The organism is Alteromonas sp. 5NS40-0096, assembly GCF_057544385.1.
The window spans coordinates 230,687-288,357 of record NZ_BAAJLQ010000005.1 but is presented as its reverse complement, the minus strand read 5'-3'; the positions used below and the strand labels follow the sequence as shown (position 1 = coordinate 288,357).

The following is a 57,671-nucleotide window of genomic DNA, read 5'->3' as shown; positions in this document are numbered from 1 at the left end:
ATGGTGCCGACTGCCGGAATCGAACTGGCGACCTACTGATTACAAGTCAGTTGCTCTACCAACTGAGCTAAGTCGGCACACAAAAGTGAGCGCTGCGTTAACAGCGACGCGTATTTTAGTCATTCGAGTTGACTTGTCAACACCGCGCCGCTATTTCTTTTTGCAAATCGAACTGTTTGATGACTTATCGAACAATTTGATTCATTTTTCGCTACTTTTCGACCTTAGATAGCCTTATGGCCTCCGCGGCGAGCTTCGGGAAAAACTCCATTGGCAGGTAGCCATTTAATGCACTTAACTTCTCTGCTAGGGCTGCATACGTCGGTGCAACGACATTGATATGTCCCATTTTACGTTTTTCACGCACTTCCTTTCCATACCAGTGCAAATGACAGCCAGCAATGCTCAGTAAGTCTCGAGAAAAGCTGCTGCACCCTATGATATTCACCATGGCACTTGGCCCGCGGGCATGAGAGTCACCAAGTGGTAAACCGACAATAGCGCGAAGGTGATTTTCAAATTGGCTGGTATCACTTCCACTCAAAGACCAATGACCCGAATTGTGAACACGGGGTGCCAACTCGTTTACCAATAGCTTATCGCCGCACTGGAACATTTCCACAGCGAGAACACCAACGTAATCTAGACCATTTGCCAACGCAGTAAAGATGTCTTCTGCTTGTTGCTGAAGAGCTTCATCCACATGAGTCGCAGGTGCAACAGAAACATGGAGTTGACCTTGGTAATGTAGGTTTTCGGCCAATGGGTACACCGCAACTTCACCCGTTGGCGTGCGAGTACCAATCAGCGACAGTTCGCGTTCAAAATTCACCATTTTTTCTACAACTAGTGGCACTTGTTCAAGGTCCAAACCAGCGAGTGACGATTTTACTTCTTCGAGGTTCGCTTTTCCTTGCAAACGCCATTGGCCGTATCCGTCATAACCATCGCGACTAGACTTGATGATCAACGCGTCGCCAAGCGCGTCTACACACGCGTCCAATTCATCAGTACTTGTGATGATTTTATGTGGGCAGTTATCAATGCCTAGGCTCGTTAATAAACGTTTTTCACGCACTCTGTCAGCGCCGACGAGGATAGACTCCATGTTGGGAAACAATTTGCCAGAGCGGTCAGCTTCTTCAAGAAGTTCCTCAGGCACATGTTCGAACTCAACAGTGAGTTTGTCAGCGCTATCGATAGCATTTTTTAAACTGATATCCAAAGGCAGCTTGCTAACGGGGTGAACAACCGTTTGCGTCGCAACGTCGACGGCCTGAACCTCAATTCCCAGAGGTGCACCCGCGAGGTACATCATCTGTGCTAGCTGACCAGATCCATAACAAAGTACGATCACAGGTCTAACTCCAATTTGCTATTTTCTAGGACTTTATCGGTCTGTGCTTGGCGGAATGCTTTTACTGCATCCCGTACGCTCTCGTCTTGCAGACCGACAATTTGCGCTGCCATCAAGCCTGCATTTGCCGCCCCCGCATCGCCAATGGCAAGCGTGCCAACAGCAACGCCTTTTGGCATTTGTACGATAGATAAAAGAGAATCAATACCGTTTAACGCTTTTGACTTAACTGGGCAACCTAAAACAGGAATATGGGTGTGAGCGGCGATCATACCAGGCAGGTGAGCTGCGCCACCTGCACCTGCGATAATAACACTGATACCCTGTTCCTCTGCCGTTTCTGCAAATTCAACTAACAAGTTGGGCGTACGGTGGGCTGATACCACTTTGGCTTCAAACTCAACGCCAAATTCCTTCAACATCACAGCTGCTTGCTGCATCGTAGGCCAATCAGAGGTGGATCCCATAACAATAGCGACTTTTGCCATTAGTGCTTCCTCAGCGTAGAAACGCTCAAATTTAGTGTGTGCAATTGCTTTATAAAAGCGTGCCCGTCCGATGCAAACTTTCGTTTACTTGGGCTTGGAAAGGCGGCGATTGTAGCGCATTTTTAACGCAATACCAAACCATGCCACATCCATCTACCGAACAAAAAAACAACAACCAAAAATAATTGTTTATTGATGAACTAATTCGCTGCTTTAACGGTACTTATTAATCATAGATAGCTTGAAACGAATTTGCCCCCAGTCTCTTTTTTTTACAGGGCATCATAGATTCCACGCCCTAGCTTGATTGGGGCATCAACATTGGCGAGTTAGCATGAATTCACTTACGTTTCGATTATTAGAAGTTTATCAGCAGGTTATAGAATGCGGCTCTGTCACTGGCGCGTCTGCAGCCCTTTCGCTCTCGCAACCTACTGTTTCTCTGCAGTTAAAAAAGCTAACGTCTATTGTCGGTATGCCGTTGATTGAGCACTCTCAAGGCCAAATAAAAATGACCGAAGCCGGACGAGCTGTGTATCAATGCGCTCAAGAGGTATTGTCATCGCAATCCAAACTAACAAGTCAAATTCAGGCGCTGAGAGGGCTTGAAATAGGCAGCCTAAAAATCGCAGTGGTGACAACGGCCAAATATGTCATTCCCCCCATACTCAGCAAATTTTGTGAAGCTCACCCCAACATTGATGTTCGCTTTACTGTTGGTAACCGAGAGCAGATTGTTAGTCGTCTAAATGAAAACCGCGACGATCTTTATGTGTTTAGCCAACCTCCGGCCAGTGACGATTTGGAAACCAAGCCATTTTTGGACAACAACTTGGTTGTCATTGCCCCAGCAAACTACACAGGTCCGAATTATTGCAATTTGAGTGACCTGAAAGATCAAAAATTCTTAATGCGTGAAACCGGTAGTGGAACCAGAAAAGCGATCGATCAATATTGTTCCGATCACGATCTTTCCCTCTCTCCGTATATGATAATCGAAAGTAATGAGGCAATTAGGTTGGCTGTCGAATCTGGATTGGGTCTGTCGATATTGTCACAACACACGCTACAGCATTCGGTAGACAATGGTTTGCAAATACTCAACGTCAATGGCTTCCCGTTGCGCACCGAGTGGCAAGCAGTTTACTCCAAACATCGGCCGCAAAGCTTGGCAGCAAAGGCGTTTGTCGAAGCGCTCGAAGCTGCCGGTCAAGCGAGTTAATGATATACGGCTGAGTTAACCGCAAAGCCTCGCAAACAAATTCAGCGGTCACTGCCAAACAGCGCTCGATCGATAGCACTGAACAAGTGATACTTGCGAATAGGTTTACTCAAATGGTCGTCCATTCCCGCACTGATACAAGCCTTTACATCCTCGGTAAAGGCATTCGCCGTCAGCGCAATAATAGGCAAATCCGCTTTCTCATCCGTACGTTCTCTGATGTGTTGTGTTGCGGTAAAACCATCCATCACTGGCATTTGGCAGTCCATCAGCACAATATCAAAGTGATGTTTATCAATTGCAGCTAACGCCTGTTCACCATTAATCGCACGCAAGCACTTTATGTTTTGAGACCGAAGCATATCCATTACAATCTCGGCATTAATGTCATTATCTTCGACCACTAAAACACGCGTTGACTTTGCTATCGACGGAATGCGCTGCTCTTCGTCCAATAAAGGTTCATCCGTGACGCGATAAGGAATTTCTACTCTAAAGCAACTTCCCTCGCCTAATGTACTGCGTAAAGAGATGTGCCCATTCATCAACTCGACAAGTTTGTAAGTAATCGCCAACCCCAAACCGGTACCGCCGTAATTACGCGTGATACTGGTGTCACCTTGCGAGAAGTGTTCAAAGATCGTCGCTTGCTTGGCCGCATCTATTCCAATACCGGTATCGTTTACGATCAAATACAAAAAGCCATCACTAAAACTTGCTGTCAGCTCCACAGTGCCCTCTTCTGTGAATTTAACCGCGTTGCTCAAAAGGTTATTGATAATTTGACTGAGCTTACCCGCATCGCCAGAAACGACGTTAGGAATAGGCGGCACCACATTTAATGTGAGATCAACGCCTTTTCGCGATGCAGCATTGTGATGTAACTGATGGCACGCTCTGAGGACTTCTTCAACAGACATAGGTTGTTGTTCAATTACCATTTTGCCTGCTTCAATCTTTGACCAATCGAGAATACTGTCGAGTATCATCAACAAGTGTGATGCAGATTGCGCAATGACGGCGACCTTTTGCGATAATTTATGCTCTAAGGATAAGTCCAATAGGTTTTCGCAAGTTCCGATAATACCGTTCATCGGGGTGCGAATTTCATGCGACATATTGGCCAAAAATTGAGACTTGGTCACACTTGCGGCCTTGGCTTCTTCCAGCGCAATGGCTAACGACTTGGTTTTTTCTTCAATGCGATTCTCGAGAGAATCGTTGAGTTGTTCTAGCTGAGCATTAAGCGTCGCTTGCTGCGCGTGAGCATTTTCCACTTCGCTAAAAGCACCAAGTAATCGTTCTTTTAATCGGCTGTATTCGCCATCGAGTGCCGCAATTTCTTGTAAGTAAAATTCGTTGTGCTGCTCGACGAGTGCAGTTTGTGGCACTGCCGGGTTAAAATTAGCGAAGTGCTCCATTAGCTGTTTAATGGGTCTATTCACAAGCTTAGCCACCATGTAGCCTGCACCTATTCCCACCAAGGCGAGAATCAAGAGTGCCGCGAGCGCGAACAGAATAATACGTGTGGTTTGCGATACAAACTGTTCAAAGCGGAAATACAAACTCACCGACCATTGCGTATTTGGGATAGGCTTAGTTGCGACAAACATACTCTGTCCTGCCAATTCGACCGTGTCACCACAGATAGCCTCGATACAGCCCAAGTTGTCTATGTTGACCAAAAAGTCGAGACCCAATAAGGATGAACTGTAAACCACTTTATGTTCGCCATCGGCAATTAACATGTAGAAGCCATTTAAGTTTTGCTTATCGAATTTTACAAAGCCATGTAAGCTCAAAGAGCCTTCTAGAATACCTAACACCTCTCCCATGCCATTGCGAATAGGCGCAGACATCGCAACGATAGGATCTTGACCAAATCCCTTTCCTTGGAAGGCGTCAGAAATAAATGGTTTGCCGGTTTCCATTACCGTATAAAAGTACTCTCGTTGTGCAACATTATCCTGATTCACCAATCTCGCCCTGAACAGTAAGTCAGGAGGGAACGCATGAACGATGTCACCAGGCTCGTTTGCCACCAGAAACGTCAGAAATTGAGGCTGTTCTTCTGCTAATGCAGCCAATGTAGCGGTGATAGATGGCGAACGCATTTCCAAATCGCCATCTTCCGATGAGATAAACTGAGAGCCAGTATTGATTGCCCGACTGTGAGACAATAAAAACTCCCCAATTTGCTCGGACATGACCTGAGCTCGTTGCCCCATGTATACGTCAATCTGTGCTCGTTGTTGAGACTGATAAGACCCGATATAAAAGTAAATAACCGACATCAAAGAAAAGAAGAAAAAGCCAGCAAACACATAACTAAACAAGAAATGAATGGGAATAGAAAAGTCTTCGCGTTTTGCTTTGAGCAGATTCAGTGCAATAAAAGCAAAATGACCAAGTACTAAGCCGGCTACACCATTTAGCCAAGTCACTAATATTGCGGTAATAACGACTTGCTTGTCGTGCTCAGATCCAACAGAAAAGTCCACGCTGAGTAACGGCAGCGCCATGACACTCCATAAAAACAAACCGTACTTTAGCGGCGTACCGACTGGCTTTTGATAGCAAAAATAAGCCACGATGATAGGCTGTAATGCGAGGACTAAGACAGCAACAACATCCTGATACAAGACATAAACAGGAGCCAAACATATTAATGCGCTCAGAAACGCATAACGCAGGCCGTACAACAGCGCCACTAATACCGGCGCACCTAAGCCAAATACGATAAAGCCAACCGTAATAAACGGCTGATTGAATAAATTTACAAGCGCGCCAACTGCCGATATCAGGATCGTTATGATTAAAGGTTGCAACGCGCTTTTGGGCTCCATCAGACTAGTGAGCTGCCATGTAATCAAGCGTTAGGTTAGTGAGCAGTCTCACGCCGAGTTTCATGCCGCTGTCATCCACATAAAACTCTGGTGTGTGATGAGCGGGTGATTGTGCTTCAGGAACATCCAAAGGTTTCCCGCCTACCCACATGTACAATCCAGGCACTTTTTCTTGGAAAAATGAAAAATCTTCCGCGCCAGTAACAGGCTTAGACAATACCGCATTTCCTTTTCCGGCAGTGCGTTCAAGTGTTGGAATCATTTGTGCTGTAAGCGCTGGATCGTTGTAGGTAATGGGGTAATTATAGTCCAATGGCAAGGTTAGCTCAGCTTGAGCACCCATGCTGTCCGCTATACCTTTGACCTTGCGTTCCATTGCTTCGTAGATATGTTCTCGAGCTGCATGATTCAACGTGCGAATGGTGCCGACCATTTCCACTTCATTAGGAATAATATTGGAGCGATTACCACCGTGAATTGAACCAATAGACACGACTGCAGCATCATCAATTAGGCGGATTTCTCGGCTTACAATAGTCTGTAGCGCCATAATCATTTGCGCTGAGGTAACCACTGGATCAACACTTTTCCACGGGTAAGCGCCATGTGCCTGTTTGCCTTTTACGACGATTTTAAATGGGTCTACCGCCGCCATTGTACCACCTGAATTGTAACGCACTGTCCCTACGTCAGTATTCGCGCTGATATGAAGCCCAAAAATGACATCGACGTTTGGATTGCTCAGCACGCCTTCTTTTACCATTACTTCAGCGCCACCAGTTTCTCCGGCAGGTGCACCTTCTTCAGCAGGTTGGAAAATAAACTTCACCTTACCTTTCAGCTCACCTTTCTGATTGAGCTCGGTCAGTATTTTTGCTGCGCCCATCAACATCGCCATATGGGTATCATGACCACACGCATGCATCACGGGTACTTTATTGCCATTGTATTCGCCAAACTGCACGGATTTGTACGGCAAATCATTTTGCTCTGGAACAGGTAGTCCGTCCATGTCAGCACGCAATGCGACTACAGGGCCTGGTTTTCCGCTATCAAGTAAGCCAACCACACCGGTTTTAGCAACGCCAACGGTCACCTCCAACCCCAGAGAATCAAGATATTTAGCGACGTACTCTGCGGTTTTGAATTCTCTGTTAGACAGTTCTGGGAACTCGTGAAAATGGTGTCGCCATTTAATCACGTCGGCTTCGACGGCATCAGCCATCTGATCGATATTTGATGCGGCAAAAACTGGACTTGAGAGAAATAGAAGCGCTGTTGTTAAGCGTTTGAACATGTGAACACCATTGCGATATAGTTGTTTCCCATAACAGTATCGTAAATCATTATAAATACGCAAGATTCTTCAACAATTTGTCATTCGAATTCACGCCCGAAATCCGTGACTTGCAGGCATAAAAAAAGCCGCTCAGTAGCGGCTTTTTTCGCAGAGTATTCGTTACCCTTTTTGACGCTTCATTGCGTCAAAGAACTCGTCATTGGTTTTAGTCATTGCCAACTTCGCAATCAAGAATTCCATCGCATCAATTTCTGACATTTCATGGACAATCTTGCGCAAGATCCACATTTTTTGTAGCTCTTCTTGGCTGGTTAGCAACTCTTCACGACGTGTACCAGAGCGATTAAAATCAATCGCTGGGAATACACGCTTCTCTGCAATCTTGCGATTGAGGTGTAATTCCATGTTACCTGTACCTTTGAACTCCTCGTAGATAACTTCGTCCATTTTAGAACCAGTATCAATCAAGGCTGTTGCAATGATCGTCAAGCTTCCACCTTCTTCAACGTTACGCGCTGCACCGAAGAAACGCTTTGGCTTGTGCAATGCGTTAGCATCAACACCACCGGTAAGGACTTTACCCGAAGAAGGAATAACCGTGTTATAAGCACGAGCTAAACGCGTAATTGAATCCAACAGGATAACCACGTCTTTCTTGTGTTCAACCAATCGCTTGGCTTTTTCAATAACCATTTCTGCAACTTGAACGTGACGGCTTGCAGGTTCATCAAACGTTGATGCCACCACTTCACCTTGCACCAGTCGCTGCATTTCTGTTACTTCTTCCGGACGCTCATCAATAAGCAATACCATCAACTCACATTCAGGGTGATTGGCGGCAATTGACTGTGCAATATTTTGTAGAAGAAGGGTTTTACCTGCTTTAGGCGGTGCAACGATCAAACCACGTTGTCCTTTACCCGTTGGCGACGCTAGGTCGAGTACACGCGCTGTAATGTCTTCAGTCGAACCATTTCCACGCTCCATACGAAGGCGTGAGTTGGCGTGCAACGGCGTCAAGTTCTCGAACAAAATCTTGTTGCGTGAATTTTCAGGCTTGTCGAAGTTAACTTCGCGGATTTTCAGCAGTGCAAAATAACGCTCGCTGTCTTTTGGTGGACGAATCTTCCCAGCAATCGTGTCACCCGTTCTCAGGTTGAAACGACGAATTTGGCTCGGAGAGACATAAATGTCATCTGGACCCGCCAAATAAGAAGAGTCAGCAGAACGCAAGAAACCGAAACCATCTTGTAGGATTTCTAGTACGCCGTCGCCAAAAATGTCTTCACCACTTTTAGCGTGTGACTTCAATATTGAGAAAATAATGTCTTGCTTTCTAGCACGAGCCATATTCTCTAGGCCCATTTCTTCTGCTAGAGCAACCAACTCGCTGATCGGTTTATTCTTTAGTTCTGTTAAATTCATACTGGTGGGTTTTTATGTTTGAATGACGCCTCTAGGACCACTTCAATTCATTAGTTAGATAAGAGTTATAGTTTTAGGCCCAGGTTCGGGCAGGTGAACTTTACTCAGATAAGAGTTAATAAAAAGTTAGCACCATAATAATCAGACGTCCAGCGTTTTAAACTGGAAAAGTTAAAAAATGTGCAATTCCATCCCTGTTAGCTGTGACTCTAGCGTCTGCCAGAAATAAAAAAGCCCGAATTACATCCGGGCTTTTTATTTAAATGCGATTTATCGCTTACAGATTTTCGTTCAAGAAATCTGCCAACTGCGCTTTTGATAATGCTCCAACCTTAGTTGCGGCAACGTTGCCATCTTTAAAAAGAAGCAATGTTGGGATACCACGAATACCATATTTTGGTGGAGTTTCATTATTTTCGTCGACATTCAACTTGCCAACTGTTAACTTGCCTTCGAACTCGCCTGCAATTTCTTCTAGAATCGGCGCGATCATTTTACAAGGGCCGCACCATTCAGCCCAGAAGTCAACCAGCACAGGACCTTCAGCATTGATAACATCTGCTTCGAACTTATCGTCAGTCAACTGGATAATTTTGTCGCTCATTCTTTTCTCCGTAATTGGTCTGTCGCTGATTTGTCTCAGCTCTACCATAAGTGTTATATAGAAACTGTTTTTTAATGCAAGCACTGATAAGCTATAAGCTATGCAAACTACTCACTTAACTGAAACACATTTTTCTGACCTGCCAATCAACGCTAAGGTTCTTGATGCGTTGGTGGCAGCTAATTTTACTCACTGCACGCCTATCCAAGCGTTATCCTTACCGCCTTTATTAGAGGGTATGGATATTGCGGGACAAGCGCAAACTGGCACCGGTAAGACTATTGCCTTCTTAGTTGCGACGTTCCACTACTTACTCAGTGGTGAACAACAAAACCAAGAAAAGAATGGCCCGAGAGCCATCATTATGGCGCCTACCCGTGAACTTGCAGTCCAAATATACAATGATGCCAAGTTGCTCAGTGAACATACTGGGATATCACTTGGACTCATATATGGGGGCGAAGGTTACCAAAGTCAACGGGAAGTTTTAGAAGAAGGTGTAGATATTATTATCGGCACCACCGGACGTATCCTGGATTACTACAAACAAGGCGTATTCAGCTTAGAGAATATCCAAGTTGCCGTGCTTGACGAAGCCGACAGAATGTTTGATTTGGGCTTCATTAAAGACATTCGATTCTTGTTTAGACGTATGCCTGCAGCAAAACAGCGATTGAGCATGTTGTTCTCTGCAACGTTGAGCTATCGCGTACAAGAACTTGCATACGAACACATGAATAACCCGACGCATGTTCAAGTTGCGCCAGAGCAAAAAACTGGCAGCCGAATAGAAGAAGAGCTGTTCTATCCGTCTGATGACGACAAAATGCCGTTACTACTCACATTGATGGAAGAAGAATGGCCAGAGAAGGCGGTGGTATTTGCCAACACCAAATACGGATGTGAAATGGTGGCGAGTTGGCTTGAAGCTGATGGACATCGAGTAGGCTTACTCAGTGGCGATGTGCCACAGAAAAAGCGCCTCTCTATATTAAAAGACTTCAGTCAAGATGCATTGGATATCTTAGTCGCAACCGACGTTGCAGCACGTGGTTTGCACATTGAAGATGTTACCCATGTTTTCAACTATGACCTACCCGACGATGCGGAGGACTATGTTCATCGTATCGGTAGAACCGGACGAGCAGGCAAAAGCGGCCATGCGATCAGTTTTGCGTGTGAGAAGTATGCGCTGAACTTGCCCGCCATTGAGCAGTATATCCAGCATGCTATCGAGGTGACCGAATACGACCGCGGTGCATTGCTAGAAGACATTAAAGCACCTAAACCTCGACAACGTCGAAGAACGCCAAACAACCGTTCTTCTTCTAGAAGAGGAAAAGGTCGCCCAAATTCTAAGCCTAATCATTCAAATTCGTAAGTTATGATGCAGCCAGAGTTCCTCAATGAAACGACCCCAAAAGGTGATTATTACGCCGCTATCGATTTGGGCTCAAACAGTTTTCACATGGTGGTGGTTCACGTTGTCAATGGCAATGTGCAGATCATCGGAAAAGTAAAACAAAAAGTCAGGCTGGCTGCAGGTCTCGATGAGAATAACACCTTAGACAACGATAGTATGGAAAGAGGTTGGCAATGTTTACAAAGCTTTGCCGACCGCCTACAAGACATTCCTATTGCTAACGTGAAGGCGGTTGCTACGGCAACACTGCGTCTGGCGACAAATGCACAAACGTTTATCGAAAAAGCCGAAGATATTCTGGGCATTAAACTGGCCGTTATCAGTGGTGAAGAAGAAGCCAAGCAAATTTATTTAGGTGTAGCCTACACGTCAGCAAACCAAGGTAATTCTCTGGTTATTGATATTGGCGGTGCAAGTACAGAAGTGATCCTTGGTAATGACATGGATCCTATCCACCTTGTAAGCTTGAACATGGGTTGTGTCACTTTCATGGAGAAATATTTTCCAAACGGCGACATTACTCAAGGCAACTTTGACGCTGCCAAAGCGCAAGCTAAAGCCTTACTAGCCGACGTGGCCGATAGCTTCCTGTGCTTCGACTGGCACAACTGTTTAGGTGCATCGGGCACGCCTCAAGCGATTACCGAAATCTTGGTAAAGCAAGGCATTAGTGATGCTATCCGTTTGGATTACTTGTACAACTTAGAATCTCAATGTATTGATTGCCAAAACGTCGGAAAGCTTGATATTGACGGACTTGCTGACTCTAGGCAGGCCATATTCCCAAGCGGTTTGGCAATACTCATTGCGCTTTTCGAAACACTTCAAATCGAAACCATGAACATCTCTGGTGGGGCACTGCGAGAAGGCCTTATCTACGGTATGTTGGATAACGTGCAGGAAAGTGACCGGCGCCAACAAACGCTCAATCAGACAATGGCTCGTTACCATATTCAGAAAGAGCATGCCGACTTGGTAGCCGATGTCGCGGTCAATTTGTGTAATCAACTGTGCGCTCAAACCGACCTGTGCCATCTCGATTCTGAATCTGTCTTGCATGCAGCCTGCGTGCTACATGAAATTGGGCTTCACATAGAATATAAGAAGCATCATGAACATGGCGCCTACATTCTGTCATTTATTGACTTACCGGGTTATACGCGCCTACAACGCACTGCAATTCGAGACTTAGTCGGCGCTCACAGATTGAAAATCAATGTCAGCGCATTTGACAACTACCACGATGAAGTTCGCCCTATGCTGTTGGGGCTCTTGAGAGTGTTACGGCTTGCTACCGTACTTTGTATCCGTCGCCAAAACAAAGCTTTACCAGAGGCCGTGTTGACGGTAAACGGCAACGATTGGCAGTTGAGCTTCCCTGATGGCTGGCTCAAATCTCACCCGCTCATCAAAGCTGAGCTTTACAATGAAATTTGGCTCCAACATCAAGCAGGTTGGTCACTCAGTTGTGACTAGCGTGTTGACCCAAAGATATATACAAAAAAACGCCGTCACTTACGGCGTTTTTTTATGTCCTTGGCATACGCTTAACGGCTCAGTAGCTCAGCTGCCTTGGGCGCAAAGTACGTCAAAATACCATCTGCGCCCGCTCGCTTAAACGCCAGCAGAGACTCGAGGATCACCGCTTCTTCGCTCAACCAACCGTTAGCAAATGCCGCCTGATGCATCGCGTATTCACCACTGACTTGGTACACGAAAGTGGGGGCTTGTAGCTCTGTTTTACAACGCCTCACGATATCGAGATACGGCATACCCGGTTTGACCATAACCATATCGGCACCTTCTTGCAAATCCAGCGCTATCTCGTGAATCGCTTCGTCGCTGTTCGCAGGATTCATTTGATAGGTTTTCTTGTCGCCGCCTTTGATATTGCCCGCAGAGCCAACCGCATCCCTGAATGGGCCGTAGTAACTCGACGCATATTTGGCGGAGTACGCCATTATGTTGGTATTGATAAAGCCTTGATTCTCTAATGCTTGTCTAATGGCACCGATACGGCCATCCATCATGTCTGATGGTGCAACAATATCCACCCCGGCTTCGGCATGAGACAAGGCTTGCTTCACTAACACTTCAACGGTTTCATCGTTCACGACGTAGCCGGCATCGTTAACTAGGCCGTCTTGACCATGAGAGGTGAAGGGATCTAATGCCACATCCGACATAATCATCAGCTCAGGAAAGTGCCCTTTTAGCTCTCGAATAGCCTGTTGTGCTAACCCTTGAGGATTAAACGCTTCCTTCGCACATTCAGTTTTGATATCCAATGGCGTTACCGGAAAAATGGCCATCGCAGGTATACCCAACTTGAGGCACTTTTCTGCTTCTTTTAACAGCAGATCAATCGATAACCTCTCAACACCGGGCATTGAAGCTACCGCTTCTCGTTGATTTTTGCCCGGTAACACAAATACGGGATAAATCAGGTCACTTGCATGTAACCGATTTTCCGTCACCATTTCACGCAGTGCGTCTTGAGAGCGAAGTCTGCGCATTCTGCGCGCAGGAAACTGAGAATAATTCATAGATTATGATTCCGAAAATACCGCGCCATGGACTTGATTGCGTCCGTTTTGTTTGGCGCCATAGAGTTGCTCGTCAGCAAATTTTAGCAACTCGAGTTCTTGTTTTTCTTGGCTGATTATCGTTGTGGCCAATCCGCAACTCACCGTCATATTAATACTGAGGCCGTCAACCAATACCGGTTCTGACTCTACTGCCTGACGCATTGCTTCCAATACTTGACGCGCACCAACAACATCGGTGTTAGGCAAGATGACGGAAAACTCCTCGCCACCATATCGGCAAACGTCATCGGTAGAACGACGTAATTGCTGTTGCAGTTTTTTCGCGACAAATTTAATGCACTCATCGCCCACGGAGTGGCCATACTCATCATTAATCGCTTTGAATTTATCGATGTCGACCATTGCCACGCTTAGCTGAGTTTGTTCTCTTCGGCTTCGTCGACTTTCAGCCAGTAAACGTTTATCAAAATGACGGCGATTGCGTATACCGGTGAGCGGATCGATAGTATTGAGGTTTTCTAGCTCTCGATTGGCGTCAGACAATTCGCGCAGTGCAATCTCGAGTTCTAGTGTGCGCTCTTGCACCTTGTATTCTAAGTCGTCCTGATTGCGCTGCTGGACATCCAGTAACTCATCTTTGGCAACGAGCAGCGCTTTTTCATGTTGTAAAGCCTTGGCTTGCGCATCACTCAGTTGTTGTCGCTTATGGCTATAACTGATAGCCAATACCAAGGCGAGCAACAGTGTTTCAACAGTGGCGCCTAGCATGAGTAAATAGTTAGAGTGGATTGGCAAGGAAATGAAACCCATATTGTCAAAAGCGACACTGAGACCACTCAAAAGTAAAATTACCCAAGCGAGAGAATAATAACGCGCGAGTACGACACCTTTTAACGCTAACCACACACCAACGGACAAGGTGATCACTACCGAAACGCTCAACAAACTTAAGAACGTTTTGATCAAGAATGGGTAGGGTAATATGAGTGAAATCACGATACTTACGAGAAATACTGCTGAGATAACATTCAGCAACTTAGCCGCCCAGGCGCTGTGTTGTTTTACATCAAGTAACCAACTGGAAAAAATGACCGCGAACATAATTGTGGCGTTAGCAAATATTGCGACTGCTCGCCCTTGCAACCACGTGTTATCGGGCCATAAGTAGGCATAACCCAGCCCCTGCAAACTGGCCAGTGTTAGCGTCAAAGAAAAAACATACCCGGTATAAACAAAGAATGTCTTACTGCCCGTAGTTGCAAAAAAGAACAAGTTACTGACGCCCATCGCCAATAAAAACCCAAAAAATAGCCCGTTGACTAAATTCTTAAAAGCACTGTACTCAAGAAAGCGTTCTTGTTGCCAAAACCGAATCGGAAGCTTCAGAGACCCTGTTGTTTTTGCCCGAATCACGATTTGTTCGATCATTTCGTCATGGGGCAAGGGGAATAAAAAGGACTCGTGCAATAAGTCACGTGAACCGAACGGTAGGCTGTCTCCACTTTGCCAAGAAGCCACTGCCTGGCCTTTGGTGTTGATCATCCACACATCTAATGTATCCATTAGGGCGTAGTTCACCTCAAGCATGTAATGCTCATAGGGTGTTTGATACCCAGCAACGGGGGCAATAAACCAGTGTTCATTGCTGTCCATTCCCATGTTGACGGGATTGACGACAGGCTCCCATTGGGGCGATGTATCAGGTGGAAGTTGCTCTAGCGTCAAAGATTCAATAGTGGAATAGTGTTTAACTGGGTTGAGTAATTCATGTTGACTAATCGACCCAGTGAGATTGAGCAAGACAGACGCAATCGCTGCGATAACAACCAAAGTGATGGATGCCAGTACATAATCAAATTTTTTGGATACGTCTATCTGTACTTGAGGCATAGGCTACTCATTCAATCCAAATAATCGACAGGCATTGCGGTAGCTCACTTCACGAAGTTCGTTTTGTGCCATACCGCGTAACTTGGCAACCCCCATCGCAATGTGAGGCAAATATGCAGGCTCATTGTTGCGTTTGCGTGGCCGCAGCGTTTTCGGAAATAGGTACGGCGCATCGGTTTCGAGGAGTAAACGCTCGATAGGAATCGCTGGTACGGCATCACGTAACGCTTCGCCTCGCTTGTCGTCACACACCCAACCTGTTACCCCAATATACAAACCGCGTTTCACATATTGTTCAAGTTCTATACGGCCCGCTGTAAAGCAGTGTAACACGCCGGCAGGAATTGAATCGAGATGGGAATCGAGTAAGGTGATTTGGTCGTCAAAGGCATCTCGTTCGTGCAGGTACACTGGCATACCTAACTCGCCAGCCAGCTTTAATTGCTGCTCAAACACATCTCTTTGTACGTCTCTTGGCGAAAAATCTCGGTTGTAATCCAATCCACATTCCCCTATCGCCACGACGCCATGAGCGCGTGCCCTTTGACGTAACTCTGGCCAGTGTTCGGGGCGCATCGATTTCGCATTGTGAGGGTGAACACCAACCGTGTAGCAAAGACGATCTGGAAACTTTGTATACAGGTCGGCGGCTAATTCCCACTCATCAGGATGCGTAGTGATAACGCACAGTCGGCTTACGCCTTGTTGCTCAGCGTTATGGATTATTTCTGCGGGGTCGAAGCGTGAATCCAGTAAATTCACGCCAATATCAAACCACGCCATGTTAGTCGATTCGCTTAACCTTCATTTGACGATTCGAGCCTTCCAAAAACAAGTAAAATGCGCCAAATAATCCACGTTTAATCTGGACATTTGAACCTTCTTTAAGACGTAATTGTGAGCTCTCTACCTGACGCCATCTACTGCCATTTGCTAGCGTCAAGGTCATATTACCGCGCTGATTTTTAGCAATTGATACCACACTGGAGGAGATGCGTTCGACTTCCTCGGTCTTCTCTCGGGCTTGCTTTTGCTCTAACCCAAAGGTGTCTTCTTGTGATTTAGGCGCACTGGCAACCGTTCGTGTAGGTGCTGTAGTACGAGGGGTTGGTTGGCTTTTGAACTCGGCGACGGGCGCTTCGTTATTACTGATAGCACTGGCGACATTATCAAAACAGACTAATCGCTTTAGTGCATTATCCTCTTGCTTACAGGCAAGTAATGCCTGCTCTACTGTCGCCGCATTTGCTGTGGTCACGAAACCGACGATAACGGTGGCAAATACCGCGTGTAGCGCTCGTTTCATTTGTTATTCCCCTTCACATTTTTATTATTTTATCGTCGTTATGACGCTAAGATTCAGTATTAGTTTCATGCTCATCTTGATTATTGCGCTTGGCATACAAGCCGCCTATCACAACACCAATTTCAAATAGCAACCACATGGGCAGAGCAAGTAGCGTTTGTGAAATGACATCAGGTGGCGTCATTAACATACCAACCACAAACGCCCCGACAAAAACATAAGGCCGTTTTTCTCTGAGCTTGTCGGCGTCGGTAACACCAGTCCAACACAACAAGATGATAGCAATCGGGATTTCGAATGAAACACCGAACGCAAAAAACAATTTCAGCACAAAGTTGAGATACGAAGATATATCAGTACTAACCGTCACGCCCTCAGGAGCAAAGTTTGTAAAAAACTCAAATGCGAGGGGAAACACTACGAAGTAGGCAAAAGCCATCCCACCGTAAAACAACAAGGTACTGGATACCAACAAGGGCGCAATCAACTTCTTCTCATTGCGATACAACCCCGGCGCAACGAACCCCCAGACTTGATACAGTACATAGGGTATAGCGATAAAGAATGACAGTACCATGGTCAGTTTGAATGGTGCAAAAAAGGGAGATGCCACATCAGTCGCAATCATACTGGCATTTTCTGGTAGATTTCTCATCAATGGTTCAGCGAGAATTTGATACAAATCCTGAGCGAAGTAAGCCAGACAGAGAAATACCACAAGCACACTAACGAGTGCTTTGAGAATCCGGCTTCGCAGCTCAATTAAATGAGAAATAAGTGTATTGGGATCAGACATTAAGGTTTTTTGTAAGGTTCCTGAACGGATTTAGCCGCTTCTTTTAGCTCTTCAACACTTTGCTGCACTTCTGGTGCCAAATCTTGCAAACTTTGTTGTTCTGCTTTCTTCAAGTTTTCGTGTAACTCTTGCACGCGCAATTGATGCTCAACCTCGGTTTTGAAGCCAGTTGCCATATTCCGGATGCTGCGCACCGTTTTTATTGTCGATCGCAATGCACCGGGTAAGCGTTCAGGGCCCAAAACGAGCAACCCCAACACACCGATGATTAAGAGTTCGAAAAAACCAATATCAAACATTACTGTTTTTCTTTAACGCTTTCGCTTTCTGTTGAAACGCTTTGTTCTGGTTTCTCTTCTACGCGCTTGTCAGAATCTTTAAAGTCAGCATCACTGCCTTCTTCCGACACAGCTTTTTTAAACCCTTTAACGGCTCCGCCCAAATCGGTGCCAATGCCCTTCAATCGCTTAGTACCGAACAACAACACAACAATCACTAAAATGATTAGCAATTGCCAAACACTAATTCCGCCCATAACACTCTCCGTTACTTCTTTTCTTTATATCGCTCGTTGGTACTGGTACTACGCAAGCTTTGTTTCTATAGCGCAATATCTCACAAAGCCGTATGCGACCTCAATCGCTTTATCAAATTATACATGCATCTGGCACACCATCACCAACAAGATTTCGCTTTCAAGCACCAAGGTGCTCGATTACGGGGCATGTTGCGCCACAAAACTTAGCTCTTATGTGTGGATGTATGGTCAGATAATGCTAAACCAAGCGTACTGAACAGACATTGCATTAACGTGAAATCCGGTAAATCCCGTTGTCGGTTGCTGCCCCTTGTATTTGTCTACGTTTAAATCATACTAAAGTGGTAATTTTCATCTGTTGTAAAAAGAGAGCGTGAGTGCTGGGTCGATCCTACGTCAAATTGCTGCAAAAGGTTATTTTCACTGCCTTGTGCTGTCTCAGTGGGACAGTTTGTGCCGACATTGTTACTGAGCAATGTGATGTCGTGCGCTTCACAGCTCACCCCAACTATCCCCCTTTTCATTGGGCTGAAGACAACCATATCGTCGGTCTCACACCAGCACTCGCCCAGCGTATATTTTCAACATTGGGAGTAGAGTCTAAATCCGTGAATGTTGGGCCTTGGACTCGAGTTTTATTCAGCGCGCAGCAAGGTTATGTAGACATGATTTTGGGCCTGAAAAAAACGCCTGAACGGGAGTCTTATTTGACGTTTACCGAAACCCCTGCCCTACAAAACCCTTTCGCGATTTTCGTGTTAAAAGGCCATGAATTTGAATATCAAAGTTGGGAAGATTTAAAAGGCCGTATCGGAAACATGAACCGAGGCGACCGCTTTGGTGAAGCGTTTGATAACTTTGTTGCCAATCACTTACGGATTCAACGAGTACAAGGTTTGAAAGCGAATTTCGACATGTTGAAACTTCGCCGAACAGATTACTTTATTACCGGTCTAAACACAGGGCTAGCCTATTTGCGTGGCGAAGGGTTAGAGAGCTTGTACACAGTCCTCGACCCTCCCGTTGTTATTGGGCAAATCGATTTTGGGTTTGTTAAGCAGTCGCCTTGTGCCGCACTAATGGGACGGTTTGATCAGGAACTGGCAAAATTAATTGGCGAAAACAGCCTGAAAGATGAGTTCGCCAAACATTGGCAATTGTGGCTGAGCACAAGGCCTGTGCTCACCACAAAAGATGAACTTTAAGGACGCAGCGCGCGCTCGCCTCTCGCCAAACCACACACACCTGTGCGCGACGATTCAATGATTTCAGCACTTTGCGCCATCGTCATCGCAAATGCATCAAGTTTGTCACTTGTACCGGTAATTTCTATGGTGTAGTTGGTTGCAGTGACGTCCAATATGCGAGCGCGAAAGATATCTGCATTGCGTTTCACTTCCGAACGTATTGCCTCTGTTCGCGTTGCCACTTTAATCAGCATCAACTCGCGTTCGATATGCGCGTTTTCGGTCAAATCTACCACTTTTAAGACGTCGATTAACTTATTCACTTGCTTAGTGATTTGCTCGATTACCTTGTCATTGCCATGGGTAATGATGGTAAGGCGTGACAAACTATCGTCATCAGTCGGCGCAACACACAACGAGTCGACGTTGTAACCACGTTGAGAAAACACACCGACAATACGCGACAGTGCACCGGGCGCATTTTCCATTAGTACTGAGATAATTCTTTTCATTATGTACGCTCCGTCTTACTCAAACGCATATCATCCATCGCCCCGTATTTAATTTGCATCGGGTACACGTGCTCATTTTGATCAATGGCGATGTCCATAAAGACCAATCGGTCCGTGTAACTAAAGCACTTCTCCATTGCGGCATCTAGCTCGTCAAGGGAGTCGACTTTAATACCTACATGGCCATAAGCCTCTGCGAGTTTGACGAAGTCTGGCATAGAATCCATATAAGAATGCGAATGACGCCCCTTATAAATCATGTCCTGCCATTGTCTTACCATGCCAAGTGCACGGTTATTTAGCGAAATAATTTTGATCGGCAAATTGTATTGTAAACAGGTAGATAACTCCTGAATATTCATCTGAATACTACCGTCGCCCGTAACGACAACCGACGTTGCGTCGGGGTGAGCAAATTGCACGCCCATCGCCGCTGGAAGGCCGAATCCCATGGTGCCAAGGCCACCGGAATTAATCCACTGACGAGGCTTGGCATAAGGATAATACAAAGCTGCAAACATCTGATGCTGACCAACATCAGAGCTAACATAGGCATTACCATTGGTATGCTTGTATAGCGCTTCAATAACGCGCTGAGGTTTGATAACCGATTCACCTTGTTGGTAATTAAGACACTGGCGGCTGCGCCATTGGTCAATTTGTTGCCACCAATCGCTCAGTTTTTCGTTTTGACCTGAGAGATCTTCTTCAGCAAGTGCCTCTAAAAATTGCTCGACGACTTTATCAATTGAACCCACTACCGGAATATGCGCTTTCACCGTTTTTGATATTGACGCAGGGTCAATATCGACGTGAATGATCTCAGCGTGTGGACAGAATTTTTCAACGTTGTTGGTTACCCGGTCATCAAAACGCGCTCCCAGAGCGATAATGCAATCCGAGTTGTGCATCGTCTTGTTTGCTTCAAGTGTACCGTGCATCCCCAACATACCAATGAATTGGTCGTGAGTACCTGAGACCGCACCCAACCCCATGAGAGTACAAGTTGCAGGCGCGTTTAACTTTTCAACAAGTGTGGTCACTAACTCTGACGCATCCGACGCTACTGCGCCACCACCAACGTAAACGACGGGACGCTCGGCTTTCACCATTGACGCTACCGCCTTTTTAATTTGCTTCATATGACCGCGCTGCGTTGGGTTGTATGAACGCATCGTGACATCAGTTGGGAACACATAGGGGTGTTCGTCTTGCACGTTAACCAAGTCTTTGGGTAGGTCAACAACCACAGGGCCAGGTCGGCCAGTGTTGGCAATGTAATAGGCTTTAGCAATCGCTTCAGGAATATCCACTGCGCGTTTGACTAAGAAGCTGTGCTTTACAATAGGGCGAGAGCAGCCAACCATATCGGTTTCTTGGAACGCATCCTCACCTATGTGCATCGATGGTACCTGACCCGATAACACGACCATTGGAATTGAGTCCATATAGGCAGTGGCAATACCTGTGATCGTATTAGTAGCACCAGGACCTGAGGTGACGAGGACAGTACCTGTTTTGCCGGTTGAGCGTGCATAACCATCTGCCATATGGGCAGCTGCTTGCTCATGACGCACGAGGACATGTTTGACATCGTCTTGCGCAAACAACGCATCATAAATGTCAAGGACGGCACCACCTGGGTAACCGAACACATGTGTAACTCCTACATCTTTTAGCGCTTCAACCACCATGGCAGCGCCCGACATCATTTTCACTGTCCTATCTCCTATTGTTAGATTGACAAAATGTTTGTGTACGCGACTATAACGAAGGAATTAGGAAGATAAAACACTATTTTCGCCAAAAGCGAGATATATATCCCAATATTAGGAATAATTAGGATGAATATCTCGCAAAAGCGTAAAAATTAGCCAATAAGAGGATATTTATTTACATCCCTTTAACAATCAAGCGTTATCGATCTCAATTTCGATATCAGAATCATCGGCAACGATACTGTCGTCATCGTCTTCAACACTGGCGGCTTGTTTACTGCCATAAATACTGGCGGTTTTCGGTCGGTTGATTCTGCCTTGGTATTTCACCCAAGCACGAAGCGCAGGTGTGCTCGCCTCTCGCGCACCTAACGCAGCTTCAAGAATCGCTTGTTCATCGTCATTCTCAGGAGTGATATGACCATCGACCAAGGCAGCGATAAAAGCGCCTTCCTGGCCAAGCGCACGGCTTTCGGAGATAGAAAAATCTCCCGAACGAGAAAAGCCATAGGGGTAGTTTTTAGGATCACTAAACAGTCTTTTTTTCAACGAGTCTCTAGTCACTTGAGCCATGGTGTTTTACTCCAAAAATAGCTTGGGCCGACGGCCCATCAACGACACGTAATATTTAGTTGAATTACTATGTTTTTTAGAAGCAAATTGACGGACTGTCAATGAAAAAAAAGCGTTTCTGCAGGCGGATTAGCAAAATTTAAAAAAACTGAAATAATCTTGGGAAATACGATATTGGCTCCGCTCCAAACCGGTACAAAACCAATACCTTTTTTGAGGTGCACTTGCGGTTAGTCTTTACGTACTTTCGGAACCCAAGCCCATATCATCTCAGCAGTGACAGTTTCTTCACCTTTGCCGTCAGTAATGGTCACCGCGACGGAAATATCCCCTTTCTCTTCCGTTTGCATTTGTTGAATTTGCTCGTCCGTAAGCTTAGCCACCGCCATCATGTCCCCAGAAGAACGCTTTACGTAACTGAGGTTCATGTCTTTAATCAAAGGTAGCTTGTCGCCGGGTAAGTTTATACCCACAATAAATCCGGTCGCAGATTCAGCCAATAATGCAGAACATGCGGCGTGAACACTGCCGATGTGGTTCTGTACTTTTTTATAGTTTTTTTGCCTAAAGGTCACTTGCTTACCATCGGTCTCGACAATGTCGATACTCACGGTGCCAGTGAGTTTAACTTTGTACCTGAATACCCAGGTCATTAGTTTGCTGCTGAGCCATGATGGGTACTGATTCACTTTATCGACAAAGTGACGAAGAGGATTCGACTTGGACATAGTTTTGACGGCCTTACTTTCTGGTTAGACCAGTACACTAAAACGATCGAACTGACAGTGCAAGTAAAAACAAAAAACCCCGGTAAAACCGGGGTTTTTTAACGTATTACTAATTCGCCGACTACAGTGTCATGTTAAGACCCATGTAGTAGAAACGACCGCGTGGACCAGCCGGACGCGAAAGTGTTCCTAGGAAAGGATCTTCAGCGAAGGCGTTGTTGATACCACCGTAAAGTTCCATGTTCTCAGCGAAGCCCCATGATACAGAGAAGTCATGAACAAATGCTGAGCCTGTAGATGTAATGCTCACAAAGTCAGGGTTGTTCTGAATATCTTGATTTTCGATTCCAGGTAGCAATTGATCGCCTTCGTAACGACCTCTCCAACCAAAGACAAAATCACCGTACAAGTAGTCTGCTCGCATATTTACGATCCACTCTGGGCGGTTAAATGTACCCAAGACATCAGTCACTTCTTCTGGTGCAGACACATCACGAATTTCATCGTTCTTAGTGAAGTGAGTACCATTTAGTGTCATGTTCAAACGACCGTCTAACACATCGAAACCGTAGTCGACACGGAAGTCGATACCTGCAGTTTCAACCGCCGCTAGGTTGATGAACCCAGACTGGAAGTCAGTGATGAAGCCATTCGTTGCATCACGCTGAACCGCGTCACAGAATACGTTGTTGATTGTCGGTGCATCCACACAGTTCTGTGCGATTTGGAAACCCGTCAAGCTGTCAATCAAGCCATCGATTTCGATATTGTAGTAGTCTAGAGTAACGACTAGGTCATCTAACATACCATCGAACTGGCCATCAGGATTCCAGACTAAGCCTACGGTTAGTGTTTCTGCTTCTTCAGGATTCAGGTTAGGGTTACCACCTGTTGTACCTGCTACGAAAGCTGATAGGAACTGAGTAGAGTCATAAGTACCATCTGCAACAGTTTGACCAATCAACGCGATACAGTTTGCTTCACGGAACTCTGAACCCGCACCAATCAAGTTTTGGTTACACGGATCATCACCAGCACCGATTGTCGCAGCAAACGTTGGAGCAAATGCTTCGTTAATGTTCGGCACACGTACCGCCTCAGAAAGCGTTGATCGAACAGTCAAAGATGCCACTGGCGACCAAACTGCACCAACCGTCCACGCATCATTTGTGCCGTATGGGTCATAATCTGATTCACGATACTGAGTTTTCAATTCAAGACGCTCTGCGAATGGCTGGCCGTCTAGTATTGGGAAGTTAGCTTCAATGAAGTATTCAGAAACGTCGTACTGACCATTTGAAGCATTAGTTGGGCCACTACGTGACTCTAATGTACCGAAGGTCAAGCCCGCAGCTGAGAATGCATCTGGAGTAAATGCACTCGTCTCACGGCGCCATTCATAACCGACTGCGAAGCTGATTGGGCCAGCAGGAAGTTCAAACCATTCGCCTGAATCACCAGAAATAACAGCTAGGATATGTTCTTGCTCGATTTCATTCTGAGACGTTGCAGGTTGGAAGATCCAATCTGCTGCTTCTTGGCTAACTGAGTTAATACCAAAAAGATTTACCGGTACACAGTTGCCTTGTCCTGGCTGGAACGTCAAAAAGCCAAAGTTCGGGTTTGCGGCAGGGAACGGTGAAGTCGGAGGCACTGCAGTTGTGTCGAGTTCTGAACGACAAACCGTTTGACCTGTCGCAGGATCTACCACGGCATCAATTGCTGCAAAGTAGCGATCTTCTAGACGCAAGCGTGAAGTGATATCTGCATCAGTTCGGCCGTAGTTGTACGCGATTTCGTAATCTAAATCTGTACCCGGAATATAGCCTTCAAGACCCATAACGATACGGAATGTTTTACGCTCAGCACGTGGATTAGACGTTGCCGTTGCATCAAGTACATCTCGAGACATCACTAGGCTAATATCTTCACCTTCCGCCTGAAGCGTATTGATTTGACTTAGCAAAGCGGCGGGTACAAATGGGTTGTCTAACGCAATTGGAATGTCGTCGTTAAAACCGTTAACTTGGTTTGTTTCTTTTGTTTCACTGAATACAAACTTCGCATCAGCGAAAACATTGATAAAGTCGTTTACTTCATATGTACCAGCTGTTTGGAAAAGTACGCGTGTAGACTCAGGAAGAATGAGTTCTGAATCAGGTTGTGCTGGTACACCATCACCACCACTCGCATCGAATGCACCGATGAAAACATCGCCTGGGTTGTAAGGGCGTAACTGACCATTCGCATCGACGTATTGACACGTAGCAGCATTGATAGAACCTATCGTGCCACAGCCCACTGTACCACCGGAAGATGCAGCATCAACGAATGCACTACCGGTCAATGAAATAACACCACCGTCACTCGAAATAGGAAGACGGTAATCAGGAACCCAGGTGTTAGCGAAACGCGGATCAACACCAAATGCTTGTTGAGTTGCAGCGTTGTTAGCCACCTGTGTGTACAAACCAGAGCCAGCGAAGTCTCTATCTCGAGCAAATACAGGGCTTGTAGTTTGATACTCTACAGCGAATACTAAATCGCCCTTATCTGTAGCAAAACCATTCGCGAGGGAAAGGAAGAATTCGTTTGCGTCACCGTCAGCACTTACACCAGTTTGAGTACGAACTTCCGCACCGTCAAATGACGTACCTTTACGCATATTGAAGTTAACAACACCCGATACCGCGTCGGCACCATATACCGCTGAAGCACCACCAGTAAGTACTTCTACATTGCGCAGCAAAGCGGTTGAAATGGTATTTACGTCAACTGAACCTGTACCTTCGATACCAGAAACATGACGACGGCCGTTTTCGACTACCAATGTACGCTCATCGCCCAAGTTACGCAGGTCAAGTAAGCTCGCACCAAGTGGCGTGCCATTAAATGCAGAAAATGAACCAGGCAGTGATGCTTGCAGCTGCGGAGATTCTCGTAATAATGCACCTAGATCGATTTGGCCTGATAGTTTGATATCGTCAGCACCAATAGCTAAAACAGGACTCGCTGCTTCAAGTGACTCATCTTGAGCAACACGAGAACCTGTAACAACAATTTTCTCTACTCCTGCTTCTTTCTCGTCCTGAGCTTCTTGTGCCCATGCCGAGTTAACGGCAAAAGCAGAAGCGACAGCACAAGCTAGCGCAGTAAACTTTCTACGACTCTCTAGTTTTACAGTCATGTTTTCTCCAATGTGGCTCTTTGGCCACTATAGTTTTTATGATGTGTGGTTTCCCTGAGCATGATCCATGCCGCTTTACTGATTAAAAATGCAGAAATCAGGGTCCCTGAGCGACATTTACTGAATATGTATTCACATATTGCGACAGTTCATGCTACAACGCCCTTATACTACACCATTCCTCGCACGAAAGAGGTGCAGTAAATCAACAAATTAGTCCAAAAATTGCGATTTGCACACCGTTGAATCAGGATTTGTTCAATTGTTGTGCATGAACAAAGAATGCACAGTGAATATATATTCACTTATTATTCATTTTAGTGATTGTTCATTCGCCATTAACGCGTGCGCAGAAAAATAGGGCGTGTGAAGAAGAACTTGAGATAAGCGGTATGAAATACACGCTAAAGCGACAAAATAAACTTCCAAAATAAGTGAAATTCTACGCACCAACAATTTTGTAACAAAATGTTTCAAAAACCTTTACATGGAACGATGACTCGTTGTTGTGAGCAAGCGAATCGGCGAGATCACTGATATTGTACAAAAAACAAACTTGCAAGTGTTACAGTGTTTCATTAATGCAAACGTTTCCGCGGTAGCAAGTCACGTAAATTTTTATTTACATTCTCGTAGCGCTATTGGGCGGTGTCATTTCACCTAACAACGATGACAAAGTTTCATTGCCATTCTCCGTCTGGAAAACAGATTTGCAACTTACGGTGACCGTTCGCGTACCCCTTGGGGTCATTACAGTATTAAAGCTATTTCTGAAGAGAAATTGGAGCGGGAAACGAGATTCGAACTCGCGACCCCAACCTTGGCAAGGTTGTGCTCTACCAGCTGAGCTATTCCCGCGTAGGATTTCAAGCATATGGTCGTTTGACCTGAGGCAATTTGGAGCGGGAAACGAGATTCGAACTCGCGACCCCAACCTTGGCAAGGTTGTGCTCTACCAGCTGAGCTATTCCCGCATCAAAAACTGCTTGAAAAGGCACTTCGTTTTGAAGTGGAGCGCATTGTACAAAAATAACTGTTCAACGCAACTATTAAATGCAACTTTTTTAAGAATTCCTATCTATTTGTTCAAATAGCCACCAAAATCCCTGACTGTACCCTAAATAGTGAAGACCTGAGTTCGGTAGTAGTGCATTTCAGCGATAGATTCACGAATATCATCTAGGGCTAAATGCGTGCCCTTTTTCTTAAAGCCCGACAGCACTTCTGGCTTCCATCTGCGAATAAGCTCTTTAACCGTACTCACATCAATGCTTCGGTAATGAAAATAGTCTTCCAATTCCGGCATGTACTTAACCATGAAGCGTCTGTCTTGTCCTATCGTATTTCCGCACAAAGGCGATTGACCAGCATCGACATAATCTTTCAAAAACTCAATAGTTTGCCGAGACGCCTCTTCGACTGAGATTGTGCTTTGGCGGCACCGTGCGGTTAAGCCACTTTTACCATGAGTATCTACACACCAAGGGTCCATATTATCAAGGACGTCATCCGGCTGATGTACCGCGATGACAGGCCCTTCAGCTAAAATATTAAGCTGCGGATCAGTGACTATCGTAGCAATTTCAAGAACAACACAGGATTCAGGGTCTAACCCTGTCATTTCCATATCGATCCAAACCAAGTTTGCATTATCTTTGGTCATCTCAATTCCTCAATTATCAGGCATTAGCCGTGCACACTCGGTGCGAAAACGTTACTATTGAACACAGTATACGCGAACTTATGAAGCAAAGTGGCTAAAAAACCAAAACTTACGCAAAGACAAAAAAGGCAAATTGCGGCCAACCGCAGTAAGCGACTAAAAAACAAACCCCAAAGCACGATCAGTGCAGGTGGCGAGCAGCTCTTGGGAAGAGTCATTGGACGCTTTGGTAAACACGCGGATGTTGAAGACCAATCCGGCACTATTACACGCTGCCATATCAGACGTACTGTCGATTCGGTTGTTTGTGGCGACAATGTTATGTTCAGCAAAGAAGACAATGACGATTCAGCAGTCACCGGCGTGATTGAAATCGTCAAAGATAGGCACTCTTTGCTAAGCCGTCCTGATTTTTACGATGGTATCAAACCTATTGCTGCCAACATCGACCAAATTATCATCGTCAGTTCGGTACTGCCTGTTCTGTCGCTTAATATTATCGACCGCTATTTAGTGGCTTGTGAAGACACAGGCATTCAGCCCGTAATCGTACTGAACAAAGTAGAGTTGATGTCGGATGAAGAACGAAAAGAAACCCAAACCGCCCTGGAGCTCTACGAAAAACTGGGTTATCGAGTGATGTTCACTAGTTGTAAATCAGGCGAAGGTATTGAAGCACTGAGCCAATTACTCGGCGACAAAATCAGTGTATTTGTCGGCCAATCTGGGGTCGGCAAATCGAGTTTAATCAATCAAATCCTGCCAGGCGCAGATGAATTGGTTGGCGAGATTTCCGACAACTCAGGTTTGGGCCAGCATACTACGACTGCCGCTAAGCTTCTTCACATCCCCACTGGCGGCGATTTAATTGACTCTCCTGGGGTGCGTGAGTTTGCCCTGTGGCACCTACCTCACGAGCGGGTAACATGGGGGTTTATCGAGTTCAGAGACTTTTTGGGCGGCTGCAAATTCCGAGACTGTAAACATCTAAACGATCCGGGATGTTTGTTAAGACAGGCAGTAGAGGATGGCCAGATTGACGCTCAGCGCTTCGACAGCTACCACAGAATACTGGTGTCGATGGAAGAGCAACGACCTAACTTTGTGAAAGGCCAAGAGTAAACGGTAATAGGCTTATGCCAAAGCCGACTAACACATATTAAACCTCAGGTATCTAGATGGGCAAGGTTAGGGTACAATCCGCCCGCTATATTAGAATGGAGACGTTACCGTGCTGGACTGGTTCAAAGTTAACCTGCAATACATCTTACCAAAACATTTACTTTCTCGATTGGTTGGCAAGCTTGCTGCGGCCGAGGCTGGTGGATTAACACACTGGTTAATCAAGGTGTTTGTAAAACAGTTTAACGTTAACATGAGTGAAGCGCAGCGCGAAAATCCAGAGGATTACGCCAGCTTCAATGAATTCTTTACTCGTCCTTTGAAAGAGGGCCTGCGTCCAATCGATGACAGAGAAAATGTGCTCGCCCATTCAGTAGATGGTACCGTGAGTCAATTTGGTGAGATCGAAGACGACAAACTGTTTCAAGCGAAAGGGCACCACTTCAGCCTGACGACGCTACTCGGTGGCAAGCCAGAATTGGCCCAACCGTTTAAAGGTGGCCGATTTGCCACAATTTATCTTTCACCAAAAGATTACCACCGTATCCATATGCCTGTTGAAGGCACATTGACAGACATGGTCTACATTCCCGGCGACTTATTCTCAGTAAATCCATTGACGGCGGAAAATGTACCGAGCTTGTTTGCCAGAAACGAACGAGTCGTCGCGTACTTTGATACTCCCGTGGGTAAGATGGCAATGGTACTTGTGGGTGCAACGATAGTGGCAAGCATCGAGACCGTTTGGGCTGGCACAGTCACACCGCCAGCGGGCAGAAACGTCCAACATTGGCAATATGAAAAAGGCAGTGAAGCCAGTGTCACACTCGGCAAGGGCGAGGAAATGGGACGCTTCAAATTAGGATCGACAATTGTGGTGTGCTTCGAGCCAAATGCGATAGACTTTGCTGATCTTGAGCCAGGACAAGTAACACGACTCGGTACGCCATTCGCGTATACCCAGTCTGAAACTTCAGACGCCGAATAGACTGCGATACGACCCGTGCCAATGGACCCAGTAAAGCGTAGCTTATTCTCGCTGCACGTCACAGTTATGCTGTTGGGCGGCACGGCGCTGTTCTCACAAATCATACCGCTATCGGCAACAGATATTACCTTCGGCCGTTCGTTGTTTGCGTTTCTCGCACTCTTTACGTTTATTGCACTGAAAGGCGAATCTTGGAAATTATCGTCAGCGAAAGACTATTGGATAGCAGCGGGGCTGGGCGCACTGATGTCGGCCCACTGGGTTACTTATTTCGCCGCCATGCAATACGCAGGCATATCTGTAGGTATTATCGCTCTCTTTACGTTTCCCGTGATTAGTGTGCTGCTAGAACCGTTGTTTGAAAAAACCAAATTGGTTTGGCAAGACATCATTAGTGCACTCATTGTGTTTGTCGGTATTGTTTTAATTGTGCCTGCTGGCTCATTAGAGAACGATGTCACCTTAGGCGTTGTCGTTGGTGTTGTGAGCGCAGTCTTGTACGCGATTCGCAATCTCCTACACCGCAAGCACTTTTCACACTATAGCGGCGCTAAAGCGATCGCGTGGCAGTCTCTGGTCATCTTCATTACACTCGTCCCGTTTGCATCGGATAACATACCGCAAGCAAGTGGATATGCATGGATACTATTGCTGGTACTTGGCACTGTATTTACCGCCCTTCCCCATGCTCTCATTGCGGCCAGTCTCATACACTTGAGAGTAAAGACATTTTCATTAATCGCCTGCATGCAGCCCTTTTACGGCGTTATTTTGGCTGTGGTGTTGCTCGATGAAAACCCTAGTTGGAAAACGTTACTCGGTGGAATCCTCGTGACATCGGCATCAATCTACGAAACAATCAATACACACAAACTCCACAAATCGTAGAGGGAAACATGCTGATCCTTGGTCACAGAGGGGCAAGCAAAGCTGCGCCAGAGAACACGGCGACTGCATTCACAAAAGCATTTGAAATGGGTGCAGACGGCATTGAATTTGATGTCTACCAAGTCGATGGCGCGAGTGTTGTAATTCATGATCGCTGGTTAAACAGAACCACAAATGGGCAGGGCAAAGTGACCGAGCAATCGCTGAGTGACTTGCGAGCACTTGATGCGGGTAATGGCCAAGCCGTTCCCCTCTTATCAGAAGTTTTCTCTATATGTCCGCAACGTGCTCTGATCAACATCGAAATAAAGTACGCTTATGATATTGAGCTGTTGGCAGAGGAAATTCAAACTTGCCTCAGAGATTCACGCTTGGCGATGTCGCAAGTTGTGGTTTCATCTTTTCAACACAGCTGGCTAAAAGCGTTAAAACACATAATGCCAGAGATGACGATTGCTGCGCTGAGCGCAAGTATTAGCTTGAGTACGATTGACGACGCTCTTTATTTGAACGCAGACTATGCCAATATCGATATCGATGTCGTCAACGAAGCCTTTGTGAAACAGGCACACCAAGCGGGTCTGCAAGTCTTTGTGTATACCGTAGATCACCCACAAGATATATTACAAATGCGAGCATGGGGTGTAGATGGAATTTTTACCAATGTGCCAGATGTAGCACGAAACTGTCTAAACGCTACTTAGTCACAGTAGGCGCTGGAGTATCAAACAGGCTGTTGTGACAGCATTTACACTGTCGACACAATCGCAGATTTATCCAGTGACCGGCAATAATTAAACCTGCACCTACGGCGATTGTCAGTGGCTCCCACTCATCGCCCAATGCGCCTTTGTTCCAGTAAATGACCCCGCCGACGACGAGAAAGAGTAGCGGATAGTACTGGCCGTGATGGCGAATGGAACCAAGCAGTAATGACACCAAGCCGACTAAGATCGAAATGCTCAATATCAAACGTTCAAACCACACTTCACCAAAAACCGTTGTCGCTAAAATGGGTAGAATAGGCAAGGCTAGGCAATGAACAGCGCAGAGGCTGGACACCCAGATACCCAATTTATCCATGATAGGTGAGGCTTCGGAATTAGTTCGCATGAATTGACAAGCTCGGTTTTTGAAGAGGCGTTATAGTATAACAACGCATCAATTTTGCAAGTTTTTTGGTCGCTGAATTCGCCTTTGCTACTTCTCAATAAGTCTTTTTGAATCACTCTGCGATTTGGCTCACTTGTGTTTTATTCTCTTGATTTAAGCGAAAGTAATCACTTACATCGACAAGCTCAAATTGAGTAGAATCAAGGGCTTGAAGCTGGCGTTTCAATACTTCTACCGTCAGTGGGTGTGGATGAGCAATGGCTAAGGCCTGGCCTTTTTTACTGGCGAGAGATTTGAGGTACTCAAATTGATGGGTAATAAACGCTTCTGACTGCACATGATCCAAAAAGACATGGCGCCGTCCGGTGGTCAATCCTTTCCGCTTAGCGACGAGCTCCGCCACCGACAAAGGTGTTGTACGGCTATCGATAAACAGTAAATTGCGTTTTTTAAGCGCGGACATCAACGCATTCATAGGTTCGGTTTGAGCAGTGAGCTTACTGCCCATGTGGTTATTCACGCCAATGGCAAATGGCACCGTATTTAATGCCTCTTCCAAAGTTTGCTCTATCGAGTACGGGTACATATCCGATGTAATCGCCATAGGTCCCAATCGCTTTTGTGACTCAGACTCCATCGGCAAATGCAAAATGACATCGCGCCCCTCAGTGTGGGCTTGGCGAGACCATTTACTGGCAAATGGTGTATCTGGTAGTACGGAAATCGCAATCTGGGTTGGTAACTGAAACACAGCGGCATCACTAGAGCGGTAACCTAAATCATCTAGCACAATCGCAATTTTGGCCGGTGCTTGTCCTTGCGCAGAGGTAATACTAGGGAACGCAAGATTAGTGCACAGCAATAGGATTACCGTGAATAATCGAAAGTGAAAACAGCGCGAAAAAGGTTGCGGCCTAGCCAGCATAATACAAAGCATTCATTATTGTTATTGTGGCGTGTCCACCAAAGGCCAACACGTTCTATCAGCTCAATATTGTCAAAGTATCACAAACGTTTGAGGGTTGATAATGGAATTGCCAATACGCGAGCCAACTGTCGGTAAGTTAAGCACATTTACTTTTCAATTTGGCTTAGTAACGCGTGAAAGTGGTAGATCTTAGCGAGCCAACCAAGCAGATGGATTGAGAGCCTTGCCTTTGTGGCGAATTTCAAAATACAGGTTGGGATAACTCTGACCACCACTCTGCCCGACTAATGCAATGGTTTCGCCACTGACCACGGTATCTCCGACCTTTTTCAACAGTGCTTGGCTGTGTCCATAAACGCTCATGTAACCCGCACCATGATCAATTATCGTGACTAAACCAAAGCCTTTGAGCCAATCTGCATACAGCACTCGGCCAGATGATACTGCGCTTATAGCACTCCCTTCGTTACCTTCGATAACGACGCCTTTCCAACGAACTTGCCCTTGGCGTCGCTTGCCAAATAAGCGCATCACCCTGCCACTAGCTGGTTTGTCTAGTTTCCCTTTGAGCTTAGCGAGCCCATTTAGCACAATATTTTCTTGCTGAGCCGCGCGTTCCGCAGCGAGTAATGCTGCTTCAAGGGCGCGTTTGAGAGCTTGTTCACTGGCTTGCAACGATTCGACTTTGGTAGCTTCTGAACGGATCTTTTTATTCAGCGCATTTAGGGTTAATTGCCTATCCGATTGACGAGCCTTCAGCTCTTGTTGCTGTTGCGTCTGTTCACTTAACAGAGCAGCCAAAGCGGATCGAGCTTGCTCTAAGCTCACTTTCACCGTTTCCAGCTCGTTTACACTGTCTCGAAAGGTTTCAATGCTTTGCTGACGAGCCTTATTCATATACTGGTAATATGTCAGTACTCGCTCGAAATTTCTGGCATCGTCTTGAAAAAACAGCATTTTGGCATAGTCGTAATGCCCAGCCATAAATGCACTTCGCAACTGATTTGATAGCTGACCTTGTTGTTGGCCAATCGCGGCTTCTAGTTCACTCTGGCGCGTTGTCAGTTGACGTTGCTCTTGGCGATTTTTTGAAAGGGATTGTTGTGTGGCGTTTAATGCGCCTGCAACTTTACCAATCTCGAGTTCGGATTGTCTGAGCACAGCTTCGATTTCTTGCGCAGAGGCCTGAGACTTGGCGAGATTGCTCTGACGCTCTTTTAACTCGGATTGGATTTGAAGAAGTTCCTGCTGTGCTTCGTCAGCAGAGACTTGTGCCAAAACTGGTGACGCTAGGGCAAACATCGCAGTGAGTAGCAAAGTTACCTTCGCTACTAACGACATTCGCACCTGGCGTCTCTCTATCATTAGTCGTTCAACGTCATGATAGGTGTGCCAGTCATTTCTTCAGGCTGCTCCATGCCCATCAAGTGAAGCATTGTCGGTGCTACGTCACTTAGCGTACCGCCAGTGCGCGGTGTAGCATTACGACCGAAGTAAATGAAAGGAACAGGTTCGCTGGTATGAGCGGTATGCGCTTGTCCGGTCTTTTCGTTAACCATTTGCTCAGCATTGCCATGGTCAGCGGTAATCAAACATTCCCCACCAGATTTTTCGAGGGCCGCAATCACACGACCGATTGAATAATCTACGGCTTCACACGCTTTCACCGCAGCTTCAAATACGCCAGTGTGACCAACCATGTCGCCATTGGGGTAATTACAAACGATCACGTCGAACTTGCCAGACTCAATCGCGGCAACCAGTTCGTCAGTGAGCATCTCAGAGTTCATCTCAGGCTGCAAATCATAGGTTGCAACATCTGGTGAAGGAATCAATACTCGCTCTTCGCCATTGAATTCACTCTCACGACCACCGCTATAGAAAAAGGTGACGTGCGCATATTTTTCCGTTTCTGATATGCGAAGTTGTGTCTTGTTGTTCTTCTCTAACCATTCGCCCATTACGTTTACCAATGCTTCAGGCGGATAAGCTGCAGGCGCATTCAGATCAGCAGAATACTGCGTTAGCATCACAAATTGGCTCAATGCTGGTTTGTTGGAAACGTCAAAACCATCAAAGTTATCATCAACAAACACTTGCGATATTTGACGTGCGCGGTCTGCTCTGAAGTTCATAAACAACAGGGCGTCGCCATCTTCCATTTTCACCGCATCGCCGATTATCGTCGGACTGACGAACTCATCGTTTTCGTCTCGTTCATAGGCGGCCTGTAGACCTTCTACTGCGCTATTCGCTGAATGTTCAGATTGGCCTTGGGTTATCAAGTTGTAGGCTTTTTCAACGCGATCCCAACGCTTGTCACGGTCCATGGCAAAATAACGGCCTACCAAACTTGCTACTTTACCTGTGCCCAGTTCTTCAAACAGCGCCTGAGCCTTCTCTAATGAACTTTGTGCACTGCGCGGTGGCGTATCACGGCCATCCAAAAAGGCGTGCAGATAAATGGCTTTCGCGCCGCGGCCATGAGCCATCTTAATTGCGGCAAAGATGTGGTCTTCGTGACTGTGAACACCACCCGGCGAAAACAGCCCCATCAGGTGTACTGCTTTACCCGCATTTACGGCGTCATCAATAGCCGCCACGAGTGTTGGATTTTGTTGAAAATCGCCATCATCGATAGCTTTGGTAATTTTAGTAAAGTCTTGATATACCACGCGGCCTGCACCAAGGTTTACATGGCCCACTTCCGAGTTACCCATTTGCCCATCAGGCAGCCCCACATCCAGACCAGAGCCACTTATCAAAGTGCTAGGGTATTCTTTGAAGAGGCGATCAAGATTTGGCGTATTGGCAGCCAAGATAGCATTGTTAGTCGTCTCTTCTCGATAACCCCAACCGTCGAGGATAATCAGAGCAAGTGTTTTTTTCGCTTCAGTCATAGCGCTTCCTACAAAATAAAGTGGTTGCTGATAGGTCGAGCGGCTCTGTCTGTATCCAATACTACAGCTGGGTAATGGTGTAAAAACCTATGCCCAGATGTTTGGAGCGCGCCAAATTCACCCTAGATTCAACATCATAGTTGCTAGTTTAAATCAGTGGACGCCAATGACAAAGCCCTTCTTGATTGATAGTTGCACGAATATTATGACAAACATCACCGCCAATTTGTAATAAAATTACACATTTCAACCTAATCTCGATTATTCATCCATTTTATCGTTATTTTATTACAGATTAATCACACCAAAATTGTCCATCGCCTAATTTAACGACACCAGTACAAGATTTGGTTCGGGTATTATATACTCTCGTCTCTTTTTTGAAGTACGCATAAAAAATCTAAGGTTTTAGTCAATGGATCAATTGATAGAGTTTGCAGGCAATCACGTTGTGCTTGCAGGCATATGGGTGGCGATTGTGGGCATGCTAATTTTTAGCTATGTCAGTGTTTTTTTCTCTTCAATTAAAGAGTTATCAACCCACGAGCTGACACAACTAGTCAATAAAAACGACGCGGTGATATTGGATACCCGTCCAGCAAAAGATTTCAAAGCGGGCCATATTCTAGGCGCGAGGCAAATAAAAGAAGAAGAAATTCGCAATAAGGATTTCTCTAAGCTTGAAAACAGCAAGGATAAACCCATTATTGTCGTATGTGCTTTGGGACACTCTGCTCGTGGCGTTGCGTCAGCGATGACAAAAGCAGGCTTTAACCAAGTAAGCATCCTCAAAGGCGGGATGGGCGCATGGCAAGGCGCGAGTTTACCGATTGCAAAATAGAGAATCATGTAATGAGCAAAGTAGAAATATATACCAAAGGTCACTGCCCTTACTGCCGTCGAGCAAAAGCATTGCTTGACCAGAAAGGTGTCGAATACGTGGAATACCCGATTGATGTGAAGCCCAAATTGCGCGATGTAATGATCGAGCGAGCAAACGGCGGTTACACTGTGCCTCAAATCTTTATCGACAACCAGCACATCGGCGGTTGTGACGACATGATGGCACTCGAATATCACGATAAGTTAGACCCTTTGCTCAACGCATAAACGACAACGAATCACAGCAAATTAACGCATAATTAGGAAGTATCATGGCTGAAGAACATCAGAACACACCTGCGGGCGCAGAAGGCCAAGCGGCAGCAACACCTCAATTCCAGATTCAACGTATCTACGTGAAAGACGTATCATTTGAATCACCAAACGCGCCAGCGATTTTCACTAAAGAGTGGAAGCCAGAAGTAAAGCTAGATATCGACACTAGCACAGCACAAATTCAAGAAAACGTATTTGAAGTTACACTATCTATTACTGTAACAGCGAAACTTGGCGAAGAAACGGGCTTCTTGTGTGAAGTTCAGCAAGCAGGTTTGTTCACCATTGCGGATATGCCTGAGCCAAACAGAGCACACATGCTGGGTTCTTTCTGCCCAAGCACCTTGTTCCCTTACGCACGTGAAACCATTTCAAACCTAGTTAACCGTGGTACTTTCCCTGCATTGAACCTAGCACCTGTTAACTTCGACGCTATCTTTGCAGCTTACATGCAAAAGCGTGCGCAGCAGGCACAAGCGGCAGAGCAAGAACAAGCACCACAGCTTGACGCATAAATCACGATGAACATGTCATCAGTGACAGTATTGGGGGCGGGGTCTTATGGCACCGCCCTTGCTTTTTGTCTGGCCAGAAATGGGGTCGATACTCATCTTTGGGGGCGTGACGCTCAGCACATTGAAGCGTTAGCTAATGACAGACAAAATACGCGCTACCTTCCAGGGGCAACGTTTCCCGACAGCTTATTACCCAACCCAAATTTAGAGCAAGTCATTGGCTTGAGCCGAGATATTCTCGTCGTTGTGCCCAGTCACGCATTCAAAGCCATGCTTGAACAAATCAAAGGTTTGTTGACCCCAGAACATCGTATCGTATGGGCAACAAAGGGATTAGAGCCGGGTACGGGCCGATTGCTAAAAGACGTTGCTGTCGACGTATTAGGTGACAACTGCTCGTTAGCCGTGTTATCAGGTCCAACGTTTGCCAAAGAGATGGCTGCTGGCTTACCTACGGCGATTTCACTGTCGTCGAACGACGAAGCTCTTGCCGACGATTTTGCCTCGAAATTGCATTGCAGTAAGTCTTTCCGGGTTTACAAGAACCCAGACTTTACTGGTGTTCAATTAGGCGGTGCAGTGAAAAACGTCATCGCGATTGGAGCTGGCTTGGCCGATGGCCTTGGCTTCGGTGCTAACGCACGAACAGCTTTGATCACTCGTGGCTTGGCTGAACTCAGTCGTTTGGGTGTTGCGCTCGGTGCTCAACCCGAAACCTTTATGGGTATGGCGGGGCTCGGCGATTTAGTTCTCACGTGCACTGACAATCAGTCTCGTAATCGACGGTTCGGATTAGCGCTGGGAGAAGGCAAATCAGTTGAACAAGCGATTACCGATATCGGACAGGTGGTAGAAGGGTATCGCAACACTGAAGAAGTCCATATTTTGGCTGAGCGAATGCAGGTTGAAATGCCAATCAGCGAGCAAATATACCAAGTGCTTTATCAAGGAAAATCGCCTAAAGAAGCGGCGCTAGCCCTTCTTGGTAGAGATTTAAAACAAGAATAAAAAAATGGGCTTACTGCCCATTTTTTGTTTGTGTTTACTGCAGCTAATACTGCTATCTTGCGCCTTCATAGCCAAATTGGCGCCAACTCTCATAGACAAACACCGATACCGCATTGGATAAATTCATACTACGGCTGTCTGGTAGCATGGGAATCCGCACACGCTGAGCTGGAGGCAAGGACTCTATGATATCCATTGGTAACCCTCGCGTCTCTGGACCAAACAATAGCGCATCGCCCGCGCGATATTCCACATCAGAATGAAACGCTTTGCCCTTCGTCGTACAAGCGTAGATTTTTCGTGGTTGACGCGCTTCGATGTAGGCTTCCAAATTAGCGTGTCGGGCCACATCGGCAAACTCATGATAGTCCAAGCCCGCTCGTCTCACCCGCTTATCGTCCCATTCAAAGCCTAACGGCTCAATCAAATGCAATGAAAAGCCACTGTTGGCACATAGGCGGATGATATTTCCCGTGTTAGGTGGAATTTCTGGCTGGTATAAGACGATATCTAACATTACTGCAAAAGACTCTGAATAAATCGGGCGATTAGTATAGCCCAATCCTTGCCAATTGACATAGATTAAGGGCAGCCTGCGTTGTCATTGACGGGTAAATTGCGCAGGCCGTATTCACTTGTTACAACACTGAAAAGTACTTACATCAAAGCGTTTATTCGGCCGCTAAGAAATCCAGTAATTCCGTCATCACCGGTAGTCGATACTCATCGGTTTCATTGAAGAGCTCATGGAAGCCTTTTTTCACAATGCGATATTCTGCATTCGGCATTTTCGCCACGGCAGAGCTTTGCCTTTTGTTGTCGATAATCATGTCTGCATCGGCACAGAATACCAACGTCGGCGTTTGAATCTTGCCGGCATTTTCCTGGATATCATTCATGGCAAATTGCGCCGCTTTTAGCCATTCCGTTGTTACGCCACCTAACTGGGTTTCTGGCATGTCTTCATACAAGTCTCTAAAGACTCGATATCGCGCTTCGCTGTGGCACAGCGGATTGATCTTAAACGGATAGGCAATGTAATCCGTTTGACCAAAGAAATAACCCGCTTCTTTTTTGCGAACCGCGTTCCAAAACAACCCGATGCGTATGAGCGAATTACCTAACCAATTGGGTAAGGCAGGCTTAACGCCAAACATAGGCGCACAAAGTACTGCTTTTTTGAAAAGTTCCGGGTACTTCATCAAGGTCAGTGCCCCAATGCAGCTCCCCATAGAGTGGGCAACCAAGTGTAATTCACCAACCTGACGGGGCTTGACGATTTGCTGAATAAAATCGTTGAGATCTTCCACATACTCATCAAAATCGGCGACATAACCCAATTGTGGGTTTTCTACCATACGCCCGGATAACCCCTGGCCTCTGTGATCAATGATGAAAACTGCAAAACCATTTTGCCAAAGATCGAACATCATCTCTTTGTATTTGAGATAGGTTTCTATTCGGCCACTACTCAAGACAACGGTTGCCGTAGCGTGAGCCGGGATAGAATAGGCATATTTTAATACTACGCCATCTTTTGCAGTAATCTCGTCTTCAATGACTTGATGGTGCCAAAACGGGTTGATCGACTCGTTAAATACGGATTCGAGTTGGTCTTCTCGGGTTATTTTCCACTGCATTGTTGGTGTCCGTCCAAGGGTAAACTTATTGTAATTATTAAGCCCCCCATGGCAGATTGAGCGGCTTGTATATCGCCATCATGCAGATCTACAACCGCTTTTGCAATCGCCAAACCCAAACCCGCGCCACCGGAAGCACGATCCCTCGCTTCTGTGGGTCGGTAAAACGGCCGAAAAATAGCCTCGTATTCTGATGCCTGTAAACCTGGCCCATCATCGGCAATACTGATTACCCAAGCCTGATCGTTACACTGTAGTGCTACTACAACAGATTTTTCTGCGTAGCGTATGGCATTACGGATAATGTTTTCAACGCCACTCAGAAACAACTCTCTATTCACGTTAACTTGAACATTGGGAATGCTAGGCAATAAGCACTGCTTGCCAATTTGTTGCGCTTCGAATGCTGCGTCATTTAGCATTTCGGACAAAAGCTCTGCGAGACTCGACGACTCAAAACTGGGTTGGGCTCCTTCTACACGAGTCAGCTGCAACAACCGATTGATTAGCACTTCCATGCGCTCCGCTTCCCGCTCAATTCTCTCCATGGAATGTTCAGAAGCGCCCTCTTGTTCAATTAAGCCAACCGCCATTTGTAAACGAGCCAGAGGTGATCGCAACTCATGAGATACATCGGCAAGTAAACGCTGTTGTCTATGCCATGCTCGCTCCAGCTGTTCGGCCATTGCATTAAAGTCACTCACCAGCTGGCCGATTTCATCGCGGCGAAAATGATGTTCATCCACCCGCGTTTGCCAATGTCCATCAGCTAGCTTTTTAGTTGACGTTTGCAGCCTCTGAATTGGTTTTACAATAGAACGAGCGAAGAAATAACAAAACAAACCAGACATCACTATGGCTGCGGCAATAAACCACAAAAAATGTTCTCGTAATGGCATCGGCTTACCGCTCGGGCGTTGAAGTACCAACCACCAAGGCTCGCCTTTAACGGAGATTTCTTCGATACCAATAAAGGTCGATAGGCCTCTAGACACCGCCATAATGCGGTTTTGTTCTTTCAAAAACCGAATATTTTCCTCGATAAACGGCGTAAATGGTCCACGCCCGGGCCCTGATATCACCTCACTGGTGTTAGGGTTGTACAGCACATAGATATTCCGGTGGTCTGCAGCTCGCCTCTTGTGAGCAATTCGCAACAATGCATCCATCGGCACATCAGGCCTTGCCTCATGTACTTTCGCAATCCGTTTAGCGCCATTGGTTAAGGCAACCAGTTCCTTTTCATGTGGCTGCCTGACATCGATCCTGTCGGCCAACAAACGGCCAATCCAGCCAGAAATCAGTACGCTGATGACAAGGGTTACCCAAAACCATAAAAACAAGCGCCCTACCAAGTGGCGGCTTGGGTTGAGTGAAGAAAAAGAGAATTTAGGCGTCATGGAAAATATACCCGCTACCGCGTACCGTCTTGATTTTCTCGCCGTCAGACAACTCTGCGATTTTCTTGCGCACATTGCTCACGTGCATATCAATACTGCGGTCGAACGCCATCAAGCGCCGACCGAGAATTTTCTGGCTTATTTCTTCTTTCGTCACTAGTTCGCCGGCACTCACCATTAACAACTTGAGTAAACCAAACTCCGTCCCCGTCAGCACAAGTGGCTGTCCGGCACAGGTCACAGTTTGACTCTTTGGGCTTAACACTATCTCGTTGAGCTCGATGTCCACCTGCTGGTTCTGGGTCGCCCCCAAATCAATACGACGAATGATCGCCTTTATCCGAGCGGCTAGCTCACGATGATTGAAAGGTTTGGGTAGATAGTCATCTGCGCCCAATTCCAATCCGAGAATACGGTCATAGTCATCACCGCGCGCTGTCAACATCAATACCGGCGTAGTGTGGGATTGCCTGATCTTTTTGAGTACGTCGAACCCATCCATCTTTGGCATCATGACATCGAGCAATATCAAGTCGAAATCGTTTGATGCTGTCGCTGTTCGAACTCCAACGACACTGTCATTCTCAACACTGACACGATAACCAAGCGTCGACAGATAGCTTTTCAGCATCTCTGTCAATTCAGCATCATCATCAATGATCAGAATATGTCGAGGTTCGTTGTTCATTCCAGATTCCACGCTTCACATCTCACTTGGCTATATTGCTACCTTCATACTCTCATATTCTTTGCACACTGTTACATCGATTTACACAAGCTTTACACGGTGCTTGCGTTTCTTTGCACAATTCAAGCCTAGACTATATCCAGAGCTTAGGTTTTCCCGAATATCCATAGCTCTTGTTAGCAACTGATTAGGAGAACTGATATGAAAAAGACGTTTATTGGTATTGCGGTTGGTGCCGCACTATTGACGGCGAGCCTTGCGGTAGTCGCCAAGCCACATGGTGCGAATCCTTTCCCTGGCATCGAGATGCTGAAATCACTCGATTTAGATCAAACACAAAAACGTGAGATTAGGGCTATCGTAAAAGCCGCCGCGCCGGAAAAAGGCGAGAGACGAGATCGCTTCGCCCAACGCAGACAAGCCATGCTCAACATGTTGCAGAATGGCCCACTTAGCGATGAAGAGATAGAGAGCAAGGTCGAAGGACGTGTAGAAAGCATGCTAACTAAGCACGCTGAAATGGCCGAAGTCAGACACCAAATTTGGCAAGTACTCAACGGTGAACAACAGGCGGAATTGGCGGCAATGATCCCCGAGCAGCGAGCTCGACACGCCAAAAAGCCCAAGCCGGACTTATCATCACTTGAACTGACACAGAGTCAGCAACAAGCACTTGAAGAGATAAAGGCGAAACGCGAAGACCTTCACGAACAGGGCAAAGCATTGCGCGAATCGTTCAGAGAGCAAGAGGTAGCGCTTATTCGTCAAGCCAGTTTTGACCAAGACCAGTGGCAAGCATTAGCGCAGGATTACAAGCCACAAATGATTGAGCATGGCAAAGCCTTAGCCTCGTTACGCGCAGAGTTTTTTGATGTGCTAGACGATGAACAAAAAGTCGCGTTTGTCGACCAAATGTTAGAAAAGCAGCAAAGCCGTTGGTCTCGAATGAAAGAGAAAATGAAGCGCAAAGGCGAAAGACGCAATTAATTACCTTTCTCGTGTTGAGTAGAACATGGATGTTCGCCCTATATATGTAGTGGGTTTACTGTATTGGAACCTGCAGACTTGGAAGCGTGAGTTGCACAGGAATTTTCGCTAATAATACTACAGCCAAACATTGAGTCGTATTTTACGGTTGCAAAATGCGCAATAGAATTAAAACCTATGGTTTTAGGGTGTAGTATTTGGCTGTAATTTTTAGGTTTAAAAGTGAAATTCTGCCTTACCGGCCCTGTCTAAGCTGCTTGGTGTATATGTCCCCAATCGTTCCTGTTTGATAAAGCGAGCAAACTCCATTTGAATAGTTAACCCAAAACTCAAAATTCTGAATCGAATCTTGATAGCCAAATAATGTCGCTACTATCCGATTGTTAAGTAGGTTCGTATCTAATGGAATCCAGTATTCTGCAACTTCTCCGTAAGTTAACTGTATGCTTTCAAATGGTAGATTGCTGACACTTTTAGGGACGGAAATTGTCACAACATCCATGAAACCATGATTACCACCGGCTTTAACACCATTTGCCTCAATGGAAGTTTGAACGTCTAAATTTTGTTGTTCGGGGCAGCTTGAAAAGGCACTAAACGACAAAGAAAACAAAGTAGCTGTTAAAATTTTATGCATGTGCATACAGCATCCCACAAAAAAATCTATATATGCTTTCGAAGAAATGAAGCAGCTGGAGTATATATTCGCTAGCACTGAGTTGCGATTAGCGCATTCTGTCACGTCCCTTTTACGTTGATTGTCTTATCAAACAATTTCGAGAAATCAGAATCAAACATAGTGTCAACGCTTTTGATTTTGTCCAGAGCAACTTCGATATCAAACTGTTCCGGTCTGTTTTCTAAAATAGCAAGCGCCTCATTGTGAAGTGAATAAGCGAGATGTGCAGACAACTTCTCAGCACTGACTTCCTTAGTTGTGCTACCAAGATGATTACAAAGCAGGCCTTTGAGCTCATAGATGGCAAGAGCCAGCATACGAAGTTGAGTTTCCTGTTGATTCATTTCGACTTCCTTGCCACTAAATTCAATAGTAAAGTTTAAACCTCACAATAACACTTAACTATAACTACGCAACTTACAACTCGCCGTGTGGGTGGTAGGGCCAAAATATAATGCCGTTCGACCATTCTCGCTCCGTGCTGATGTCCCTCGTTTGGGATTATATGGAAACCTGATTGACTTGCCTAATAAACTCATATTTAACACAGCCATCGACCAAATGACTGAAAATGGTGCCACTGTTTATGGGGGTTGCAACAAATACAGAGGAGAAGCGACCTTCACAAAGTCGTTCAACACTTGCTATTTTCAAAATAAAGATGTTGGCGCGAAAACAGGAGCGTATTCTCAATGCGACGAGTTCGAGCCGCCCTTTCCCAAAAAACACGTTTTGAAGGGTTATCCTTTTGTAACAGTCACCGTTTTGGGGTTTGGAATTGAATTTGCTTCATCTCTTGAAATAGCGCATTGTTTAAGTGTAATGGAGCAGAGACACCTACCAATTACACGCCATCTCTCTAGTCTAGAAGGAAATGATTATGGCCCCAATAATCATTGGCTTAGTAGATTTCTTTCAAAACTTAAGCGTTGGCCTAAAAGGGTAAAAATAATTGCAGCGGTTCAAAAAGCAAAGGCATCAGTGGAAGCTTTAGCGTATGACTTCAAACATACAAATTAAGTCACTTAGTTCACTCTCTAGAGCGCGTACTCACTTGCTGCTTTGCATCGCAGTCCACTCGTATGCGATTCTAATATAAAAAATTAAGTGGCTCGGAGGCCCAGCGTATTGTTCACATTTATAAGAAGCCTTTTTTCAAATGATTTACTTTTTGAGTTGAGTGAAAACAAACTTTCTATTAAAGCTTTTTCTTCCAATTTGTCCTTTGAGGATGAGCCTTATATTGCGATAGAAAACACCAAAAAAGGTGAAGTTGTAAAAGCGATAGGAACGAAAGCTAAATCGCTCTCTGCTCCCAATGTTAGAGTACTTAATCCCTTTAAACACAATAGGTCATTTGTAGCCGACTTTGTGTGCGCAGAAAAAATATTGCAGCACGGTATGTACACCATGCATAAGTCGAAGATTAAGCCCTCTCCTCGCGTTATTGTTCATCAATTGGAGAAAACCGAAGGTGGATTAACAGATATTGAAGAGAGAGTTTTGCGCGAGTTAGCAATCGGAGCTGGAGCTCGAGAAGTTGTTATATATTTAGGCGCTAAAATTGATATTAATGCTGAAGACTTTGACGCAGTAAAATCAAGAACAACGGCCACTTAAAGTTATTCGAAGGACGCAAAATGCTTGGCTTACGCTCCATAGACGCTAGTTTTAGCCAAGCATTTATTCGAACTTGAGTAAGGCGTTGGTTGCCCATGAAAAATGTGAGTTTACTTGTTAATGTTGTGCTAATTATTGCTTGTTTGATCATGAGCATCCAAACGGCGAAGTTAAATGAAAAGGTTAATTTGCTTACTGTATTATTTGAAGAGTCTCAAACTGGTGAGGCACTTCAAGGTAAGCTTCATATAGATTTTCTGATGGCACTTGAAACACTTCGCAAGAACAAACCTGCAGAAGCATTGATTATTGCCAACACACTTATTTGTGAATCGAAAGAAACGCTTGATGGATATTTAGAACTACCAACATTGTCGGGTACTGCAACGTCTTTGATTTCACAAACTAAAAAAGATGTGATTAAGTATTGCGGCAACGAATAAGTTACTCAAAAGGATGTAAAACGCTCAGCTTGCTCTCATTAGGTAGATATTCTGCATCAAGGTAAAAAATGGATCGAATGCCTCTTTCAAAAGACCCCATTGACCAATGTTTACTTTGGAAAATGGCGTACACCGATTCATTCACTCTAGGGATAGCGTCAACGCTCTTCGGTAGCGCGGCCTATGAAATAAGGCCCGAAAGCGTAATTTGGGGTTTCGTTGGGTTGGTATTTCTCTATTTATTCATTCACGATTACACCAGTGAAAATGAAGTTTCAGTTCTAAGAAAGAACATCCAATGGTTTAATACATACTCTTTAATGACTTTTGCATCTATTGCTCTTGTTGGGTTTTTTATACCCTTCGATACCATGGGTTTTCTTGCGATTCTTGCTTTATTTCCGGTCTTGATTAACGTTTGCTTAGTTCGACCTTTTATTACAGTGAAAACCTACAAAAAGCACTATAGGAAGTTGTTTGGGGTAATTGATGCATAGCAAAATGCTCAAGTCGCAACTCGCTGTGCGGGCTTCTGGAGCAAAAATACACTACACCTTCGTGATTATCGCATTGCGCTTAAATCCATTAGCTTACCGTTGTATTACAGTTGAATTTATATGAAAGGAATCTCGTTAAGTGATTTATATTGCCTATATCTCTTGGCTTATTATGCTCTCTTTTGCAATTCCAAACATTTGGTCGGGTATAGCCGCAATTAGCTCTCTCGCTTGTATTATTGCAATAATTAAATACTCACTTGAAAGCTATAAAATTTATCGCAATGGGCAGGTTTCAGCATGGCGTAAATGGTTGGTGTATTTATATTCTCCACTAGTAACAACGTCGATAGCGTCAATCATGCTCTATTATAGGTAAGCCACAATACGACAAGTGGATTGGGTACGGGACTACCAAAGCTTGGCTCAGTTTCATCTTGGAACGTTAGGAGCCTTTCTGAATGCAGCCAAATTACGAAAAATATACACTGGAAGCACTCTTAAAAGCCAAGTCGGATTTAGATCTAAAACGCTCCCTGAGAGGGTTGTTTCAATAGACAAGATTATTAGCTAAAAACTGAAAATGCTAGAAGCGGGGGGAGTGAAAATAGGCCAAACAACGGTAGCGAGTCGATAGTCAACTATTCCAGTTACTTGCCCTATTCTCCATACGATCCCTGAAACACAAAGCGTTACCGTCACACGCTGGCGCAAAGTAAGTAATACCAAAAGGACCGTCATGAATCCTCTCTCTTTTCTAGAAAAATTACGTGCTGAATATATTGCAACCGGAAATAGCGAACTACTTTTTACCGACAAAGAATGCGTTCTCGGCAACACTACTTATCGATTGAACTGCTGGACGGATTTTCATGGTAAAGATGGCATTGTCGTATTTGAATTAAAGGAGAAAGGACTGCTCATCTCCACAAGTTCTTGCTTGGGTATTCGATACTCTGTATCTGGTGACACGTTACTCTTGAGTGAAAAACAATTATGGGAAATAGGGATTCCATAGTATTTAAAACTTGGATGGAAACGAGGCATAAATTGGTTATTTCATTTGATGGACACTGCAAAGTGAAGTTGTTTTTGATTTAGATAGTGGGCATTTGTATTGACTAATGCTCTACATTTGCACTCTTTCGCAGCTAAAAATTATACAATAGAACGTTCGTTCTTTGGTTTTTCTGCTCGTCAGTTCTTGTCGATACTCTCCAACAAAAGTAGACAGCAGGGGCCTTATGGCCCCAATCATCAGGCTTCAGCTTTTTTAGGAAAGAGTTTCCCTTTTAGCCAAACCAGAGGCAACAACAAGATAAACCAGAACTTTTTCAAGAAAACGAGTGCGATTGCGAAAAAGCCGGTCTTGGCGAGGACTTTGCCGGCAATCAAGCCGCCAATACCATAGGCCGCCACATTGTCTATTTCAGGGTCAAACTCACTGTATTTATGCCCGGCATCGAAGCTTGCCATGGCTAGTACGGTATCTCTCGCCAAATTCACTTCTTCGAGTTGGTTCATACTCGCGATGAAGTTCATTTCTAAATAACCTTGCCTTCCTAACGCTCGTACATTGTAGTTCAGTGTGTTTTGCGGGCTATCGCCAAACTTGAGTTCTTTTGCCCAATACAATTTATGAGAACCAACGTCGTAATATGGCTTTTCCGCCCAGCCAACGAGTTGAATTGGCTCGTAGCCCTGTTCAGCCCGCCATTCGTTGGCGTCAAGCGTATCTTGCTGCATATCTTGCAATAGATCGTCATAATTGATGTCTTGTGCATCTTCGTCTGATACATAGCCGTCATCAACGTATTGCAGTGTCACGCCCCATGAAGCAGCGTCTAATACGGAGTACTGTTTAGGAAACAACATACCCAACATCAACGGCCCTTCTGGGTTACCCCAGGCCTCTTCGAGCACGCGTTTTGTATCTTGTGGGGATAAATAATAGTAATCGTCAGGCACGTTTAATGACGCTTTACCCCCAGGCAATTTCACGTCACCAGAGATTGGCGTTAATGACTCGGTAAAACTCTGTGCCCAAGCCAAGTATTCTTGCTCTTCAACCTGCTCTGGCGTTAAAGCTACTGGCGCTTCTGACTCACTTGATGTGTCGTTTGTAGTTTGAGCAAAAACCGTTGAAGAGAATAGGATTGTCGGCGCTAATAGCGCACTCGCAAGATGCATTTTCATGCTACGTTCCTTGTAATATCGTTATTGTTATTGACGCCACAGTTGTGTGCGCGTGTAGTGAATACCGCTAAAGTATCACACCATAGCGGTATTGATTAGGGTATTACGGCTGAAGCTAGCCTTTTTTGTCTGTCACAACCAACCAAATTGCGTGAATTACACCTGGCAGCCCACCCAACAAAGTCAAAATGATGTTTAGAAAGAAGTGTAAGCTCAAACCAACTTGCAGAAATGCGCCAATTGGTGGTAAGAAAATCGCTAGTATTAAGTTTAAGATGCTGACGTTTTTGCCTGACATGGTTATATCCTCTCACGATAAAGTTATTGTTTTAGTGCAGTGTAGGTATCGGCTTTAGTAAAAAATTCTTTGTTAGTCATTAGTCTACTTTTTCATCTTATATCAAAAAAAGAAATCGGTATATATAGTGGCCAGACCTCTAATTCGGGCGTACTATGATGAAAAAACAGCCTAGGTAATAACATGAAAAAAATAATAAAAGCCCTACTCGCCTTGGTGGTGACGTTAGTTTTAGCCTTCAGTGGATGGGTGTATTTCACCACGTTCCACCCTGATGAAATCGAAGATATTGCAATTCAAAGTTCAGCTGATGCGCCTCAATTAACACCGGGTCAGCGAGTTAAAGTATTGAGTTGGAATGTGCAGTTTATGGCAGGTAATGCCAATAACCACTTCTTCTATGATGATGGCCCGGATGGATGGCCAGACAAAGCAACCGTTGATAAGGTGACCGCCGATGTCGCGGCATTCATCGCTCAACAAAATCCAGACGTGGTGTTGTTGCAAGAGGTGGATGATTTAGCAAAAAGAACGCATATGCAGGATCAAACCCAGATGCTGCTTAACGCGCTCCCGCAGTACACCGTGCTCAATGAAACCTTTTATTGGAAAGCAGACTACCTTCCCCACCCCAATATCAAAGGCCGAGTTGGTATGAAGTTGGTGGTACTGTCGAAGTATAAAATTGATAAAGCGACGAGGGTTGCGCTGCCAGCTATAACCACTGATGACATAGTTACCCGTCAGTTCAATTTGAAACGCGCCATGCAACAAGTCCATTTACCGATTCAAGGCGGGAATGAGCTGGTATTGATCAATACCCATTTGAGTGCGTTTGCCAAAGGTAGTGACACGATGGAGCGTCAAATCGAAAAGGTCATGGCGCAAATCGAAACGCTCGGCGACAACACACCTTGGGTGATGGGTGGTGATTTCAACCTTCTGCCCAATGATGCCGCTCTTGAGGCATATACAGAGTTGCGTAGCCATTACAATGATCAAGGCACAGAACTGGTTCCACTTATTTCGGCATATCCCTCTGTGCCGGCGCTGGACGATATTAATGCCAATCCAGAACCGTGGTTCACTTACATGTCTCCTTCTGATCCAAGCCGTTCGCCAAATCGCACGATAGACTACATTTTTTATTCACCACTGGTGACAAAAACCGGCGGCGAAGTACTTCGAGGAGATGCCAAGCCGCTATCCGACCATTTACCACTCGTCATCGAGTTCACACTGTAACGAGGCTGCGTCATGTTCAAGGCAATACGTTATGTACTATTGAGCCTAGTTGCAGTGATAGCAATTGGCTTCGCTACTGTGCAGTTTTTGGCGATATCAGCCATAGACGATTTGATAGCAGAAGCAGAGACTCAGCAACGGCCCTTAACCTTGTGGTATCAGGATGGTCTTCCTGCGACCTCAACACAAACTCAGGAGCCGTTAGAAGTGATTTTTGTCGGCAATAACTGGCAAGGGTCAATTACTGTGATTGCACTGGATGGCTATCGCAAAATCGGAGTGATAGACGGCATTCCCGATAAACTCGAACGATTAAAAGCTATTCGTGAACAGTTCATTGGCCGCGTGTTTTTTTATGGGGTCCGCAATCTCGTTGGCGAAGGCCATGATCAATACGTTGATGACATGTACAGTTCGATAGATGGCAGCCGATTGATTGTTTCCCGCCCCAGTTTCGCCGATGTTGTCGCTATCGACACCCTAACCGGCGACATTATCTGGCGCTTCCCCGTTGCGGGTTTTCGATCTGACCATATGGCCTTGTCGCCAGACGGTAAATACGTGGCTGTCTCTGCGTCAACCGGAGATAGGGTTCACATCATAGACATTATGACGGGACAAGAGCACGCCAATTTCCCAAGCGGCGACTCTCCTCATGAAAACGTTTATTCAAAAGACGGCAAACACTTGTTCCATGCCAGTATTGGTAACGTATTCTCGCCCTTCGATTTTGATGGCGGCGGCTTTTTGAAAGGCAAACGCGTATTTCAAGTTGTCGACACCGAGCAGTATCACATTGTTGAACAGTTTGATATGCGAGATAAGCTTGACGCCGCTGGCTTACACGATATTAGCCCAGCGGTTCGCCCAATGGCCCACACCAGTAACGAGGACTATTTCTATTTTCAACTGTCATTCCTACATGGCTTGGTGGAATACCATCGCCCAACGGGGAAAATCACGCGAAAAATAGATTTACCTAAGGTCACGACATTACCTCGTACGCAGTATGTCAATGACTCTGCTCATCACGGTTTGGCCATCAGTGCAGATGACAATACACTGTGCGTCGCAGGTACGATGGATGACTACGCTGCAATCGTTGATATTGAGACCGAGAAATTCACCTTGCTCACAGACTTGGGTAAAAAGCCCTATTGGGTTGTTACCGACAAAACCGGTGAGCATTGCTTTGTTTCCTGGAGTGAAACGGATCAGGTTTCCGTCATTAACTACCAATCGGCAAAAGAAGTCGCGCGAATCGACGTCGGCGACCACCCGCAACGCGTAAGAGAAGGCTATCTCGTACTACCCTAATAGCGCTGCGCCACAGCGAAGAACCCGTTACGCTGTGGCCACTTCTATTCGGTATTGGTTAACGGTCGAACGAGGGGATTGCTCGAGCGTAATCTGCGTGATTGTTGAACCATGGAGAGGTAACAATGAGGTCAGCAGTCGCAGGCGTACAAGCCACCGGCACATTCCACACTGAACACAAACGCAATAATGCTTTTACGTCAGGATCGTGAGGCGCTGGGTTTAGCGGGTCCCAAAAGAAAAACAACGCGTCTAATGTGCCTTCGGCAATCATCGCACCGATTTGTTGGTCACCGCCCAGAGGGCCACTCTTTAACCGTTTCACTGACAGTCCGGTCTTGTCAGCAATCATGCCACCAGTCGTACCTGTTCCAACCAAGTCACATTGCTTCATCGCATCGATGTGCTGCTCTACCCACGTTAGCAATTCTGCTTTTTTATGGTCATGTGCAACAAGTGCAACCGTGTAATTCGCCATTTCCACTACCTGATCATGTGATTACTATCTGTACGCAGTATCTACCAATACGCAAAATCATTCAATTTATTAATTCTGGTAGCAATTGTGGCAAATCACCTCTAAATCCATGATTAACAAAAGTGTCATAATTCACCAAGTGGCCAAACCAGAATTAATTTTAAAAATAAATATACATTTTTATTGCATATTTATTCGCAAATTGTATCATTGACCACGGTTTAGACATCACCCGTGTCGTTGGGGCGTTAACGCACAGCGGATTTCTGGTGATAAATACAGGACAAACACATGAAACTCACGACTTGCCCATCTCAAAAGCAGGTTACACGTTTAAACAGTTTAGCTCTCCCCTGGGCTGGCTACACATTGTCTCTCTTGGCTCGACGACGTCGAGTATGCGAAACAATTTCAGTAGCACACTTTTTACCCGACGATTTGGGTTAGCCTGGCAATTGGCCATTTGCGAGCCAAAATACTAGGGTAAAAAGTGCTTTTTTATCTTCTTACTATTTGATTTTTACTATGCTTAACGTCTCTATTATCGGTGCCAGTGGTTACACAGGAGCACAACTCGTTCAATTGGTATGCCAACATCCCAATATGCAACTTGTGCGCGCTTTTGTTTCACAAAATAGTGCAGATGCAGGCAAACCTATTTCTGCATTGCATGGTCAACTGGCACATCAAAATCACATTACCCTAGAACCTATTAACGATAACGCGCTTGAAGATATCGCCGCAGAAATGGACTTGGTTTTTCTGGCAACACCGCACGAAGCAAGCCATGACTGGATGCCGACCTTGGTCAATAAGAATGCCAAAATCTTAGACTTGTCTGGTGCCTTCAGGCTCAAAGACAAAGACGTATTCAAGCAACACTATGGTTTTGAACACACGTCGACTGCAAGCCTAGAGCAGGCAGTATATGGTTTGGCAGAATGGAATGCCTCGGCGATAACCAATGCGTCGGTGGTTGCCGTACCTGGGTGCTACCCAACCGCATCACTGCTTGCACTAAAGCCCCTTTTTGAAGCCGGTTTGCTCAACCAAGAACATCGTCCCATTATCAACGCCACATCAGGTGTGAGTGGCGCAGGTCGAAAAGCAAGTTTAACCACCAGCTTGTGCGAAGTCAGTTTGCAAGCATACGGGGTATTGGGTCACAGACACACCCCAGAAATAGAAGCGCATTTGGGGACACCTGTTATTTTCACCCCTCATTTAGGCAACTTTAAGCGCGGAATTCTGGCCACAATAACGGTAAAAGTCGGGCAAGGCGTTACGGCTTCAGATTTTGACAGCGCTTATCGGTCGGCGTATGCCAATGCGCCATTGGTTAGGCTAAGGCAGAGCTTCCCCAAACTGGATGATGTGGTAAATACGCCGTTTTGCGACTTACATTGGAAATTAGATGAAGCATCTGGCTACGCCGTTATCACGTCTGCAATCGACAACGTGATGAAAGGCGCGGCGTCCCAAGCTATGCAATGTGCCAATCTCGCCGTTGGCCTTAACCCGCTGACTGGCTTAGTGTGGGGGCAAGACAATGCTTAAACCCGTCGTGATTAAAGTAGGCGGTGCGCTTATTGATGATAAGGTCGCAGCAAGTACTTTGTTTCAGTATATCGCCGAACTCAGTCAAACCAGAGCCGTAGTCATGGTCCATGGTGGCGGGCCTTTAGTTGAAACCTTGATGCGTGATCTCGGGTTGGCCAGCCATAAACTCAATGGGCTACGTGTTACACCCGACGAGCATATGCCTTATATCTGTGGTGCACTGGCAGGTACTGCGAATAAAAAGCTGTGTGGTGTAGCCATTTCAACAGGCCTTAATGTCGTGGGCTTATCACTGCTAGATGGTGGCATGCTGTCGTGTACTGAAACAGCACCTGAACTGGGCGCGGTAGGTACGCCTATACCAGGCAAACCAGATTTACTGGAAACCCTGTTATCGAAGGGGTATTTGCCGGTTATCAGTTCAATTGGCAGTGACGAAAATGGTCGTTTACTCAACGTCAACGCCGATACGGCTGCTACACTCATCGCTCAATTGTTAAACGCAGACTTACTTTTGCTATCAAACGTACCTGGTGTACTGGATGGCGAAATGCAAAGACTCAGCAGTCTCGATGACAATCAAATTGACACATTGAAGCGCCAAGATGTCATTAAAGATGGCATGGCGGTTAAGGTAGATGCGGCGTTAGAGGCAGCAAAAACGATGGCGCACCCCGTCACTATCGCCAGTTGGGCAGAAGATTTATCTCTTATTTTAAGTGGCCAATCCGGTACGCGGATATTGCCATAAATACAGGTTACACATAACGATGAAAAAACAAGATTTACTTACCTTTGCCAATTGGACGCCCGATGAAACACATGCGTTGTTGAGTAAAGCTGTTGAAATAAAGCAAAACCCAGCTCAATACAATCAAGTACTTGCTGGAAAATCTGTTGTTGCACTATTTGAAAAACCATCACTGAGAACCCGTGTAAGTTTTGATATCGGTATCAATAAGCTTGGCGGGCATATGGTTTACCTAGATAGTCAAGCAGGCAAATTGGCTGGACGAGAGGATGCTGTCGACGTGGCTGCCAACCTAGCGTGTTGGGCTGATGCCATTGTTGCCCGAGTGTATTCTCACGATACGCTAGAGCAATTTGCACAAACCGCCAACGTACCCGTGGTCAATGCTTTGTGTGACAAATACCATCCATGCCAAGGGCTAGCAGACTACCTAACGCTGTTTGAAACCTTTGGCAAGACACAAGGGTTAACACTTGCGTATATCGGCGATGGCAATAACGTCACACATTCACTATTGATCGTAGGGGCACTTCTTGGCTGTCACCAAGTCGTGGTTACCCCGCAAGGCCATGAGCCAGACTCCACCATTGTCGAAATGGCCAAGGCTATTGCAGAAAAAACCAATACCGAAATCACGATAACCAATGATATCGAAGATGCGAAAGGCTCTAACGTACTTTATACCGATACTTGGTTATCCATGGGCGATGATACGCCACTTGAACAAATCAAAGCGAAGTTCATGCCCTATCAAGTTAATGAAGCCATGATGGCACTCACTGGCGCATCACATGTTATGCATTGCCAGCCTGCTCATCGAGACCTTGAGATTACCGGGTCATTGATGGACAGCGATGCCTCATTACTCATGCAGCAAGCGGAAAACCGCATGCATGCACAAAACGCCATATTGGCTCACCTTTTTAATGCTTAGGAAACGAAAATGAAGAAGATAAACAAAGTTGTATTAGCCTACTCTGGCGGTTTGGACACCTCAGCCATCATTCCTTGGCTAAAAGAAAACTACGATTGTGAAGTTGTGGCATTCGCCGCTGATGTTGGCCAAGGCGACGAAGAACTCGAGGGCCTACACGAAAAGGCGATCGAGTCAGGTGCAAGTGAATGCTACATCGTAGACCTCAAAGAAGAATTTGTTAAAGAGTATATTTTCCCAACAATCAAGACAGGGGCAGTATACGAAGGTGAATACTTACTCGGCACATCAATGGCTCGCCCCGTTATTGCGAAAGCACAAGTCGAAGTGGCTAAGAAAGTAGGAGCTGACGCGCTTTGTCACGGTTGTACGGGCAAGGGAAATGACCAAGTCCGATTCGAGAGCACGTTTGCTGCCCTTGCGCCAGAACTCACAGTTATTGCACCTTGGCGAGAGTGGGATATGGTTTCGAGGGAAGACCTGCTGGCATACTTAGCCGAACGAAACATCCCAACGACGGCATCGGCAACCAAAATCTATAGCCGTGATGCGAACGCGTGGCATATTTCTCACGAGGGTGGAGAATTAGAAGATCCTTGGCAAGAACCCACTAAACAGGTGTGGACAATGACTGTCGACCCTGAAGATGCACCAGATCAAGCTGAACGCGTCACACTTAGCTTTGAACAAGGCGAGCTTACTCAAGTGAATGGTGAAACCTTGTCACCCTATCAAGCACTAGTAAAACTCAACACCATCGCAGCAGCTCACGGCGTGGGTCGTATCGATATCGTAGAAAACCGTTTGGTTGGTATGAAATCAAGAGGCTGTTACGAAACGCCAGGGGGCACAGTGTTGCTCAAAGCATACAAAGCATTGGAAACGCTCATTCTGGATAAAGCTGCCCTGAAACACCGTGAACAGTTAGGACTGGAATTCTCTCATGTAATGTATGACGGCCGTTGGTTTACAGCACTCAATGATGCATTACTTGCTGGTGCAGAGGCATTTGCTCAGAAAATCACTGGGGAAATTGTGGTTAAGCTGTATAAAGGCCAAGCAACTGTGACTCAACGTCAGTCACCAAATAGTTTGTATTCTGAAGATTTTGCCACTTTTGGTGAGGACGACGTTTACGATCAGTCACATGCCGAGGGCTTCATTCGTCTATTCAGCTTATCAAGCAGAATCGAAGCAATGAAGAAAGGAGGCTAGTCATGGCACTTTGGGGAGGTCGATTTGCTGGTGGTAGCAGTGATATGTTCCGCCAAGTCAATGATTCGTTACCATTTGATCAGGTAATGGCTGCAGAAGACATTCAAGGTTCGATTATATGGTCGAGAGCGATACACAGTGCGGGCGTACTTACTGATGACGAACAAGCGGCGCTGGAAGTATGTTTATCCGATTTAAAGCAAAAAGCTCTTGCCGGTGAATTGGATTTTGCGAATAGCAGCGAAGAGGATATTCACAGCTTTGTAGAAGCCGCACTAATTGACGAACTTGGTGATATTGGCCGTAAGCTACACACTGGCCGTAGCCGTAACGACCAAGTCGCGACTGACTTCCGTTTGTGGGTACGTACCCATTTGGAATCAATCAAATCTGATGTCACGCAAGTGATTCGTGCCTTGTTAAATACAGCGTCTCGGCATCAGCAAGCAATTATTCCTGGCTATACTCACCTGCAGCGTGCTCAACCTATTTTGTTCGCACATTGGTGTTTAGCCTACGTAGAAATGTTCAAGCGTGATGTATCTCGTATAGACGATTTATTGGTGCGTATGAACCAATGCCCGCTGGGTAGCGGCGCGCTTGCTGGAACCACCTACCCGGTTGACCGTCATCACATTGCTGAATCGCTTGGCTTTAACAACCCGTGTTTGAATAGTCTTGATGCGGTATCCGACAGAGACTTTGTACTCGAACTCTTGTTCTGTGCGAGTACCAGCATGATGCATATCTCTCGGATGGCAGAGGATCTCATTTTCTACAATTCGGGCGAAGCAGGCTTTTTGCAGCTCGGGGATGCCGTCACCTCAGGGTCATCCTTGATGCCCCAGAAGAAAAACCCAGACGCCCTTGAATTAATGCGTGGCAAATGTGGTCGTGTGTTCGGTAACTTGCAAGGACTACTGGTTACCATGAAAGGCCTGCCGTTGGCATACAACAAAGATATGCAGGAAGACAAAGAAGGTGCCATCGATAGTGTTAATCAATGGCACATCTGTTTGTGCATTGCGGTGGAAGTACTCGACAGCCTTAGTCTCAATGAAGCGCGTTGCCGAGAAGCCGCGGCGCAAGGTTACGCCAATGCAACGGAGCTGGCCGACTACCTCGTTGAAAAAGGCATTCCATTTAGAACGGGTCACGACATTTCGGGGCAAGTTGTCGTTGCAGCGCTTGAAAAAGGCTTGGCGATTGAAGATATGCCTTTGGACGAGTTACAAGCAATTTGCCCACAGATCGAAGACGATGTGTACGCAGTGTTGCAGCTCGAGTTTGGTATCAACAAGCGCAATATTTTGGGCGGTACTAGCTTTGAGACAGTAACGAAAGCCCTGTATCAAGAACTTGAGCAACTCGACAAGCTAGGTTAGGGCTCGATCATGGTGTTATCGCAAAACGACAGCATTAAACTCTTTAGAAGCAGTGCGCCGTATATCAACGCGCACCGCGGGAAAACCTTTGTGCTTATGTTCGGTGGGGAAGCCATTGAGCATCCCAATTTTCCCAACATCATTCACGATATTGCGCTGTTAAACAGTTTGGGCGTTCGCTTGGTATTAGTTCATGGTGCCCGTCCGCAAATTGATGCGCGAGTGGCGCTGCGCGACCTCGAACCGAGATTTAGTGAGAGTGTCCGCATTACTGATAAGCAGACATTAGAATGTGTAAAGGATGCCGCGGGCTCGGTGCGTTCTCAAGTCGAGGCCTTATTAACTATGGGTCTTCCCAACTCGCCTATGCATGGTGCTCAGATTCGGGTTTGTTCGGGGAATATGG

Annotated in this window: 57 protein-coding genes and 3 tRNA genes (1 of these 60 cut by a window edge); 25 read left to right on the top strand and 35 right to left on the bottom strand. The window is 45.8% G+C overall.

Annotated features, from left to right (window positions below; all coding sequences use genetic code 11):
- Position 1: 1 nt before the first annotated feature.
- From AC27G9_RS16305 to purE, 3 genes are all read right to left on the bottom strand, one after another.
- A tRNA-Thr gene (locus AC27G9_RS16305) sits at positions 2–77 on the bottom strand.
- A 134-nt stretch (positions 78–211) separates the two neighbouring features.
- The gene (locus AC27G9_RS16300) at positions 212–1,357 is read right to left on the bottom strand and encodes a 5-(carboxyamino)imidazole ribonucleotide synthase (RefSeq protein ID WP_487075531.1); all 1,146 of its coding nucleotides are present in this window, start codon (positions 1,355–1,357) and stop codon (positions 212–214) included.
- On the bottom strand, positions 1,354–1,845 hold the full coding sequence (gene purE / locus AC27G9_RS16295) for a 5-(carboxyamino)imidazole ribonucleotide mutase (protein ID WP_487075530.1): 492 nt from the start codon (positions 1,843–1,845) through the stop codon (positions 1,354–1,356). Before purE ends, AC27G9_RS16300 begins: the two co-directional genes overlap by 4 nt.
- A 334-nt stretch (positions 1,846–2,179) precedes the next feature.
- On the opposite strand from purE, the gene AC27G9_RS16290 reads away from it, so the two are divergent.
- Positions 2,180–3,067, top strand: coding sequence for a LysR family transcriptional regulator (locus AC27G9_RS16290; protein WP_487075529.1), 888 nt, complete (start codon positions 2,180–2,182; stop codon positions 3,065–3,067).
- A gap of 41 nt (positions 3,068–3,108) precedes the next feature.
- On the opposite strand, the gene AC27G9_RS16285 is transcribed toward AC27G9_RS16290, so the two are convergent.
- From AC27G9_RS16285 to trxA, 4 genes are all read right to left on the bottom strand, one after another.
- Positions 3,109–5,895: a hybrid sensor histidine kinase/response regulator gene (locus tag AC27G9_RS16285; protein WP_487075528.1), complete on the bottom strand. Its 2,787-nt coding sequence runs from the start codon at positions 5,893–5,895 to the stop codon at positions 3,109–3,111.
- A 22-nt stretch (positions 5,896–5,917) separates the two neighbouring features.
- Positions 5,918–7,138, bottom strand: coding sequence for an amidohydrolase (locus AC27G9_RS16280; RefSeq protein WP_487075629.1), 1,221 nt, complete (start codon positions 7,136–7,138; stop codon positions 5,918–5,920).
- 234 nt (positions 7,139–7,372) lie between these two features.
- Complete coding sequence (gene rho / locus AC27G9_RS16275) at positions 7,373–8,638, bottom strand: transcription termination factor Rho (protein WP_487075527.1); 1,266 nt, start codon at positions 8,636–8,638, stop codon at positions 7,373–7,375.
- 277 nt (positions 8,639–8,915) lie between these two features.
- Positions 8,916–9,242 (bottom strand): thioredoxin TrxA, encoded by a 327-nt coding sequence (gene trxA, locus AC27G9_RS16270; RefSeq protein ID WP_487075526.1) that lies wholly within the window; start codon positions 9,240–9,242, stop codon positions 8,916–8,918.
- 100 nt (positions 9,243–9,342) lie between these two features.
- On the opposite strand from trxA, the gene rhlB reads away from it, so the two are divergent.
- Both rhlB and AC27G9_RS16260 read left to right on the top strand, forming a co-directional pair.
- Positions 9,343–10,623 (top strand): ATP-dependent RNA helicase RhlB, encoded by a 1,281-nt coding sequence (rhlB, locus tag AC27G9_RS16265; protein ID WP_487075525.1) that lies wholly within the window; start codon positions 9,343–9,345, stop codon positions 10,621–10,623.
- 6 nt (positions 10,624–10,629) lie between these two features.
- Positions 10,630–12,141 carry a Ppx/GppA phosphatase family protein gene (locus AC27G9_RS16260; RefSeq protein WP_487075628.1) on the top strand — a complete coding sequence of 504 codons (1,512 nt, stop codon included), beginning with the start codon at positions 10,630–10,632 and terminating at the stop codon, positions 12,139–12,141.
- Between the two features lie 71 nt (positions 12,142–12,212).
- On the opposite strand, the gene hemB is transcribed toward AC27G9_RS16260, so the two are convergent.
- From hemB to tatA, 7 genes are read right to left on the bottom strand one after another with little or no spacing between them, the layout of a single operon-like run.
- Positions 12,213–13,211: a porphobilinogen synthase gene (gene hemB / locus AC27G9_RS16255; protein WP_487075524.1), complete on the bottom strand. Its 999-nt coding sequence runs from the start codon at positions 13,209–13,211 to the stop codon at positions 12,213–12,215.
- Between the two features lie 3 nt (positions 13,212–13,214).
- Positions 13,215–15,104 carry a sensor domain-containing diguanylate cyclase gene (locus tag AC27G9_RS16250; protein ID WP_487075523.1) on the bottom strand — a complete coding sequence of 630 codons (1,890 nt, stop codon included), beginning with the start codon at positions 15,102–15,104 and terminating at the stop codon, positions 13,215–13,217.
- A gap of 3 nt (positions 15,105–15,107) precedes the next feature.
- On the bottom strand, positions 15,108–15,887 hold the full coding sequence (locus tag AC27G9_RS16245) for a TatD family hydrolase (RefSeq protein WP_487075522.1): 780 nt from the start codon (positions 15,885–15,887) through the stop codon (positions 15,108–15,110).
- 1 nt (position 15,888) lies between these two features.
- Positions 15,889–16,410 carry a hypothetical protein gene (locus AC27G9_RS16240; RefSeq protein WP_487075521.1) on the bottom strand — a complete coding sequence of 174 codons (522 nt, stop codon included), beginning with the start codon at positions 16,408–16,410 and terminating at the stop codon, positions 15,889–15,891.
- Between the two features lie 46 nt (positions 16,411–16,456).
- Positions 16,457–17,206 (bottom strand): twin-arginine translocase subunit TatC, encoded by a 750-nt coding sequence (gene tatC, locus AC27G9_RS16235; RefSeq protein ID WP_487075520.1) that lies wholly within the window; start codon positions 17,204–17,206, stop codon positions 16,457–16,459.
- On the bottom strand, positions 17,206–17,505 hold the full coding sequence (gene tatB, locus AC27G9_RS16230) for a Sec-independent protein translocase protein TatB (protein WP_487075519.1): 300 nt from the start codon (positions 17,503–17,505) through the stop codon (positions 17,206–17,208). The genes tatC and tatB overlap by 1 nt, the downstream gene beginning before the upstream one ends.
- Positions 17,505–17,741, bottom strand: coding sequence for a Sec-independent protein translocase subunit TatA (tatA, locus tag AC27G9_RS16225; protein WP_487075518.1), 237 nt, complete (start codon positions 17,739–17,741; stop codon positions 17,505–17,507). Before tatA ends, tatB begins: the two co-directional genes overlap by 1 nt.
- A 380-nt stretch (positions 17,742–18,121) precedes the next feature.
- Between tatA and AC27G9_RS16220 the strand changes: the two genes are divergently transcribed.
- The gene (locus tag AC27G9_RS16220) at positions 18,122–18,949 is read left to right on the top strand and encodes a substrate-binding periplasmic protein (RefSeq protein WP_487075517.1); all 828 of its coding nucleotides are present in this window, start codon (positions 18,122–18,124) and stop codon (positions 18,947–18,949) included.
- Here the strand turns inward: AC27G9_RS16220 and ilvN are convergent.
- The 8 genes from ilvN to orn all read right to left on the bottom strand — a co-directional run bounded on the left by ilvN (position 18,946) and on the right by orn (position 27,312).
- Positions 18,946–19,443 (bottom strand): acetolactate synthase small subunit, encoded by a 498-nt coding sequence (gene ilvN / locus AC27G9_RS16215; RefSeq protein ID WP_487075516.1) that lies wholly within the window; start codon positions 19,441–19,443, stop codon positions 18,946–18,948. The two genes, AC27G9_RS16220 and ilvN, sit on opposite strands and share 4 nt — an antisense overlap.
- Positions 19,443–21,161, bottom strand: coding sequence for an acetolactate synthase 3 large subunit (locus AC27G9_RS16210; protein ID WP_487075515.1), 1,719 nt, complete (start codon positions 21,159–21,161; stop codon positions 19,443–19,445). The genes ilvN and AC27G9_RS16210 overlap by 1 nt, the downstream gene beginning before the upstream one ends.
- A 192-nt stretch (positions 21,162–21,353) precedes the next feature.
- A complete protein-coding gene (locus tag AC27G9_RS16205) occupies positions 21,354–21,734 on the bottom strand; it encodes a MaoP family protein (protein WP_487075514.1) in 381 nt (126 codons plus the stop codon).
- Positions 21,735–21,964: 230 nt separating this feature from the next.
- Positions 21,965–22,462: a DUF4442 domain-containing protein gene (locus AC27G9_RS16200; protein ID WP_487075513.1), complete on the bottom strand. Its 498-nt coding sequence runs from the start codon at positions 22,460–22,462 to the stop codon at positions 21,965–21,967.
- A gap of 121 nt (positions 22,463–22,583) precedes the next feature.
- Positions 22,584–25,649 (bottom strand): TonB-dependent receptor domain-containing protein, encoded by a 3,066-nt coding sequence (locus tag AC27G9_RS16195; RefSeq protein WP_487075512.1) that lies wholly within the window; start codon positions 25,647–25,649, stop codon positions 22,584–22,586.
- A gap of 782 nt (positions 25,650–26,431) precedes the next feature.
- Positions 26,432–26,507: transfer RNA gene (locus AC27G9_RS16190), tRNA-Gly, on the bottom strand.
- 40 nt (positions 26,508–26,547) lie between these two features.
- Positions 26,548–26,623 (bottom strand) — tRNA-Gly (locus AC27G9_RS16185).
- Between the two features lie 143 nt (positions 26,624–26,766).
- A complete protein-coding gene (orn, locus tag AC27G9_RS16180; RefSeq protein WP_487075511.1) occupies positions 26,767–27,312 on the bottom strand; it encodes an oligoribonuclease in 546 nt (181 codons plus the stop codon).
- A gap of 90 nt (positions 27,313–27,402) precedes the next feature.
- Here orn and rsgA point away from each other — a divergent pair, with 90 nt between their 5' ends.
- The 4 genes from rsgA to AC27G9_RS16160 all read left to right on the top strand — a co-directional run bounded on the left by rsgA (position 27,403) and on the right by AC27G9_RS16160 (position 31,014).
- Positions 27,403–28,434 carry a small ribosomal subunit biogenesis GTPase RsgA gene (gene rsgA, locus AC27G9_RS16175; RefSeq protein ID WP_487075510.1) on the top strand — a complete coding sequence of 344 codons (1,032 nt, stop codon included), beginning with the start codon at positions 27,403–27,405 and terminating at the stop codon, positions 28,432–28,434.
- 109 nt (positions 28,435–28,543) lie between these two features.
- A complete protein-coding gene (gene asd, locus AC27G9_RS16170) occupies positions 28,544–29,422 on the top strand; it encodes an archaetidylserine decarboxylase (protein WP_487075509.1) in 879 nt (292 codons plus the stop codon).
- Between the two features lie 21 nt (positions 29,423–29,443).
- Positions 29,444–30,310 carry a DMT family transporter gene (locus AC27G9_RS16165; protein WP_487075508.1) on the top strand — a complete coding sequence of 289 codons (867 nt, stop codon included), beginning with the start codon at positions 29,444–29,446 and terminating at the stop codon, positions 30,308–30,310.
- Positions 30,311–30,318: 8 nt separating this feature from the next.
- On the top strand, positions 30,319–31,014 hold the full coding sequence (locus tag AC27G9_RS16160; protein WP_487075507.1) for a glycerophosphodiester phosphodiesterase: 696 nt from the start codon (positions 30,319–30,321) through the stop codon (positions 31,012–31,014).
- Here the strand turns inward: AC27G9_RS16160 and AC27G9_RS16155 are convergent.
- The 4 genes from AC27G9_RS16155 to gpmM all read right to left on the bottom strand — a co-directional run bounded on the left by AC27G9_RS16155 (position 31,007) and on the right by gpmM (position 35,251).
- Positions 31,007–31,423 carry a MerC domain-containing protein gene (locus tag AC27G9_RS16155; RefSeq protein ID WP_487075506.1) on the bottom strand — a complete coding sequence of 139 codons (417 nt, stop codon included), beginning with the start codon at positions 31,421–31,423 and terminating at the stop codon, positions 31,007–31,009. The genes AC27G9_RS16160 and AC27G9_RS16155 overlap by 8 nt on opposite strands.
- 112 nt (positions 31,424–31,535) lie before the next feature.
- Entirely contained in the window at positions 31,536–32,285 is a 750-nt protein-coding gene (locus AC27G9_RS16150) for a divergent polysaccharide deacetylase family protein (protein ID WP_487075505.1), read from the bottom strand.
- A 255-nt stretch (positions 32,286–32,540) separates the two neighbouring features.
- The gene (locus AC27G9_RS16145; protein WP_487075504.1) at positions 32,541–33,692 is read right to left on the bottom strand and encodes a murein hydrolase activator EnvC family protein; all 1,152 of its coding nucleotides are present in this window, start codon (positions 33,690–33,692) and stop codon (positions 32,541–32,543) included.
- 23 nt (positions 33,693–33,715) lie between these two features.
- A complete protein-coding gene (gpmM, locus tag AC27G9_RS16140) occupies positions 33,716–35,251 on the bottom strand; it encodes a 2,3-bisphosphoglycerate-independent phosphoglycerate mutase (RefSeq protein WP_487075503.1) in 1,536 nt (511 codons plus the stop codon).
- 415 nt (positions 35,252–35,666) lie between these two features.
- Here gpmM and AC27G9_RS16135 point away from each other — a divergent pair, with 415 nt between their 5' ends.
- Genes AC27G9_RS16135 through gpsA form a run of 4 tightly spaced genes read left to right on the top strand, consistent with a single transcriptional unit; the run spans position 35,667 to position 37,932 of the window.
- Positions 35,667–36,092 (top strand): rhodanese-like domain-containing protein, encoded by a 426-nt coding sequence (locus tag AC27G9_RS16135; RefSeq protein ID WP_487075502.1) that lies wholly within the window; start codon positions 35,667–35,669, stop codon positions 36,090–36,092.
- 11 nt (positions 36,093–36,103) lie between these two features.
- On the top strand, positions 36,104–36,361 hold the full coding sequence (gene grxC / locus AC27G9_RS16130) for a glutaredoxin 3 (protein ID WP_487075501.1): 258 nt from the start codon (positions 36,104–36,106) through the stop codon (positions 36,359–36,361).
- A 44-nt stretch (positions 36,362–36,405) separates the two neighbouring features.
- Positions 36,406–36,924 carry a protein-export chaperone SecB gene (secB, locus tag AC27G9_RS16125; RefSeq protein ID WP_487075500.1) on the top strand — a complete coding sequence of 173 codons (519 nt, stop codon included), beginning with the start codon at positions 36,406–36,408 and terminating at the stop codon, positions 36,922–36,924.
- A 12-nt stretch (positions 36,925–36,936) separates the two neighbouring features.
- Positions 36,937–37,932 (top strand): NAD(P)H-dependent glycerol-3-phosphate dehydrogenase, encoded by a 996-nt coding sequence (gene gpsA / locus AC27G9_RS16120; RefSeq protein WP_487075499.1) that lies wholly within the window; start codon positions 36,937–36,939, stop codon positions 37,930–37,932.
- A 52-nt stretch (positions 37,933–37,984) separates the two neighbouring features.
- Here gpsA and trmL read toward each other — a convergent pair whose 3' ends face one another.
- From trmL to AC27G9_RS16100, 4 genes are all read right to left on the bottom strand, one after another.
- Complete coding sequence (gene trmL, locus AC27G9_RS16115) at positions 37,985–38,449, bottom strand: tRNA (uridine(34)/cytosine(34)/5-carboxymethylaminomethyluridine(34)-2'-O)-methyltransferase TrmL (RefSeq protein ID WP_487075498.1); 465 nt, start codon at positions 38,447–38,449, stop codon at positions 37,985–37,987.
- Positions 38,450–38,603: 154 nt separating this feature from the next.
- Positions 38,604–39,572 (bottom strand): alpha/beta fold hydrolase, encoded by a 969-nt coding sequence (locus AC27G9_RS16110; protein ID WP_487075497.1) that lies wholly within the window; start codon positions 39,570–39,572, stop codon positions 38,604–38,606.
- Positions 39,557–40,972 carry an ATP-binding protein gene (locus tag AC27G9_RS16105; protein ID WP_487075496.1) on the bottom strand — a complete coding sequence of 472 codons (1,416 nt, stop codon included), beginning with the start codon at positions 40,970–40,972 and terminating at the stop codon, positions 39,557–39,559. Before AC27G9_RS16105 ends, AC27G9_RS16110 begins: the two co-directional genes overlap by 16 nt.
- Positions 40,962–41,660 carry a response regulator gene (locus tag AC27G9_RS16100; protein WP_487075495.1) on the bottom strand — a complete coding sequence of 233 codons (699 nt, stop codon included), beginning with the start codon at positions 41,658–41,660 and terminating at the stop codon, positions 40,962–40,964. The genes AC27G9_RS16105 and AC27G9_RS16100 overlap by 11 nt, the downstream gene beginning before the upstream one ends.
- Before the next feature lie 201 nt (positions 41,661–41,861).
- Here AC27G9_RS16100 and AC27G9_RS16095 point away from each other — a divergent pair, with 201 nt between their 5' ends.
- Entirely contained in the window at positions 41,862–42,647 is a 786-nt protein-coding gene (locus tag AC27G9_RS16095; RefSeq protein ID WP_487075494.1) for a Spy/CpxP family protein refolding chaperone, read from the top strand.
- Between the two features lie 235 nt (positions 42,648–42,882).
- On the opposite strand, the gene AC27G9_RS16090 is transcribed toward AC27G9_RS16095, so the two are convergent.
- Both AC27G9_RS16090 and AC27G9_RS16085 read right to left on the bottom strand, forming a co-directional pair.
- Complete coding sequence (locus AC27G9_RS16090; RefSeq protein WP_487075493.1) at positions 42,883–43,284, bottom strand: hypothetical protein; 402 nt, start codon at positions 43,282–43,284, stop codon at positions 42,883–42,885.
- 101 nt (positions 43,285–43,385) lie between these two features.
- On the bottom strand, positions 43,386–43,670 hold the full coding sequence (locus AC27G9_RS16085; RefSeq protein WP_487075492.1) for a hypothetical protein: 285 nt from the start codon (positions 43,668–43,670) through the stop codon (positions 43,386–43,388).
- Positions 43,671–43,848: 178 nt separating this feature from the next.
- Here AC27G9_RS16085 and AC27G9_RS16080 point away from each other — a divergent pair, with 178 nt between their 5' ends.
- From AC27G9_RS16080 to AC27G9_RS16065, 4 genes are all read left to right on the top strand, one after another.
- Positions 43,849–44,346, top strand: coding sequence for a hypothetical protein (locus tag AC27G9_RS16080; protein ID WP_487075491.1), 498 nt, complete (start codon positions 43,849–43,851; stop codon positions 44,344–44,346).
- A 108-nt stretch (positions 44,347–44,454) separates the two neighbouring features.
- The gene (locus AC27G9_RS16075; RefSeq protein ID WP_487075490.1) at positions 44,455–44,946 is read left to right on the top strand and encodes a rod shape-determining protein; all 492 of its coding nucleotides are present in this window, start codon (positions 44,455–44,457) and stop codon (positions 44,944–44,946) included.
- 95 nt (positions 44,947–45,041) lie between these two features.
- A complete protein-coding gene (locus tag AC27G9_RS16070) occupies positions 45,042–45,389 on the top strand; it encodes a hypothetical protein (RefSeq protein ID WP_487075489.1) in 348 nt (115 codons plus the stop codon).
- A 1,236-nt stretch (positions 45,390–46,625) separates the two neighbouring features.
- The gene (locus tag AC27G9_RS16065; protein ID WP_487075488.1) at positions 46,626–46,904 is read left to right on the top strand and encodes a hypothetical protein; all 279 of its coding nucleotides are present in this window, start codon (positions 46,626–46,628) and stop codon (positions 46,902–46,904) included.
- Positions 46,905–47,143: 239 nt separating this feature from the next.
- Here AC27G9_RS16065 and AC27G9_RS16060 read toward each other — a convergent pair whose 3' ends face one another.
- A complete protein-coding gene (locus AC27G9_RS16060; protein WP_487075487.1) occupies positions 47,144–48,082 on the bottom strand; it encodes a DUF2167 domain-containing protein in 939 nt (312 codons plus the stop codon).
- A gap of 115 nt (positions 48,083–48,197) precedes the next feature.
- Entirely contained in the window at positions 48,198–48,380 is a 183-nt protein-coding gene (locus AC27G9_RS16055; RefSeq protein WP_487075486.1) for a YqaE/Pmp3 family membrane protein, read from the bottom strand.
- A 183-nt stretch (positions 48,381–48,563) separates the two neighbouring features.
- Here AC27G9_RS16055 and AC27G9_RS16050 point away from each other — a divergent pair, with 183 nt between their 5' ends.
- Positions 48,564–49,625 carry an endonuclease/exonuclease/phosphatase family protein gene (locus AC27G9_RS16050; RefSeq protein ID WP_487075485.1) on the top strand — a complete coding sequence of 354 codons (1,062 nt, stop codon included), beginning with the start codon at positions 48,564–48,566 and terminating at the stop codon, positions 49,623–49,625.
- A gap of 12 nt (positions 49,626–49,637) precedes the next feature.
- Positions 49,638–50,942: a YncE family protein gene (locus tag AC27G9_RS16045; RefSeq protein ID WP_487075484.1), complete on the top strand. Its 1,305-nt coding sequence runs from the start codon at positions 49,638–49,640 to the stop codon at positions 50,940–50,942.
- 58 nt (positions 50,943–51,000) lie between these two features.
- Here the strand turns inward: AC27G9_RS16045 and AC27G9_RS16040 are convergent, their stop codons facing one another.
- Complete coding sequence (locus tag AC27G9_RS16040; protein ID WP_487075483.1) at positions 51,001–51,420, bottom strand: methylglyoxal synthase; 420 nt, start codon at positions 51,418–51,420, stop codon at positions 51,001–51,003.
- A gap of 525 nt (positions 51,421–51,945) precedes the next feature.
- Here AC27G9_RS16040 and argC point away from each other — a divergent pair.
- The 6 genes in view from argC to argA are tightly spaced (at most 19 nt apart) and all read left to right on the top strand, a layout consistent with a single transcriptional unit that may run on beyond the window.
- Positions 51,946–52,977 carry an N-acetyl-gamma-glutamyl-phosphate reductase gene (gene argC, locus AC27G9_RS16035; protein ID WP_487075482.1) on the top strand — a complete coding sequence of 344 codons (1,032 nt, stop codon included), beginning with the start codon at positions 51,946–51,948 and terminating at the stop codon, positions 52,975–52,977.
- A complete protein-coding gene (gene argB, locus AC27G9_RS16030; RefSeq protein ID WP_487075481.1) occupies positions 52,970–53,731 on the top strand; it encodes an acetylglutamate kinase in 762 nt (253 codons plus the stop codon). Before argC ends, argB begins: the two co-directional genes overlap by 8 nt.
- Positions 53,732–53,750: 19 nt before the next feature.
- Positions 53,751–54,665: an ornithine carbamoyltransferase gene (locus tag AC27G9_RS16025; RefSeq protein WP_487075480.1), complete on the top strand. Its 915-nt coding sequence runs from the start codon at positions 53,751–53,753 to the stop codon at positions 54,663–54,665.
- A gap of 9 nt (positions 54,666–54,674) precedes the next feature.
- Positions 54,675–55,880, top strand: coding sequence for an argininosuccinate synthase (locus AC27G9_RS16020; RefSeq protein ID WP_487075479.1), 1,206 nt, complete (start codon positions 54,675–54,677; stop codon positions 55,878–55,880).
- A 2-nt stretch (positions 55,881–55,882) separates the two neighbouring features.
- A complete protein-coding gene (gene argH, locus AC27G9_RS16015; protein ID WP_487075478.1) occupies positions 55,883–57,265 on the top strand; it encodes an argininosuccinate lyase in 1,383 nt (460 codons plus the stop codon).
- Positions 57,266–57,274: 9 nt separating this feature from the next.
- On the top strand, positions 57,275–57,671 hold the 5' end (the start) of the coding sequence (argA, locus tag AC27G9_RS16010; RefSeq protein WP_487075477.1) for an amino-acid N-acetyltransferase. Its footprint extends 917 nt past the window's final position; 397 of the gene's 1,314 nt are visible here — the first part of the coding sequence; its start codon is at positions 57,275–57,277; the stop codon falls past the right edge of the window.

Coding starts and splice junctions, on each gene's coding strand:
- AC27G9_RS16110 (WP_487075497.1), bottom strand. CDS start 39,572: ATGCAGTGGAAAATAACCCGAGAAGACCAACTCGAATCCGTATTTAAC.
- AC27G9_RS16245 (WP_487075522.1), bottom strand. CDS start 15,887: ATGGCGTGGTTTGATATTGGCGTGAATTTACTGGATTCACGCTTCGAC.
- tatB (WP_487075519.1), bottom strand. CDS start 17,505: ATGTTTGATATTGGTTTTTTCGAACTCTTAATCATCGGTGTGTTGGGG.
- rho (WP_487075527.1), bottom strand. CDS start 8,638: ATGAATTTAACAGAACTAAAGAATAAACCGATCAGCGAGTTGGTTGCT.
- AC27G9_RS16040 (WP_487075483.1), bottom strand. CDS start 51,420: ATGGCGAATTACACGGTTGCACTTGTTGCACATGACCATAAAAAAGCA.
- AC27G9_RS16025 (WP_487075480.1), top strand. CDS start 53,751: ATGAAAAAACAAGATTTACTTACCTTTGCCAATTGGACGCCCGATGAA.
- AC27G9_RS16250 (WP_487075523.1), bottom strand. CDS start 15,104: ATGCCTCAAGTACAGATAGACGTATCCAAAAAATTTGATTATGTACTG.
- AC27G9_RS16055 (WP_487075486.1), bottom strand. CDS start 48,380: ATGTCAGGCAAAAACGTCAGCATCTTAAACTTAATACTAGCGATTTTC.
- AC27G9_RS16135 (WP_487075502.1), top strand. CDS start 35,667: ATGGATCAATTGATAGAGTTTGCAGGCAATCACGTTGTGCTTGCAGGC.
- ilvN (WP_487075516.1), bottom strand. CDS start 19,443: ATGAAAAGAATTATCTCAGTACTAATGGAAAATGCGCCCGGTGCACTG.
- AC27G9_RS16240 (WP_487075521.1), bottom strand. CDS start 16,410: ATGAAACGAGCGCTACACGCGGTATTTGCCACCGTTATCGTCGGTTTC.
- AC27G9_RS16105 (WP_487075496.1), bottom strand. CDS start 40,972: ATGACGCCTAAATTCTCTTTTTCTTCACTCAACCCAAGCCGCCACTTG.
- argB (WP_487075481.1), top strand. CDS start 52,970: ATGCTTAAACCCGTCGTGATTAAAGTAGGCGGTGCGCTTATTGATGAT.
- AC27G9_RS16095 (WP_487075494.1), top strand. CDS start 41,862: ATGAAAAAGACGTTTATTGGTATTGCGGTTGGTGCCGCACTATTGACG.
- tatA (WP_487075518.1), bottom strand. CDS start 17,741: ATGGGCGGAATTAGTGTTTGGCAATTGCTAATCATTTTAGTGATTGTT.
- AC27G9_RS16290 (WP_487075529.1), top strand. CDS start 2,180: ATGAATTCACTTACGTTTCGATTATTAGAAGTTTATCAGCAGGTTATA.
- purE (WP_487075530.1), bottom strand. CDS start 1,845: ATGGCAAAAGTCGCTATTGTTATGGGATCCACCTCTGATTGGCCTACG.
- AC27G9_RS16145 (WP_487075504.1), bottom strand. CDS start 33,692: ATGTCGTTAGTAGCGAAGGTAACTTTGCTACTCACTGCGATGTTTGCC.
- orn (WP_487075511.1), bottom strand. CDS start 27,312: ATGACCAAAGATAATGCAAACTTGGTTTGGATCGATATGGAAATGACA.
- gpsA (WP_487075499.1), top strand. CDS start 36,937: ATGTCATCAGTGACAGTATTGGGGGCGGGGTCTTATGGCACCGCCCTT.
- AC27G9_RS16260 (WP_487075628.1), top strand. CDS start 10,630: ATGCAGCCAGAGTTCCTCAATGAAACGACCCCAAAAGGTGATTATTAC.
- grxC (WP_487075501.1), top strand. CDS start 36,104: ATGAGCAAAGTAGAAATATATACCAAAGGTCACTGCCCTTACTGCCGT.
- trxA (WP_487075526.1), bottom strand. CDS start 9,242: ATGAGCGACAAAATTATCCAGTTGACTGACGATAAGTTCGAAGCAGAT.
- AC27G9_RS16280 (WP_487075629.1), bottom strand. CDS start 7,138: ATGGCTGATGCCGTCGAAGCCGACGTGATTAAATGGCGACACCATTTT.
- AC27G9_RS16085 (WP_487075492.1), bottom strand. CDS start 43,670: ATGAATCAACAGGAAACTCAACTTCGTATGCTGGCTCTTGCCATCTAT.
- AC27G9_RS16090 (WP_487075493.1), bottom strand. CDS start 43,284: ATGCATAAAATTTTAACAGCTACTTTGTTTTCTTTGTCGTTTAGTGCC.
- AC27G9_RS16070 (WP_487075489.1), top strand. CDS start 45,042: ATGAAAAATGTGAGTTTACTTGTTAATGTTGTGCTAATTATTGCTTGT.
- AC27G9_RS16065 (WP_487075488.1), top strand. CDS start 46,626: ATGAATCCTCTCTCTTTTCTAGAAAAATTACGTGCTGAATATATTGCA.
- AC27G9_RS16045 (WP_487075484.1), top strand. CDS start 49,638: ATGTTCAAGGCAATACGTTATGTACTATTGAGCCTAGTTGCAGTGATA.
- secB (WP_487075500.1), top strand. CDS start 36,406: ATGGCTGAAGAACATCAGAACACACCTGCGGGCGCAGAAGGCCAAGCG.
- hemB (WP_487075524.1), bottom strand. CDS start 13,211: ATGAATTATTCTCAGTTTCCTGCGCGCAGAATGCGCAGACTTCGCTCT.
- AC27G9_RS16060 (WP_487075487.1), bottom strand. CDS start 48,082: ATGAAAATGCATCTTGCGAGTGCGCTATTAGCGCCGACAATCCTATTC.
- gpmM (WP_487075503.1), bottom strand. CDS start 35,251: ATGACTGAAGCGAAAAAAACACTTGCTCTGATTATCCTCGACGGTTGG.
- AC27G9_RS16155 (WP_487075506.1), bottom strand. CDS start 31,423: ATGCGAACTAATTCCGAAGCCTCACCTATCATGGATAAATTGGGTATC.
- AC27G9_RS16200 (WP_487075513.1), bottom strand. CDS start 22,462: ATGTCCAAGTCGAATCCTCTTCGTCACTTTGTCGATAAAGTGAATCAG.
- AC27G9_RS16100 (WP_487075495.1), bottom strand. CDS start 41,660: ATGAACAACGAACCTCGACATATTCTGATCATTGATGATGATGCTGAA.
- argC (WP_487075482.1), top strand. CDS start 51,946: ATGCTTAACGTCTCTATTATCGGTGCCAGTGGTTACACAGGAGCACAA.
- AC27G9_RS16160 (WP_487075507.1), top strand. CDS start 30,319: ATGCTGATCCTTGGTCACAGAGGGGCAAGCAAAGCTGCGCCAGAGAAC.
- trmL (WP_487075498.1), bottom strand. CDS start 38,449: ATGTTAGATATCGTCTTATACCAGCCAGAAATTCCACCTAACACGGGA.
- AC27G9_RS16205 (WP_487075514.1), bottom strand. CDS start 21,734: ATGGCTCAAGTGACTAGAGACTCGTTGAAAAAAAGACTGTTTAGTGAT.
- AC27G9_RS16195 (WP_487075512.1), bottom strand. CDS start 25,649: ATGACTGTAAAACTAGAGAGTCGTAGAAAGTTTACTGCGCTAGCTTGT.
- AC27G9_RS16165 (WP_487075508.1), top strand. CDS start 29,444: ATGGACCCAGTAAAGCGTAGCTTATTCTCGCTGCACGTCACAGTTATG.
- rhlB (WP_487075525.1), top strand. CDS start 9,343: ATGCAAACTACTCACTTAACTGAAACACATTTTTCTGACCTGCCAATC.
- AC27G9_RS16050 (WP_487075485.1), top strand. CDS start 48,564: ATGAAAAAAATAATAAAAGCCCTACTCGCCTTGGTGGTGACGTTAGTT.
- argH (WP_487075478.1), top strand. CDS start 55,883: ATGGCACTTTGGGGAGGTCGATTTGCTGGTGGTAGCAGTGATATGTTC.
- AC27G9_RS16020 (WP_487075479.1), top strand. CDS start 54,675: ATGAAGAAGATAAACAAAGTTGTATTAGCCTACTCTGGCGGTTTGGAC.
- tatC (WP_487075520.1), bottom strand. CDS start 17,206: ATGTCTGATCCCAATACACTTATTTCTCATTTAATTGAGCTGCGAAGC.